50 protein-coding genes and 1 tRNA gene (1 of these 51 running past the window's edge) are annotated in these 57,671 nt (G+C 61.4%); 25 read left to right on the forward strand and 26 right to left on the reverse strand.

Going from position 1 to position 57,671, the window contains the following annotated elements:
* Window positions 1-125 precede the first annotated feature (125 nt).
* Entirely contained in the window at window positions 126-1,532 is a 1,407-nt protein-coding gene (locus VL52_RS14290) for a purine-cytosine permease family protein (RefSeq protein WP_046157650.1), read from the reverse strand.
* A 246-nt stretch (window positions 1,533-1,778) separates the two neighbouring features.
* Between VL52_RS14290 and VL52_RS23360 the strand changes: the two genes are divergently transcribed.
* Window positions 1,779-4,637 (forward strand): GGDEF domain-containing protein, encoded by a 2,859-nt coding sequence (locus tag VL52_RS23360; RefSeq protein WP_052729304.1) that lies wholly within the window; start codon window positions 1,779-1,781, stop codon window positions 4,635-4,637.
* A 156-nt stretch (window positions 4,638-4,793) separates the two neighbouring features.
* Here VL52_RS23360 and VL52_RS14300 read toward each other — a convergent pair whose 3' ends face one another.
* Both VL52_RS14300 and VL52_RS14305 read right to left on the reverse strand, forming a co-directional pair.
* Window positions 4,794-5,225: a cupin domain-containing protein gene (locus VL52_RS14300; RefSeq protein WP_046157651.1), complete on the reverse strand. Its 432-nt coding sequence runs from the start codon at window positions 5,223-5,225 to the stop codon at window positions 4,794-4,796.
* Window positions 5,226-5,454: 229 nt separating this feature from the next.
* Window positions 5,455-6,144, reverse strand: coding sequence for a Bax inhibitor-1/YccA family protein (locus VL52_RS14305; protein ID WP_021476584.1), 690 nt, complete (start codon window positions 6,142-6,144; stop codon window positions 5,455-5,457).
* Window positions 6,145-6,326: 182 nt separating this feature from the next.
* Here VL52_RS14305 and VL52_RS14310 point away from each other — a divergent pair.
* Window positions 6,327-6,411: transfer RNA gene (locus tag VL52_RS14310), tRNA-Leu, on the forward strand.
* Between the two features lie 213 nt (window positions 6,412-6,624).
* On the opposite strand, the gene VL52_RS23365 is transcribed toward VL52_RS14310, so the two are convergent.
* The 4 genes from VL52_RS23365 to VL52_RS25025 all read right to left on the reverse strand — a co-directional run bounded on the left by VL52_RS23365 (window position 6,625) and on the right by VL52_RS25025 (window position 14,232).
* Window positions 6,625-10,905 (reverse strand): response regulator, encoded by a 4,281-nt coding sequence (locus VL52_RS23365; protein ID WP_052729305.1) that lies wholly within the window; start codon window positions 10,903-10,905, stop codon window positions 6,625-6,627.
* 32 nt (window positions 10,906-10,937) lie between these two features.
* On the reverse strand, window positions 10,938-12,635 hold the full coding sequence (locus tag VL52_RS14320; RefSeq protein ID WP_046157652.1) for a fused response regulator/phosphatase: 1,698 nt from the start codon (window positions 12,633-12,635) through the stop codon (window positions 10,938-10,940).
* Between the two features lie 7 nt (window positions 12,636-12,642).
* Window positions 12,643-12,951, reverse strand: a complete 309-nt coding sequence (locus VL52_RS14325; RefSeq protein WP_046157688.1) for an STAS domain-containing protein — start codon at window positions 12,949-12,951, stop codon at window positions 12,643-12,645.
* Between the two features lie 114 nt (window positions 12,952-13,065).
* Window positions 13,066-14,232 carry a methyl-accepting chemotaxis protein gene (locus VL52_RS25025; protein WP_052729306.1) on the reverse strand — a complete coding sequence of 389 codons (1,167 nt, stop codon included), beginning with the start codon at window positions 14,230-14,232 and terminating at the stop codon, window positions 13,066-13,068.
* Between the two features lie 27 nt (window positions 14,233-14,259).
* Here VL52_RS25025 and VL52_RS24590 point away from each other — a divergent pair, with 27 nt between their 5' ends.
* The 5 genes from VL52_RS24590 to VL52_RS23375 all read left to right on the forward strand — a co-directional run bounded on the left by VL52_RS24590 (window position 14,260) and on the right by VL52_RS23375 (window position 18,520).
* The gene (locus VL52_RS24590) at window positions 14,260-14,445 is read left to right on the forward strand and encodes a hypothetical protein (protein ID WP_144410256.1); all 186 of its coding nucleotides are present in this window, start codon (window positions 14,260-14,262) and stop codon (window positions 14,443-14,445) included.
* Between the two features lie 84 nt (window positions 14,446-14,529).
* Window positions 14,530-15,876, forward strand: a complete 1,347-nt coding sequence (gene dsdA, locus VL52_RS14335) for a D-serine ammonia-lyase (protein ID WP_046157653.1) — start codon at window positions 14,530-14,532, stop codon at window positions 15,874-15,876.
* A 6-nt stretch (window positions 15,877-15,882) separates the two neighbouring features.
* Window positions 15,883-16,800, forward strand: a complete 918-nt coding sequence (gene dsdC / locus VL52_RS14340) for a DNA-binding transcriptional regulator DsdC (RefSeq protein WP_046157654.1) — start codon at window positions 15,883-15,885, stop codon at window positions 16,798-16,800.
* A gap of 173 nt (window positions 16,801-16,973) precedes the next feature.
* Window positions 16,974-18,041 (forward strand): extracellular catalytic domain type 2 short-chain-length polyhydroxyalkanoate depolymerase, encoded by a 1,068-nt coding sequence (locus VL52_RS14345; RefSeq protein ID WP_046157655.1) that lies wholly within the window; start codon window positions 16,974-16,976, stop codon window positions 18,039-18,041.
* A gap of 20 nt (window positions 18,042-18,061) precedes the next feature.
* The gene (locus VL52_RS23375; protein ID WP_052717552.1) at window positions 18,062-18,520 is read left to right on the forward strand and encodes a hypothetical protein; all 459 of its coding nucleotides are present in this window, start codon (window positions 18,062-18,064) and stop codon (window positions 18,518-18,520) included.
* A gap of 16 nt (window positions 18,521-18,536) precedes the next feature.
* On the opposite strand, the gene VL52_RS14355 is transcribed toward VL52_RS23375, so the two are convergent.
* Together VL52_RS14355 and VL52_RS25580 are read right to left on the reverse strand one after the other, a co-directional pair.
* On the reverse strand, window positions 18,537-19,169 hold the full coding sequence (locus tag VL52_RS14355; RefSeq protein ID WP_235429304.1) for a 4'-phosphopantetheinyl transferase family protein: 633 nt from the start codon (window positions 19,167-19,169) through the stop codon (window positions 18,537-18,539).
* Window positions 19,170-19,408: 239 nt separating this feature from the next.
* Window positions 19,409-19,540 (reverse strand): hypothetical protein, encoded by a 132-nt coding sequence (locus VL52_RS25580; protein ID WP_268753710.1) that lies wholly within the window; start codon window positions 19,538-19,540, stop codon window positions 19,409-19,411.
* On the opposite strand from VL52_RS25580, the gene VL52_RS14360 reads away from it, so the two are divergent.
* A complete protein-coding gene (locus VL52_RS14360) occupies window positions 19,539-20,399 on the forward strand; it encodes a hypothetical protein (protein ID WP_046157657.1) in 861 nt (286 codons plus the stop codon). The genes VL52_RS25580 and VL52_RS14360 overlap by 2 nt on opposite strands.
* 46 nt (window positions 20,400-20,445) lie before the next feature.
* Here the strand turns inward: VL52_RS14360 and VL52_RS14365 are convergent, their stop codons facing one another.
* From VL52_RS14365 to VL52_RS24595, 8 genes are all read right to left on the reverse strand, one after another.
* Window positions 20,446-20,790: a tRNA-binding protein gene (locus VL52_RS14365; protein ID WP_021476415.1), complete on the reverse strand. Its 345-nt coding sequence runs from the start codon at window positions 20,788-20,790 to the stop codon at window positions 20,446-20,448.
* Window positions 20,791-20,866: 76 nt separating this feature from the next.
* The gene (locus VL52_RS14370) at window positions 20,867-21,589 is read right to left on the reverse strand and encodes a helix-turn-helix transcriptional regulator (RefSeq protein WP_082113759.1); all 723 of its coding nucleotides are present in this window, start codon (window positions 21,587-21,589) and stop codon (window positions 20,867-20,869) included.
* Window positions 21,590-21,695: 106 nt separating this feature from the next.
* Complete coding sequence (locus VL52_RS14375) at window positions 21,696-22,085, reverse strand: GFA family protein (protein WP_046157691.1); 390 nt, start codon at window positions 22,083-22,085, stop codon at window positions 21,696-21,698.
* 59 nt (window positions 22,086-22,144) lie between these two features.
* On the reverse strand, window positions 22,145-23,557 hold the full coding sequence (locus VL52_RS14380; RefSeq protein WP_046157659.1) for a cytochrome P450: 1,413 nt from the start codon (window positions 23,555-23,557) through the stop codon (window positions 22,145-22,147).
* Window positions 23,558-23,762: 205 nt separating this feature from the next.
* The gene (locus tag VL52_RS14385) at window positions 23,763-24,566 is read right to left on the reverse strand and encodes a hypothetical protein (protein ID WP_144408837.1); all 804 of its coding nucleotides are present in this window, start codon (window positions 24,564-24,566) and stop codon (window positions 23,763-23,765) included.
* 31 nt (window positions 24,567-24,597) lie between these two features.
* Window positions 24,598-25,332, reverse strand: a complete 735-nt coding sequence (locus tag VL52_RS14390) for a Phenylacetic acid catabolic protein (protein ID WP_021476420.1) — start codon at window positions 25,330-25,332, stop codon at window positions 24,598-24,600.
* A 165-nt stretch (window positions 25,333-25,497) separates the two neighbouring features.
* On the reverse strand, window positions 25,498-25,914 hold the full coding sequence (locus VL52_RS14395) for a PaaI family thioesterase (RefSeq protein ID WP_021476421.1): 417 nt from the start codon (window positions 25,912-25,914) through the stop codon (window positions 25,498-25,500).
* A complete protein-coding gene (locus VL52_RS24595; protein WP_144410258.1) occupies window positions 25,880-26,155 on the reverse strand; it encodes a hypothetical protein in 276 nt (91 codons plus the stop codon). The genes VL52_RS14395 and VL52_RS24595 overlap by 35 nt, the downstream gene beginning before the upstream one ends.
* 462 nt (window positions 26,156-26,617) lie before the next feature.
* Here VL52_RS24595 and VL52_RS14400 point away from each other — a divergent pair, with 462 nt between their 5' ends.
* The 4 genes from VL52_RS14400 (at window position 26,618) to VL52_RS14420 (ending at window position 32,300) form a co-directional block, all read left to right on the forward strand.
* Window positions 26,618-28,396 (forward strand): methyl-accepting chemotaxis protein, encoded by a 1,779-nt coding sequence (locus tag VL52_RS14400; protein ID WP_046157660.1) that lies wholly within the window; start codon window positions 26,618-26,620, stop codon window positions 28,394-28,396.
* Between the two features lie 97 nt (window positions 28,397-28,493).
* A complete protein-coding gene (locus tag VL52_RS14405; RefSeq protein WP_046157661.1) occupies window positions 28,494-29,630 on the forward strand; it encodes an NHL repeat-containing protein in 1,137 nt (378 codons plus the stop codon).
* A 410-nt stretch (window positions 29,631-30,040) separates the two neighbouring features.
* Complete coding sequence (locus tag VL52_RS14415) at window positions 30,041-30,220, forward strand: hypothetical protein (RefSeq protein ID WP_046157663.1); 180 nt, start codon at window positions 30,041-30,043, stop codon at window positions 30,218-30,220.
* Window positions 30,221-30,707: 487 nt separating this feature from the next.
* Window positions 30,708-32,300 (forward strand): FAD-binding oxidoreductase, encoded by a 1,593-nt coding sequence (locus VL52_RS14420; protein ID WP_046157664.1) that lies wholly within the window; start codon window positions 30,708-30,710, stop codon window positions 32,298-32,300.
* Window positions 32,301-32,512: 212 nt separating this feature from the next.
* On the opposite strand, the gene VL52_RS14425 is transcribed toward VL52_RS14420, so the two are convergent.
* Both VL52_RS14425 and VL52_RS14430 read right to left on the reverse strand, forming a co-directional pair.
* Entirely contained in the window at window positions 32,513-33,592 is a 1,080-nt protein-coding gene (locus tag VL52_RS14425; RefSeq protein ID WP_200896027.1) for a calcium:cation antiporter, read from the reverse strand.
* 366 nt (window positions 33,593-33,958) lie between these two features.
* A complete protein-coding gene (locus tag VL52_RS14430) occupies window positions 33,959-34,933 on the reverse strand; it encodes an alpha/beta fold hydrolase (protein WP_144410259.1) in 975 nt (324 codons plus the stop codon).
* A gap of 192 nt (window positions 34,934-35,125) precedes the next feature.
* Here VL52_RS14430 and VL52_RS14435 point away from each other — a divergent pair, with 192 nt between their 5' ends.
* The 3 genes from VL52_RS14435 (at window position 35,126) to VL52_RS14445 (ending at window position 37,947) form a co-directional block, all read left to right on the forward strand.
* Entirely contained in the window at window positions 35,126-35,548 is a 423-nt protein-coding gene (locus VL52_RS14435; RefSeq protein WP_046157667.1) for an RrF2 family transcriptional regulator, read from the forward strand.
* Window positions 35,549-35,705: 157 nt separating this feature from the next.
* A complete protein-coding gene (locus VL52_RS14440) occupies window positions 35,706-36,548 on the forward strand; it encodes a PhzF family phenazine biosynthesis protein (protein WP_046157668.1) in 843 nt (280 codons plus the stop codon).
* 250 nt (window positions 36,549-36,798) lie between these two features.
* Window positions 36,799-37,947 (forward strand): hypothetical protein, encoded by a 1,149-nt coding sequence (locus VL52_RS14445; protein WP_046157669.1) that lies wholly within the window; start codon window positions 36,799-36,801, stop codon window positions 37,945-37,947.
* A gap of 115 nt (window positions 37,948-38,062) precedes the next feature.
* Here VL52_RS14445 and VL52_RS23380 read toward each other — a convergent pair whose 3' ends face one another.
* Window positions 38,063-38,752 carry a BRO-N domain-containing protein gene (locus VL52_RS23380; protein ID WP_082113760.1) on the reverse strand — a complete coding sequence of 230 codons (690 nt, stop codon included), beginning with the start codon at window positions 38,750-38,752 and terminating at the stop codon, window positions 38,063-38,065.
* A 266-nt stretch (window positions 38,753-39,018) separates the two neighbouring features.
* Between VL52_RS23380 and VL52_RS24070 the strand changes: the two genes are divergently transcribed.
* From VL52_RS24070 to VL52_RS24605, 5 genes are all read left to right on the forward strand, one after another.
* Window positions 39,019-39,660, forward strand: a complete 642-nt coding sequence (locus VL52_RS24070) for a PAAR domain-containing protein (protein ID WP_235429303.1) — start codon at window positions 39,019-39,021, stop codon at window positions 39,658-39,660.
* Window position 39,661: 1 nt separating this feature from the next.
* On the forward strand, window positions 39,662-40,243 hold the full coding sequence (locus VL52_RS14460; RefSeq protein ID WP_046157671.1) for a transglycosylase SLT domain-containing protein: 582 nt from the start codon (window positions 39,662-39,664) through the stop codon (window positions 40,241-40,243).
* Window positions 40,240-40,755 carry a hypothetical protein gene (locus tag VL52_RS14465; RefSeq protein WP_046157672.1) on the forward strand — a complete coding sequence of 172 codons (516 nt, stop codon included), beginning with the start codon at window positions 40,240-40,242 and terminating at the stop codon, window positions 40,753-40,755. Before VL52_RS14460 ends, VL52_RS14465 begins: the two co-directional genes overlap by 4 nt.
* 277 nt (window positions 40,756-41,032) lie before the next feature.
* Entirely contained in the window at window positions 41,033-41,863 is an 831-nt protein-coding gene (locus VL52_RS24600) for a hypothetical protein (protein ID WP_144410260.1), read from the forward strand.
* A gap of 94 nt (window positions 41,864-41,957) precedes the next feature.
* Window positions 41,958-42,434 (forward strand): hypothetical protein, encoded by a 477-nt coding sequence (locus tag VL52_RS24605; RefSeq protein WP_144410261.1) that lies wholly within the window; start codon window positions 41,958-41,960, stop codon window positions 42,432-42,434.
* A gap of 140 nt (window positions 42,435-42,574) precedes the next feature.
* On the opposite strand, the gene VL52_RS24610 is transcribed toward VL52_RS24605, so the two are convergent.
* Window positions 42,575-43,597, reverse strand: a complete 1,023-nt coding sequence (locus VL52_RS24610) for a hypothetical protein (protein ID WP_144410262.1) — start codon at window positions 43,595-43,597, stop codon at window positions 42,575-42,577.
* Between the two features lie 59 nt (window positions 43,598-43,656).
* Window positions 43,657-46,476 carry a valine--tRNA ligase gene (locus VL52_RS14470; protein ID WP_046157673.1) on the reverse strand — a complete coding sequence of 940 codons (2,820 nt, stop codon included), beginning with the start codon at window positions 46,474-46,476 and terminating at the stop codon, window positions 43,657-43,659.
* Window positions 46,477-46,681: 205 nt separating this feature from the next.
* Here VL52_RS14470 and VL52_RS14475 point away from each other — a divergent pair, with 205 nt between their 5' ends.
* The 5 genes from VL52_RS14475 to bcsG all read left to right on the forward strand — a co-directional run bounded on the left by VL52_RS14475 (window position 46,682) and on the right by bcsG (window position 53,354).
* Window positions 46,682-48,598, forward strand: a complete 1,917-nt coding sequence (locus tag VL52_RS14475; protein WP_046157674.1) for an amidohydrolase — start codon at window positions 46,682-46,684, stop codon at window positions 48,596-48,598.
* Window positions 48,599-48,722: 124 nt separating this feature from the next.
* Window positions 48,723-49,796, forward strand: coding sequence for a type 1 periplasmic-binding domain-containing protein (locus VL52_RS14480; RefSeq protein WP_144410263.1), 1,074 nt, complete (start codon window positions 48,723-48,725; stop codon window positions 49,794-49,796).
* Between the two features lie 98 nt (window positions 49,797-49,894).
* Window positions 49,895-51,508 carry a cellulose biosynthesis protein BcsE gene (gene bcsE, locus VL52_RS14485; RefSeq protein WP_160298946.1) on the forward strand — a complete coding sequence of 538 codons (1,614 nt, stop codon included), beginning with the start codon at window positions 49,895-49,897 and terminating at the stop codon, window positions 51,506-51,508.
* Between the two features lie 10 nt (window positions 51,509-51,518).
* Window positions 51,519-51,734, forward strand: a complete 216-nt coding sequence (locus tag VL52_RS14490) for a hypothetical protein (RefSeq protein ID WP_046157677.1) — start codon at window positions 51,519-51,521, stop codon at window positions 51,732-51,734.
* Window positions 51,735-51,740: 6 nt separating this feature from the next.
* Window positions 51,741-53,354 carry a cellulose biosynthesis protein BcsG gene (bcsG, locus tag VL52_RS14495; RefSeq protein ID WP_046157678.1) on the forward strand — a complete coding sequence of 538 codons (1,614 nt, stop codon included), beginning with the start codon at window positions 51,741-51,743 and terminating at the stop codon, window positions 53,352-53,354.
* 21 nt (window positions 53,355-53,375) lie between these two features.
* Here the strand turns inward: bcsG and VL52_RS14500 are convergent, their stop codons facing one another.
* The 4 genes from VL52_RS14500 to VL52_RS14515 form a co-directional block, all read right to left on the reverse strand.
* Window positions 53,376-54,179: a hypothetical protein gene (locus tag VL52_RS14500; RefSeq protein ID WP_052729308.1), complete on the reverse strand. Its 804-nt coding sequence runs from the start codon at window positions 54,177-54,179 to the stop codon at window positions 53,376-53,378.
* A 23-nt stretch (window positions 54,180-54,202) separates the two neighbouring features.
* Entirely contained in the window at window positions 54,203-54,604 is a 402-nt protein-coding gene (locus VL52_RS14505; RefSeq protein ID WP_046157679.1) for a CesT family type III secretion system chaperone, read from the reverse strand.
* A gap of 136 nt (window positions 54,605-54,740) precedes the next feature.
* Entirely contained in the window at window positions 54,741-55,133 is a 393-nt protein-coding gene (locus VL52_RS14510) for a tetratricopeptide repeat protein (RefSeq protein ID WP_046157680.1), read from the reverse strand.
* Between the two features lie 10 nt (window positions 55,134-55,143).
* Window positions 55,144-57,671: the 3' portion of a cellulose synthase subunit BcsC-related outer membrane protein gene (locus tag VL52_RS14515; RefSeq protein WP_046157681.1), read on the reverse strand. It continues 1,240 nt past the right edge of the window; 2,528 of the gene's 3,768 nt are visible here — the last part of the coding sequence; the start codon falls outside the window, past its right edge; the stop codon is at window positions 55,144-55,146.

The following is a 57,671-nucleotide window of genomic DNA, read 5'->3' on the forward strand; positions in this document are numbered from 1 at the left end:
GGGCCGCACCGACATCTGGAACCGCACTGCCGCCGGCCATTGGATCAGCGACGGCTTCATCGACACCGGCAGCAACGCGCCGGTGGTGCCGCAATGCCCGTCGTCGGCGCGACCATGGTAAACGCCTAGCCGGCGCCTCGCCCTCCGCCGGGGACGGCCGCCCACGCGGCCGCGCCCCGGCGCATCATCAGCCAGTACAGGCCGGCCGTCCCCAGCCAACCCACCAGCCAGGAAACGTCCGCCCCTCCCAGCGCGCGGACCATGGGGCCGCTGAACAGCGCGCTGTCGATAAAGGGCAGTTGCGACAGCACGCCCGCCAGATAGGCCAGCAAGCCCGGCCAACGGTAGTCCGCTCCCTCCAGCGCCGCCGCGTCCAGCTTGCCGCCGCGCAACAGATAGAAATCCACCAGATTCACCGCGCTCCACGGCGTGAACAGGGTCAGCAACAGCAACAGGAAAGACTTGAACAGCGGCAGAAAGCCCTGCTGCGCCCATACCGCGACGGATAGGGAAACCAGCGCCATCGCGGCGACGACCAACCAACGCCGACTCGGCCCCAACGCCTCCGGCCGCGCGCCGAATGCCGACGCGATGCTGCCCGCGCACATGAAGCCGCCGTAGGCGTTGAGCGTGGAAATCGTGACCTTGCCGAAAGCCACGCAGAAGAACAGCGCGGCGGCGATGGCGCCGTCAGCGCCCAGGCCAACGAAGTAGGCGACCTCATGCCCGCGGAACGCCGCGCCGCCGATGGCCGCCACCAGCACGCCCAGCGACATCGCGATCTGCGCGCCCACGCCGGAACCCAAGCCTATCGCCAGCGCCACCCGCGCCGGCGGCGTGGCCGACGGCAGGTAGCGCGAATAGTCGGACACATAGGGCGCGAAGGCGATCTGCCAGGATGCCGACAGCGATATCGCGACGGTGAAGGCGGCCGGCTCGAAACGGGTATGCGCCGCCAGCAGCGGCAGCAGATCCACCCGCCCCAGCAGACGCATGAACAAATAGCAGAAAGCCAGCAGGCCGAGCAGGCTGGCCGCCCGCCCCAGCCGGTGTATCGCCCGATAGCCCAGCGCCGCGGCCAGCAGCACCGCCAGCGCGAACAACAGGCTGCCTGCGGCGTCGCTTATCTTGAACAGCTGGCCCAGCGCCTGACCGGACAGCACCATGCCGGTGGCGTTGAAGCCCAGGTACATGACGCAAGCCAGCGCCAGCGGCAATACCGCGCCCTTGACGCCGAACTGCGCGCGGCAGGCCAGCATCTGCGGCAGCCCCAGCCTGGGGCCCTGCGCGCCATGCAAGGCCATCACCGCGCCGCCGGCGATCTGCCCCAGCAGCAGGCCGACGATGGACCAGACGACGTCGCCGCCCAGCACCACCGCCAGCGCGCCGGTGACCACGGCGGTGATCTGCAGATTGGCGGCCAGCCACAACGTGAACTGGCTGAACAGGCGGCCATGCCGCTCGCCTTCTGGAATGAAGTCTATGGAACGGCGCTCGATCAGCGGCGCGCCGATGGATGTTTTCGCTTTCATGACGGTTTCTCCTTTGTCCGTATCCGGAGCGCCGTCTTGCCGCGGCGCGGTTCCGGGCCTGCGCCAAACAATCTATACCGTCCGCATGAAGACGGGCAAATCCAAACCATGCGGCATCGCGCCATCCATTCCGCATGATCGCCCATGCCCCGCGCCGCTTATTCCCTCCCTCGGACAGCCATCGTCGAGATTTGTCCTAACATTTCGTATAGGAACCCTTCGCGCCGGCTCGCAGAATGGAATGAAGTGCACCGATTCATCCTGTCCACCACCGAACTCAAACGCCAGCTGCTGCATGACCGATATCGATTGCTGGCCATCGCGGCAAGCCTTTTCCTGGTCCTGCTGGGAACCGGCGTCATCAGCGGCTGGCTTCTCCGCACTCCCGCCCTGATTCCGGAAAACATCCACATGGTGATCGCCACCGCGTTCTGTCTGATCCTGTACGGCCTCGCGCTGCCGCTGGCCTTATGGCGGCCGCAATGGCAGGCGCACCGCGTGCTGGCGGCGCTGGTGCTGGCGATGGCGACGGTCGCGCTGCTGGAACACCTGAGCGGCAGGTCCCTGGGTTTGGACCTGCCCCAACTGCACGCCTGGCGGCACGACATGGCGCCCCACCCGGGCCGGATGGCGCCGCCGACCGCGCTGGCGCTGGCCGCGCTGGGCTGCGGCCTGCTGCTGCAGCCGGGTTCCACGCCGATCCGGCGCCGAGCGGTGAAGATCTGCGTATTGCTGCCGCTGCTGCTCGGCGTGCTGGGCGCGGTGGCGTATCTGATCAATCTGGAACTGCTGTACAGCTGGGGCGCCTCGGTGAGGATGGCGCTGCTGACCGCGCTGGGCGTCATCTCCGCCGCCTTGGGATTGAACGCGCTGACGCAGCTGGCGCTGCGCCGCCACCTGCGCTCGCAGGACATGGCCGATTCGATTTCAGTGACCGCCACCGCGTTGCTGATCTCCATCTCGCTTGCCACCGGCTTGCTGATCTACCGCGTCTCCATCCAGGCGCACGAGCGCAGCCTGAGCACGGTGATGGCCAACAGCGTGCGGCAACGCGCCGCGCTGCTGGTGGCCCAGTTCGGCATCAGCGACGACATCGCCCGCCGCATCTACCAGCGCCCGTCGGTGCAAAAGCTGCTGGAAGACGCCAGCCGGGGCAAGCTGGACGCCAGCGCCGCCGCCGCCGAACTGGCGGCGCGCAACCACATGACGCTGAACGGCATCGCCATCCAGGATGCGGCGGGCCGCGCGCTGGTGCAGGTCGGCTACTTCGAAACCCGGCCCCGCCAGGCCCTGGCGCTGCGCTCGCCCGCCGGCTCCTGGCTGCTATGGAACGGCCATTATCTGTACCGCACCGTGGAGGTCTACCGCACTTCGGCCGGCGCGTCGCGGCTGGTGCTGGAGCAGCGGCTGGACATGTTCGACCGCATCGTCCTGGATACCGCCCCGCTCGACGGCCTCAGCGGCCTGTACGCGCTGTGCGGCCACGACGACCACGATCTGCGCTGCTTCTCGCAGTCGCCGCAGGAGCCCGGCCCCACGATACCGATCGCCGGCAACGTCCACCACTTCACCATGTGGCCGGCCTTTTCCGGCAAAAGCGGTTCGATGCATACGGTCGACTACTCCGGCCGCGACGTGATCAGCGCCTATGCGCCGGTCGGCGACAGCGGGCTCGCCTTCAGCTACAAGATCAGGGTGGCGGACCTGCTGGCGCCGATCCGCCATGATCTGGAGATCGACGCGCTGATCATGCTGGCGATGGTCACGCTGGGCACCTTGATCCTGCGCTGGCGCACTTCGCCGCTGCTGCGCGAGGTGCTGCAATCCAACCGGATGGCGGAATTGGCCGCCGAGCGCTTCCGCAACGCGGCCGAAGCCAATATGGACGCGTTCATCATCATGGAGGCGCTGCGCGACCACATCGGCGAGGTGGATGATTTCCGCGTGGTCTACATCAACGCCGAGGCGGAAAGAATGTGGCAGTTGCGCCGGGATGAAACGATAGGCCGGAACTGGAAAGCGCTGGCGGCCTCGCTGAACGTCTCCAACCACTTCGAAAGCTATAAGCAGGTCATCGACACCGGCATGCCGCTGTCGGAAGAAGTGCCCAAAGCCTACGACGCAAGCCACCCCACCTGGATCCACCAGGAAATCGTCCGCGCCGGAGACGGCATCAGCATCAGCGTGCGCGACATCACGCAAAAGAAGCTGGCCGAGCTGGACCTGGTCCTGCGCGAGGCCTTGCTCAAGACCGTCACCGACTCCATTCCTGCGCTGGTGGCCTTCGTCGACGTCGATCAACGCTACCGCTATTGCAACAAGACCTACACCCGGCTGTTCGGCATTCCGCCGGAACAAGTGATAGGCCGCAATATGCGCGATTTTCTGGGGGAGGAAAGCTATGCGGCGGTGCGGCCCTATGTCGAGCAGGCGCTGCAGGGGCAGGCCGCCGCCTTCGAGATGGAAATGTTCCTGCACGGCAGCCAGCGCTATGTGGAAGGCCGCTACATTCCGCAACAGCACGCGGACGGCACGGTATCGGGGTTTTACGTGATGATCTGGGACATCACCCAGTCGCGCGCGCGGGAAATCGAGCTGCGCAACAAGGTCACTCAGGATGCGATGACCGGCTTGCTCAACCGTGCGGCTTTCATGGACATCCTGGGTGACGAGATCAAGCACCACTACCTGAAGCGCCAGGCGTTGGCGCTGTTGTTTCTCGACATCGATCACTTCAAGCAAGTGAACGACACGCTGGGACATGCCACCGGCGACGAGTTGATCAAGATTTTCGCCGGACGGCTGCGGCAGAACGTGCGCGGCACAGACCACGTGGCCCGGCTCGGCGGCGACGAGTTCGTGGTGCTGCTGGTCGGCCTGGACTCCGAACGCACCGCGACGGCAGTGGTCGACAAGCTGATGGCGGCCGTCAGCCAGGATGCAAAGCTGTCAGGCGAGCTCCGCCGCGTCTCCACCAGCATCGGCGTCGCCTACGCCTACATGCCCGACATCACGCCGGAGAGGCTGCTGGAAGTCGCCGACGAGGGCCTATACCAGGCCAAGGCCGCCGGGCGCAACGCCTACCGGCTGATGCGGGTAGGGTAAGCGGCCCTGAATCTCCGGCGTCTGCGACAAGCGTGCAATCAGAGGCTCTCGACCGGCGTTTGCCTCGGCGGAAGCAGTCAAGGCAACCGCGGAAAGCGCTTGGAACCAAGCCGCCGCTTCCAGCCCAAGTGGACCAGAAGCGGGGGCTTTCACAAACTACTCAGCCTTGGCGCTGAGGGGCACGCCGGTCGCTCCCGCGTAAAATACCAACAGCTCCACCGGCTTGTCCCCGGTGACGCCGCGGTGCTGGGTGCCTACCATCTCCGCCAGCGTGTCGCCGGCGCGCAGATGTTTCTGACGTTTTCCGTCCCGGCTTTCCACCGTCAGCTCGCCGCTGACCACATACGCGGCATTGGGGGATGGATGGCTGTGCCAAGGCAAGCTGGTATGGGGCGGGATGGTGATGCGCACCATCGTCAATTCCGGCTGCCCCGCTGGATAGGCCTTGTAAAGCTCGCCATCCCAGGAGCGCTCTGTCTTGAGCAGCGTCTCGGTTTTTACCCCGCCGCCCTCGGCGGCATGGACAAACGGCGCTGCCAGCAACGCGGCGCACAAGGCCAACCAGGGGCCCGCCGAATAGATTTTCATGTTTTCTCCCTCTAGCGATTTGAATAAACGAATCGATTGGACGCGCCTCGACCAGGCCAGTTCAATCTTTTCCGGAGGGCAACTCCGCGCCTTCTCGTTCAGAAAAACGGCACGGCAAACTCGCCAAGAGCCATTTGCTCATGGACTCGGAACCGCCTTGCTTGTCTGCGGATGCAATAAAAAAAACCCTCCGCCGAGGCGGAGGGCTTCGATTGCCAGTATCTAGCGATCAGTCGCGGTTGCCGCCGAAGGCCAGCAGCAGCTGCAACAGGCTGGTGAACAGATTGTAGATGCTGATGTAGATGGACAGCGCGGCGGAGATGTAGCTGTTCTCGCCGCCGTCGACCACGGTCTTCACCTGCCACAGGATCATCAGCGAGCTGAACAGCGCGAATGCCGCGGAGATCATCAGCTGGAACGCCGGCATGCGCAGGAACAGGTTGGCCACCACGGCCACCATCAGCACGATGGCGCCCACGGTCAGGAAGTTGCCCAGGCCCGACAGGTCGCGCTTGGTGGTGGTGGCGATGGCGGCCATCACGAAGAACACGACGGACGTGGCCGCGCCGGCGGTCATGATCAACTGGCCGCCATTGGAGAACTTGAGCGCGAACTGCAGCAAGGGCCCGAGCAGGACGCCCATCATGAAGGTGAAGCCCAGCATCAGGAACACGCCCAGCGAGCTGTAGCGGTTCTTCTCAATGGCGAAGACCAGGCCGTAAAACACCGCCATGATCAGCAGCATGCCGATGATGGGGCTTCCAGCCAGGAACGCGAAACTCATATGGGTGCCCACGATGGCGCCCATGACGGTCGGGATCATCGACAGGCCCAGCAGGCCATAGGTGTTGCGCAACACTTTGTTGCGAACATCGGCCATCGGGGTCGATTGGTAGGCCGTTTGAAAATCCGGGTGCATGTGAAACTCTCCTGAGTTGATTATTCTGGAACGACTTTTGGGATTGTAAGCAACAGACCATGCCGAAGGGAATAAGTTTCCATCCCTTCTTCCTGCTTGTCTTGAGCGAATCCTTGGGGTAATATCGCCTTCCCTCAAGGCACAGATGTGGGCGACAGCCCGCGTTTGCAAGCCATTTGGATGCGAGAGTGGCGGAATTGGTAGACGCACTGGATTTAGGTTCCAGCGCCGCAAGGCGTGAGAGTTCGAGTCTCTCCTTTCGCACCAACCCTAGTTTTAACGTTTACCTCCACAGCCCATTACATCCCTCCAAAGCCCGCAAATAAAGGCTTTCCCAAGAAACACGTTCCCACTGCAACTCCGCACGACCCTTTGCAATACGCTATAGTTTGGACCAATTTTGTCCCCGACAGTGTCCCAAGCAGAGCAAGCCGGACCCAATGCTTTAGTCCAACAGAAACAAGTCATCCGTCCAGCGCGTCAGGCGGGATTATCCGCCAGCCAGGCTCGCGCCGCGCCAGCCACCCGCTCCAGCTCCAATTCGATAGCCTGCAGCAATGACGGCCAACTCTGGCTTCGCCCTTCCTTGACCGCTTTTTCCAGACCCTTGAGAAGAGACACCAGATCCGCCGCGCCAAACGAGCCCACGCTGCCGCGCAAGGCATGCAGCTGCCTGGCGCCGGCATCCAGCAAGCCCTGCTCCAAACTGGTTTGGATGCGCGTCATCTCCGGCCCGCTGGTATCGATCAGCATCTGCATCAGCTTGCGCACCCGTTCGCGCGCGGCGGGGCTGGAGCCAGCCAGACGCATCAGCTCGGCTGAAAATACGACCTCATCCGGCTCGACGGCCTTTTCTTCCTCCGGCCGCCAAGCCAGGTAACGATCCAGCACCGCGTACAAGCGATCGAGCTGTATCGGCTTGGCGATGAACTCGTCCATGCCGGCGCGCAGACACCCCGACCGTTCCTCGGGCGACATGCCCGCGCTCATCGCGATGATGGGCAGTTTCAGCCCCAGCTCTCCGCGTATCAACGACGCCGCGGTATCGCCGTCCATCACCGGCATCTGCCTGTCCATCAACACCAGCGAGTAATCTCCGCCCCGCTCCCTCAGCGCGTCCACCGCCAACCGGCCGTTCTCCACGGTCTCCACTTGCAAGCCCGCCTGCTGCAACAAGCCGCAAGCCACCTGTTGGTTGATCGGATTATCCTCCACCAGCAAGATGCGCGCCGGCCGCCATCCCGCGGGCCTGGCGCCGAACGGCCTCGCCCCGGACTCCGCTTCGCGCGCGCGCGCGTTTCGCCAAGCATCTGCCAGCGCCCCGGCGATTACCGGCTTCACCAGCACGCCATTCAACGCCTCTCGCCCCGTCGCCCGGTCCAGCCTGACCCTGTCGTCGGCTCTCGCCATCGAGATCAGGGCGATGTCGCGGTCCGGCCAGCGCCGGCGTATCTCGCCGCATAGCGCCAGCCCGCTCTCTTCTCCCAGCCGCCAGTTCACCAGGGCTATCCCGAATGCCGCTCCTTCCTCTCCCGCCAGGACAGCCAGAGCCTCGTCCGCGTCCGCCGCCCCTTCGGGCGATCCGCCCAGGCGCTCCACATGCCAGCAGACGGCCTGCCGGCTGCCTGCATTGTCGTCCACCACCAGCACGCGCCCAAGGGTGGCAGTCGCCGCGCGCGCCTTTCCGGCGACCTCGAAAGGCAAGGAAAACCAGAAGCGGCTGCCCTCGCCCAATCGGCTTTCCACCCCCATCTCGCCGCCCATCAGTTCGACCAGACGCCGGGAAATCGTCAAACCCAGGCCGGTGCCGCCGAAACGCCGCGTATTGGAGGAATCTGCCTGGATAAAGGGGTCGAATACCGTTTTCAACAGCGCCTCGTCCATCCCCAGACCGGTATCGCGAACGGAGAACAACAACTTGTCGCCGGCAGCCCCCCTCTCCAGCCCCACGGTTACCACCACTTCGCCCCGATCGGTGAACTTGATCGCATTCCCGGCCAGATTCACCAGCACCTGCTGCAATTTGAGAGGATCGCCAACCAGGTCCCCAGGCACATCCGGCTCGACGGCGATCACCAACTCCAGCGACTTGCGCGCGGCATTCATCGACATCATCGCCGCCAGCGCGCCCAGCACCTCGTTCAGGTCGTAATCGGCGCGGGCCGCTTCCAGCTTGCCGGCCTCCATCTTGGAAAAGTCCAGGATGTCGTTGAGGATGGCCATCAGCGAGCGGCAGGACAGCTGCAGCATGTCCAGATAGTCGCGCTGCGCGCCGTCCAGCCTGGTGCTTGACAGCAGCTCCAGCATGCCGAGCACGCCGTTCATCGGCGTGCGGATTTCATGGCTCATGTTGGCGACGAATTCGCTCTTGGCCCGGCTGGCGCTTTCGGCCTGTTCCTTGGCCAGCTCCAGCATCCGCGTCGCCTCCCGCTCCGCGCGGACATCCTTGGCGATGCAGACGAAGCCATACAGCCAGCCATCCTGCCAGATGCCGGTGGTCACCAGGCTGACCGGGATGTGCCGGCCATCCTTGTGGCGGTAAGTCCACTCCTGGATGATGCTGCCGCCCCGACGCGTTTTCTCCACGAAAACATCAAAGCCGACAACAGGCCTCCCCAGCTCTTCCGACAGCTCGCTCTCGAGCCTGGCCACCTCCTCCGGCAGATGCAGGATCATCGGCGTGGCCAGTCCCGTCAGCTCATCGGCGCGATATCCCAGCATGCGCTCGGCGCCGGCGCTGAAAATGCTGATCTCGCCTCGCAGATCGGTGGCGATGATCGCGAAATCGCTGGCGGAATCGATAATGCCTTGCAGCCTGGCCTGCACCTCCTGCCGCTCCCGCTGCGCCTGCTTCAGCGGCGTGATGTCGGTGACGAACACGTAAAATCCGCTGACTTGCTCCTGCTGCCAATGCGGAACGTAATGCGCCAGCAGATGCCGTTCCTGGCCGCTCAGGTCGATGATGCAGCGCTCGGACAGGCTGGCCACGCCGCCCAGCGCGCCCTGGATATAAGGCTGGTTGGCGCGGTAGCGCTCGTCTCCGACCACATGGCGCAGATGGCGCCCCATGACGTCGCCCATCTCCAGCCCCATCCAGTCCAGATAGGCGCGGTTGGCGAAAACATTGTGCAGATTGCCGTCCCAATAGCTGACCATCGCCGGCATCGAGTCGAGCACGGTTTGCAACTCGTCGCGCACGCGGCGCAATTCGGCCCGCCCCTCCTGCAGACTGCCCGCGTCCCAGCACACGCCCTCGGCTCGCAATACCCGCCCGGCCTCGTCCCGCGCCACCTGGGCGCACAGCCGGAACCAGCGCAAGCGGCCTTCACCGTCCACGATGCGATAATCCCAGCCCTCGGCCGCCAGCCCGCGCAACTCATCAGTCCAGAGTCCGTCCCAGGCCGCCAGCTCGTCCGGATGCACGCAGCTCCGCCAGCGCGCCCAGTTGACCGTTTCTTCGCCGTCGGCCCCGTGCAGCACGCGCATCCGCTCATCCCACGCCAATGACTGCGCCGCCGCGTCCCACGTCCACCGCCCGATATCGAACGCGGCAAGCAACGACTCAAACTGCGCCTGAATAGCCGCGGCCTCGCGCTCGTCCGGTCTCTGCTGCGCCAGAACCTCCACCCGCAACAGCCAGGCTATGCCGTCCGCCCCCTCCTCCAGCGGCGTCAGGCCGAGTTCGCAATGGAGGAAAGCATCCTCTCCGGCCCGCAGCCGCAAGCGCAACCGCTGCGGCGCGTCGCGTCGCGCCAGGGCCGCGCGCCAGCGCGGAACATCCTCCAGCGCGCAGCAAGCCGCCATGTCCTGGCCACGCGGCCCGGCGCCCAGCAGGCGACACAGCCCATCGCCCGCCTCCAGCAGCCGCCCTCCCTCGTCCAGCAGCGCGCCATGGCTTTCAATGCCATTGAGCGCCTGCGACAAACGCCTCCGCCCCAGCGACCCCTCCGCGCGCGCTCTCAGGACTTGCCCGGCCGCATGGGGCAAAAGCGCGGCGGCCAGCCAGAACAGCGCCTGGGAGAACCAGACCAGCTGCCCCGGGTGGCGCAGCGGCTCCGGCATGGCTTCCGGAAAAAGACGAATCAGGGTTTCACAAGCCAGAACGGCCATCAGCGGCAGCGCCAGCATCGCGCCCGACGCATCCAGCAGCAGTACGGCAAGCAATACGGGCAGAACCAGATCGGCGACACCCAACGGCCGCCACTTCGCCGTCAGCGCGCACCAGGCAAGCGCCAGGGCGACCAGCATCAATACGCGGTCCAGCTTCAAACCGGCGGCGCCGAACCGCCTCAGCGCCGCCCATGGCGGCAGCAGCGTCAGCCCCGCCACGATGCCGCCCGCGTACCAGCCGCCGGCATCCAGCCATGGATGCATCCAAAGCAGCAGCGCGCCCGGCGCGCCCGGCAGCAGCGCCGCCGCCAGCCCGCCTACCGCCGCTCCGCGCTCCACTGCTCGGCTCAGCAGCATTCCCGCGCCAACCGCCTGCAGCCAACTGGCGACGGCCAGCTCGGCGGCGGGCAGCGCGCCCAGATAAGCCCAGCCGCCCAGCCAGAATGCGGCCAGCGCCAGCGCATGGCGCCCGGGCCGCGTCCAGGCCCGCCACAGCAGCAGCAAGGCCAGCGCGTTGCCGTAAAGGGGAACGATCAGGCCATGGCCGCGAGCCAACCCCAGCGCCCAGAACGTGGACAGCGCGACGGCACCGGCCAAGGCGGAGGCGGCGCGCCGGGACGGCGCAGACAAGCTGTCGGACAAGGACATCATCAGACCGGCTCCCTCTTGTCGATGGCGAAACCTTACAGCCTGAATTCCGCTTCCACTTCGTTTCCGCGGCCATGGTAAGCCAGTCTCGCGCACAAGGCGTTCACCAGGGACACGCCTCGGCCATGGCGGTGGCTGCCGGCCTGCCGGTTCAGCTTTTCCATCAGGGCCGGGTAATCAAATCCCGTTCCGCTGTCGCGCAAGCGTATCAACACCGCGTCGCCGCCATTTTCCCTCCGGCGCTCCAGCACAAGCTCAACCTCGGCCCGCTCCAGCTCGGCCAGTCGTTCGCGTCGCAGCATGAAATAGCGCTCGTATCCATCCGGCTGGTCTTTCATACCGGAGTCAAGCCCCAGCACGCCATGGTCAAGCGCGTTATTGAACAGCTCCGATACGATCAACAACACTTCCTTGAATTGCCGCCCGCGAAAGCCCAGCTGATTCAGCCAGCCTATCAACAGCGGAATGCTTTGATCGCGCTGCAACTCCTCCACGCCGAAAACCAGCCGTACCCGCCAACAGCTCAGTTGGCCGCCGTCGTCGCGCCCCAGATGATCCGCCACTCGGTCCAGCGCGGCATTAACGCCCGCCTCCAGCCGGACCACGCCCAAAGAGATGTCGTCGCGGTTATTCGCTCCGCTCAAATGCTCCAACACGGCCAGCCGGATGCCATCCAGCGGCGAGGCCGGGTTCGATATCAGCGCCTGCAGCAATCCTCCCATTCCGAACTGTCCGCCCCCAGGATTCTCGGCTTCGGTCAATCCGTCGGAACACACCACCAGTTGCCCGCTTTGCTCCCAGAAATAAGTCTCGCTGCCCCAGCAGAACTCGTCGGCGGACAAGATCCCCAGCGGCGGATATTGCGACTTCCACTCTTTCATCGGACAACCGTCGTCATCGACGAACAAGACGCAGGGTATGCCGCCGTTCCACACTTCGACGCAGCCCAGCTCCCAGTCTATGGTGATCAGCGCCGCGGCGACGAAGCGCCCCACCGGCAGCAAGCGGTTGAGCTTGGTGTTGATTTCGCGCGCCATCGAGGTCAGCGGGAAGCCTCGCCGCGCCATCGCATAGAAAATGTCGACCGCGGGCAGGCAAGACAGCGCCGCGGACAACCCGTGTCCGGTGCTGTCCGCCAGCATGATGCACAATTGCCCGGTCGGCGACAGCGCGCGGGCCAGCACGTCTCCGCTGAACTGTTCCGCGGACTGCTGCCAGCTATGCACGCCCGGCAGATCCTGCTCCTCGCTGCCGACGATGCTCTCCAGCACGTGCTTGGCGAACAACTGCTCGCGTTCGTTGGTGTGGTAATAGCCTAGCAACTGGCGGGAGTCGTCGGAAATCCGCCGCTGCATCTCGCTGATCCGCTGCATCACGCGGATTTTGGCCGCCAGCATGGTCAGATTGATCGGCTTGGGCAGGTAGTCGTCGGCCCCCAGGTCCAGGCTGCTGATGTGGGCCTCTTCATCGCTGCGCGCGCTGAGGAAGATGATGGGCAGCCAGCGGTCAGGACACAGCTGGCGAATCTGCCGGGTGGCCTCGTGGCCGTCCATCACCGGCATCATCATGTCCATCAGCACCATGTCCGGCAGCTCCCGCCGGCATTGCTCGACAGCCTGCAGGCCGTTCTCGGCATACCAGACCTGGTGGCCCATCTCCTGGATCACCAAGCCCATCAACAGCCGGGTGGGCTCGACATCCTCGGCTACCAACACGGTGAAAGTGCGATCCATGGGGTGCTCAGCGGATGGCGAAGAATTTGTCGAAGCTGGCCACCTCCAGAATCTGCCGCACAAAGCCCCGGCAGCCCAGCAGCGCGATGCTGTCTATGCCCAGCGCCTTGGCCCGGTCCCGCATCACCAGCAGCATGCCCAGCGCCGAGCTTTCCAGGTAATCGACCCGCGACAGGTCAACTGCCAGCCCCAGGCCCGTCCCGCGCGCCAACGCCTCGTCCAGACATGCCCGGAACGCCTCGTGCTGCTCGAAATCAAAACGGCCCTCCACTGCGATCACCGACTTGTCCGCAGCCTTGCTCAGCCTGACGCCCATCTCGCCGCCCTCCATTGTCCGCCCTGATCAGAAGCGGTTGATTCCGATGCCGCGCCTCAGGGGCCCGCCGATCGCGCGGCTGACTGCAAACCCTTGCGGGACATGCCCTCCCGCTCAGAACAGATCGATGTCGCCAGCCGACATTCCCTGCGGCGCGGCGCTGTTGGCCTGGTGCCTGTCGACCAGCTGCTGTAGCTGGCGGCGCATGTCCTCCAGCCCCTCGATCTCATCCTTGCCGTTCATCTGGCGCATGCTGTCGCCCACTTGGTAAAAACCCTGCATCCGGCTGCTGACGTTGCGCACCAGCGGAGACACCAAGTCCTGAAACTGCAGCGCGGTCACCGTGGAGCGCACGCTGTCCCCGACGCGCCCGGCGATCTGCGACAGCTGGTCCACCGCCTGCCCCGTGTCCGAGTTCATCCGCGACAGCTGGCTCAGCATGTCCTCGATCTGGGTCTTCGCGTCCAGCGCGAAATTCATGTCGCGGGACGCCATCTCGAAGATTTCCGACTTGGCGTGCTCGATGGCCTGCACCATCAGGTCTATCGACTGGCGTATCTGTCCGGAAAAATCGGAAGAGCGCTGCGACAACTTGCGCACCTCGTCCGCCACCACCGCGAATCCGCGCCCGGCCTCGCCCGCGCGGGCCGCCTCGATCGCGGCGTTCAGCGCCAGCATATTGGTCTGGGCGGTGATCTCCGCCATGTCGCTGAGCGCGCTCTCAACCGCGTCGACCCGCTTCTTGATCTCATGCATGCGATCAACCAGCACCATGGCCGTCTTGCTGGTGCTGACGGTGTTGTCGACGAATTCCGTCATGCTCTGCGAGGTGCGCTTGAGAAATGCGTCGAACCCGACGCCATCGCCATGATCGCCATGCTGGACGATTTTCAGCGCCAGCGCCTGCTGTTCGCGCAACATCGCCTCGATGTCGGAAAACCCCTGCACCAGCTTGACGATGGCGTCGCTCAAAATGGTCTGCATTTGCGTCACGTCCCGCTCCACCGCGCCGGACACGTCGGAGATGCCGTTGCCCAGCAGGCCCAGACCGCTCAGCATCCGCTCTCGCGACTCGGACAAGCCATCGTCGGCAAGCGGCGGCGGCGGGGCGGCCAGCAGCCAGACAACCAGCAAGCTCCCGGCAGCCAGCAGGGACAAGGCCAGGTAACCGGGCAAACCTCCCCCCAGCAAAGCCAGCAAGCCGCAAGCGCACAGCCACAGCGCGGCGCAGCACAACAGGATCCTGGGTCTAGGATCCGCCTTGATGTCAGAAGGATTCATCTTTCAGCCGGAGTATGGAAGAGAAAATTGAAAGCCGCCGATGCTTGCGGCATGCCAATCGAATTTGCCGCCACCGATTATTGCGATATGGCGCATAAGGCGATGCCTGTCAAACAGCCAGTTGCAAAAACCATGCGCGACATTGACGCCGCGCAACATGAAACAGACTCACAGAATGTCGCCGCGCTTGAACAGGGATCAGCGATCGCCTGAAAATTCGTCTTTTGCCAGCCGCCTCGGGCTGTCGTTTAATGGCGACTTCCGCCGGATTTTCGCGGCCAAGACAGGACATCCAAGATGATTCACGGCAAAACGCTGGACGAATGGCGGCAGATCCACCCCGAAATCCGGGACCTGACCGATCTGCGCGAGTGCGCCTGGTTCAATCCCGCGGTCGCGCCCGCCGCCCAGGCGCTGGGCGACGCCGGCCTGGATATCGGCGACGTCGCCGACGCCTCCGCCCGCCTGCAGCGCTTCTCGCCCTATATCCGCCGCGCCTTCCCCGAGACCGCAGACAGCGGCGGCATCATCGAATCGCCGCTGCTCCCCGCAGCCGCCTTCCAGCAAGCGCTGGAGCGCCGCTACGGCATGGAGCTGCCCGGACGCCTGTGGCTGAAGGCCGACAGCCATCTGCCGATCTCCGGCTCGATCAAGGCGCGCGGCGGCATCTACGAGGTGTTGAAGCACGCTGAAGAACTGGCGCTGGCGCACGGTTTGCTCCATCCCGGCGATGACTACGCGAAACTGGACGGCCCGGAAGCGCGCGCGCTGTTCGGCCGCCACCGCGTCGCCGTCGGCTCCACCGGCAACCTCGGCCTGTCCATCGGCATCATGGCCGCGAAACTGGGTTTCCAGGCCACCGTGCACATGTCCTCCGACGCGAGGCAATGGAAGAAAGACAAGCTGCGCGCGCACGGCGTAACCGTGGCGGAGTACGATTCCGACTACAGCGCCGCAGTGGCGCAAGGCCGTGCGCAAGCTGCCGGCGATCCCTCCTGCCACTTCGTCGACGATGAAAACTCCGTCCACCTGTTCCTTGGCTACGCGGTGGCGGCTCAACGGCTGAAGATCCAATTGGCGGAGGCCGGCGTGCGCGTGGACGCCGACCATCCGCTGTTCGCCTACCTGCCCTGCGGCGTCGGCGGCGGGCCCGGCGGCGTAGCCTTCGGTCTCAAGCTGGCCTTCGGCGACGCCGTCCACTGCCTGTTCGCCGAGCCAACCCACTCGCCCTGCATGATGCTGGGCGTGCTCACCGGCCTGCACGACCGGATCTCGGTTCAGGACTTCGGCATCGACAACCGCACCGCCGCCGACGGACTAGCCGTCGGCCGCCCCTCCGGCTTCGTCGGCCGCGCGATGCAAAGGCTGATCGACGGCTATTACACGGTGGACGACGATGAGCTGTTCCGCTTGCTGGCCATGCTGGAGCGGACGGAAGGCCTGCGCCTGGAACCCTCGGCGCTGGCCGGCGCGCCCGGCATCGTCCGCGTGCTGGACGAAAACCAGGGCTATCGCCAACGCATGGGACTGGACGCGGAACGGCTCGCCCGTGCCACCCACCTAATCTGGGCGACAGGCGGCAGCATGGTTCCGGAGGCGGAAATGGACGATTACCTGCGGCGCGGCCGCGGCTTGGCGGGCTGAGCGCCGATGCATCCGACACGGCTGGACGGCGGCCAGCTCGCCAATCTGCACACCTTCCTGGCCGTCGCGCGCCGGCTGAGCTTCGCCGCGGCCGCCGACGAGCTGTGCCTGACGCCGAGCGCGGTCAGCCACCGCATCGCCCGGCTGGAGCGCTCGCTGAGGTTGCGGCTGTTTCAGCGCCTGACCCGCGGCATCCGTCTCACCGCGGACGGCGAGCGCATCTTCGCCGCGCTGGAAAAAAGCATGGCCGAGCTCGACGCCGCGCTCTACCCCGAAGCCGACGCCGAGCCTTCCGGCCGCGTCGCCCTCCATGCCCATCCCTCCATCGCCCAATGCTGGCTGGCGCCCCGCCTGGCCGCCCTCGCCGACCGCCATCCGCGGATCGATCTCGATATCCGCACCGGCAACGGCGACGCAGACTTCCGCGGCGGCCGCGCCGATCTGGCGCTGTACTACGCCGACGGCCATTTTCCGGGCCTGGTCTCCCACAAGCTGATGGACGAAGAGATGGCGCCGGTCTGCAGCCCCGCCTACGCGGAACGCCATGGCCTGGCGACCGATCCGGCGCGGCTGCGCGACTGCAGGCTGCTGCACGACGCGCAAGCCTGGCGCCAGGCCGCCCACGACGCGGAGTGGACGCTGTGGGCCCGCCGGCATGGCGGCGAATCCCTGCTGCCGCCGCGCGGGCTGACGCTGGATCGCTCCGATCTGTGCCTGGCCGCCGCAGTCGGCCACGCCGGCGTCGCCATCGCCCGCCGCAAGCTCGCCCAGCCGCTGCTGGACAGCGGCCAGCTGACGCTGCCCCTGGGCGCTTTCGAGCCCGTGGAGCGCTATGCCTACTATCTGGTCCACCCCAAACTCGGCCCCATGCCGTCCCGGCTGCGAGCGGTAATCGACTGGCTGCAACAGTCCGCCGCCGGCTAGCCCCCTCCCCGCGCATCCGGATCATGCGTTGTGCGCCGCACAACACGTGATCCGCCTCTCTGTCAACGCGCCGTCATACCAGATGACCGCGGTCACGCAAATGTCAATAAATGCGCTGACAATGCCTCGCGCAGGTTCCGTTTCCCAACGCTTGAACAGACAGGAGGTTTGCGATGCCCAACATATTCCCGGAAGTGGTGCGGCTGGGAAAATACGAAGTGGAGAAAGGCAAGAGTTCAGTCTCCGGCCTGTCCTCGGGCGCGTTCATGACGGTGCAGCTGCATCTGGCCCACTCCGCCAGCTTCGCCGGCGCCGGCGTGGTGGCCGGCGGCCCGTACCGCGGCGTGGAAACCTTTCGCGGCGCGGCCCCGCTGGCGGAGGACGCCTACGAGCTGAACGCGCTGCAGCTGTGCATGGCGCCGCTGCTGCCTGAACTGGCGCCGAACGCCCGCCGCTCGCTGCAACTGGCCCAGGAGGCCGAACAGGCCGGAAAAATAGACGCGCTGTCCAATCTGCGCAACAACCGCGTCTACATCTTCACCGGCACCCAGGACAATGTGGTGCATTCCCCGGTGGTCGCCCAGACCCGCGAACTGTACCGGCTGCTGGGCCTGTCCGACGCCAACCTGGCCTACCACGACGACCTGCCGGCCGGCCACTCGCTGATCACCGACAACCCCGAGGACTCGCCGCTGGAGCTCAACCAGCCGCCGTATCTCAACAATGGCGGCTTCATGCAGTCCCACCGCATCCTCAACCACATCTATCCGGACCTGAAGCCGCCCGCGGAGAGGCTCAGCGGCCGCCTGCTGCGCTTCGACCAGTCAGAATTCCTCGACGGCCAGCAGGCCTACGCCAGCATGGGCAAGTTCGGCTACGCCTACGTGCCGCAAGCAGTCGCAGATGGCGCGCCCGCCCGCGTGCACATCGCGCTGCACGGCTGCAAGCAGGGCTACAGCTACGTCGACTTCAGCTATGGCCGCGCCGACATTTCCAGCCAGCCGCCCTACGGCAACCGCTACGTCACCACCACCGGCTACAACTATCTGGCCGACAGCAACAACATCATCGTCCTCTATCCCCAGGCCAGCGGCAGCGACGACAACCAGGCGCAGAATCCGGACGGCTGCTGGGACTGGTGGGGCTATTCCAGCGACGATCCGGCCAATCCGGACTACTACTCGCGCAACGCGGTGCAAATCCGCGCCATCCACGCCATGCTCGACCGCCTGGGCGGCTGAGCGCGCAGAAAGGAACCGCCATGTCCAATACCGACGACAACGTCCGTCAATTGTCCGCCGCGCTGGACGCCACCGCCCGGAACGCGGCGGCGCCGGCCAAAGTCGACACCCTGTTCAGCAACTGGCTGGCCCGCGGCCTCAACAACGCCGGCTCCACGCTCGCCCTGCTGCCCAACGCCGCGCAGCCGCAAACCTGGTTCAGCCTGTTCCAGCTGCAGCAGTCCGCGCTGCAAAAACTGCAGCAGCAGCAAAACGCCTGGGCAGAACACTGGCTAGGCTGGCTGGGAGAGGCCGAGAAGCTGCGCAACGCCAACACCCTGTCCAAGCTGCTGGAACAGGAATGCAATCTGGCGATGCAGGCGGTGCAAATCGTCGGCAACTACGCCGTCAATCTGTCGGACCTGCAGGAGAATCTGGAAGTGAACTACGGCTACTGGGCGCAACTGCAGCGCGGCGATCCCGAGCGGGAAAACAGCTGAGCGGCCAGGCCGCGGCTCAGGACGACGCCCGGATCAGCGTCAGCACCTGCCCGTCTTGCAGATAAAAGCCGCCATCGAACGCCCGCCCGGCCTCCAGGCCGGGCGCCAGCGTCTTGCGCAGGCGAATGGAGAAACGCCCCCGATCCCAATCCACCCGGACCATTTCCGCCGCGTCGAAATCGAAATACTCGCCCACTGTTGGGTACAGCGCCTTGAACAGGCTTTCCTTGGCGGAAAAAGCCAGCGTCAGCGCACGCGGAAACGGCCACGATCCCGCCAGAACTTCGTCCTCGCCCTCCACCAGAATGCCGGTCCGCACATTGCCGGCGGTCTTGTCCGACATCCAGCGCTCCAGATCCATGCCCAGCATCAGCCCGTCATCGGCCGGCGCCAGCGCCACCATCGCGGTTTCGTCGCTGTGGGTGATGGCGCCTGTCCAGCCCGCCGGCCACAACGGCTGCCGATGCCGGCCGCTGCCGACGCCGGGCGGCAGGCCCCGCGCCTCCAGCAACAGCTTGCAGAGATAACGCGCCGCCAGATACTCCGCCTTTCTTTTGGGCACCGCCCGCTCCAGCGTATCCGGACGCGCCACGCCCAGCGCGGCGAACCAGGCGTCATCGTAGGCTGAAATACGAAAACGGCAACGCATCACGGCCACGCCGTCGCACTCCTCCAATGGATAGGAAGCGACATCCGGCAAAAATTCGGCTAATTCAGCTATGGCGATCGACATGGGATAAGAAAGGGAAGCCGGACTGCCCGGCGAAAAGCTGCAAGGTAAACCAGCAAGCATGGCGGCGCAAGCGCCCGCGGCGGGAAAACCTCGCAAGCCCGGCCGATCCCACGCCGCCCAGGCTTCGCGCGGCAAGCCGTCAGGCAAACAACGCTTCAGGCCAAACTCGCCTGCTCCAGATCAATTCCACCCGCAAAAAACACCCGCCAAAAATCAAATGTCATATCATGGCGGCAAAATGCAGCCTTGGCTCTATCCACAGCAACCATCTTGTCAGGAGCGAACATGAACCACCGCCAATTGCTGATTCTCGCCGCCGCGCTGGCCGCTGCCGGCGCCGCATCCGCAGCGCCGACGCAAAGCGCCGCGCCGCAATCACGAGTCTCGCCGCTTTCCTTTGGCCAGACCCAATGGATCATGGTCGGCTCGCCCGTGCCGACCGGCTGGGTGATCACCCGTTCCACCGGCACCATGAACGAGATCACCGATGCCCAGGGCGCGAGATACGGGCAGGAATTCACCGTGATGCTGGGCTCCCCCATCCCCGCCGGCTGGATCGTCCGCCGCGCCAACGGCAACAGCAATGTGATCTTCTACACCGTCGGCGCCAGCTACGGCACCCAGCTCAGCGCGATGGTGGGCTCGCCGATACCGGACGGCTGGATCGTCACCCGAGCGGAAGGCCAAAGCAATCAGCTGACCTATGTCACCGGCGCCAGCTACGGCGCGCGCTTCACCGCGATGCTGGGCTCGCCGATTCCCCCGGGATGGGTCATCGTCCGCCCCAACGGCAACTCCAACGACATCTACAACGCCAACAACGCGCCCAAGGAGGCGGAGCTGCAGGTGGCCGTCGGCTCGCCGGTGCCCGACGGCTGGGTGATCACCCGCGCCATGGGCAACTTCAACACCATCCACAATGTCGCCGGCTCGTCATACGGCCGCCAGATCACGGTGATGCTGGGCTCGCCCATTCCCGCCGACTGGGTGGTCACCCGCGCCAACGGCAACAGCAACGACATCTACTACACCAAGGGCGCGGCGATCGGCACCGAACTGCAGGTAATGCTGGGCTCGCCGATCCCGGCCGGCTGGGTGGTGGTGCGCGCTAACGGCAATAGCAACATCATCAAACGTTTGAGCTAAATCGTGCCGCCCGCCCCGTTCCGCGGGGCGGCCGCGGCCAATCGCGTCACATCAGCCGGCCGCCGTTCGGAGCCGCAAGCGGAAACTCGGCCAGCATCACCCGGCCCGCCTCGTCGTGCACCCCGGTCACCAGCACCTCCGAGCGCACGCCAGCCACGCGCTTGGGCGGGAAATTGCATACGCACAGCACCCGCTTGCCGATCAGCTCGGCGGCAAGGTAATGGTCGGTAATCTGGGCGCTGGATGTTTTCACCCCCAGCTCGCCCAGATCCACCTTCAGCACATAGGCAGGCTTGCGAGCCTGAGCGTTGGGCTCGGCGTGGACGATGGTCCCCGCCCGAAATTCCACCTTGAGGAAATCTTCCCAGCTAAGGCTGCTTGAATCGGACATTTCGCGTTTTCCATGTGATCAGACATGGCCGCAGTATGGCCGAACCGCGCGAACGCAACGCGCGCCGGACTACGGTTCAAGCGCGCCGGACTCTGCCCCGCGCTTCGCTGGGATTGGCGCCGAACCGCTGCCGGTACGCGGCGCTGAAAGCGGAAGCCGATTGGTAGCCCACCTGCAGCGCCACATCCAGCACGCTGGCGCGTCCGTCCAGCAGCAAACGCCGCGCCCGTTCCATCCGCATCCGGCATAGATAGGCCATCGGCGTCAGCCCGGTTTCCGCTTTCAACCGCGCGTGGAACTGGCTGGCCGACAAATGGCAGGCGGCCGCCATGTCCGCCACCGTCAACGGCCGCCCCAGCCGCGAAGCCAGAAAACGGCCCAGCCGCGGCGACAGCTGGAAAACCGCCGGGGCATCAGGAAACAACAGGTCCAACAGCATGCCGGACAACATAGGCTGCCGCGCTTCCGGCTGCGGATGCCGCGCCGCCCAGTCCGCCAGCTCCCGCGCCGCGGGCGGCAAGGTCAATTGGCATGCCGCCGCGTCCGCGCCGCTTTCCTGAATGGGCACGTTCAGCACCAGTTGCCGGTTGCCCGGCGCGCCGGCATAGCAATGGGAAACGCCGGCCGGGATGCGCACCGCGGAACCCGCGCCGTTCAGATAGGGCCGCCCTTCCATCTCCAGCTCCAATGCCCCCGCCAGGCCAAGCACCCACTGGTGATGGCCGTCATGGGCGTGGCGGACGCTGTCGCTGCCGTAATGCAGCAGTTCGATGCGGGCGAAAAACATGGAGTGAGACATCGTAAAAAGGTCGTCGGTCGAATCAATGCCGAAAAGGATAGCCGAACGGCCCGCCCCATCCAAGCCGGCCCGGCTCCCGTCGCGAACAGCGCGGGCGATCCGGGCCTCAGGGAAACTCGTCGTGCTGCGGCAGATTGTCGGTGATGTCGTGCCACTCGGCCTTGGAGCCGACGAAAATATGCGCGGAAGGGCGGATGGCCGGGACGTCGATCAAAGTGCCCAACGCCACATGGACGAACTCTCCGCCGCGCACTACCGAATACAGCAGCGATCCGCATTGCCCGCAGCGCGCGTCATGCGCGCGCTCGTCGCCATAAATCAGCAGGCAGCCCTGCCCCCGGATCAGTTTGAGCTTTTGCCGCTCGATGCCGGCAAAGGGCTTGAATGCCGCCCCGGTGGCCCGCCGGCATTGGCCGCAGTGGCAATTGAGCGCATAGCGGAACTCATCGCGGACCGCATACCGCACGGCGCCGCACAGGCAGCCTCCTTCGAGCATCAGCGTCGCCTCCTCGAAAGTTCTGTCGCGCCAACCGCCAAACATGCCGCCGGCGCGGGTCAGATGCGCGCGATGTCCAGCGCCAAGGGCACGCTCGGGCGTTGCGAAACATGGAACACGGCTCGCGGCGGCGCCATCCCGGCCGGAGCCGACAAGCGATATCTGCACAGCAGCTGCGCGGCCACCAGCGTCATCTCCGCCACCGCCAGATGCTGCCCCAGGCACACGCGCGGCCCGCCGCCGAAGGGCAGATAGGTGCCCTGCTGCGGCCTGGCCGCATCGGGGTCGAAACGTTCCGGGCGATAGCTGAGCGGCTCGGGGAACCAGCGCTCGTCATGCTGCATCAACTGCATCGGCACCATGAATACCGTCTTTGCCGGGAAGGTCCAGTCTCCCAGCGTCACCGGCTTGACTGCTCGCCGGCTCATCAGCAGCGGCACCGCCGGGTGCAGGCGCATTGTTTCCAGCAGGGTCTGGCTTACGTATTGCAGCGCGGACAAGTCCGCGTCCGCGCTTTCCTCGCCGGGCCATGCCGCCAACGCCTCGGCCCGCGCCTTTTCCTGGATATCCGGATGGGACGCCATGCACCAGGCCCACCAGGACAGCGAGGCCGCCACCGTCTCGTGGCCGGCCAGGAAGGCCGTCTTGCACTCGTCCCTCACCGCCTGCAATGGCCAACTTTTCGGTTGCTGCAGATGGAGCCGCAACAGGCGGGACAAAAGATCCTCCGGCCATGCGTCCGCCGGCAGGCGCAGCCTGGCCTGCAAGTGCCGCTCGATCAAACCGTTCATCAGCAGCCGCGCGCGGCGGCGCTTGCGCTGCCACGGCACCCAGTCCGGCAGGCTGGCCGGCCTCCACAACTCTTCGGTGGAGGCCACCATCAAGGTATGGACGGCTTCCTCCGCCTCCCGCGCCTCGCTTCCGACGCCGCTGGAGAACATCATCCGCAGAATCACTTCCATCGTCACCGATGTCAGCTCGCTCTCTATCGGCCAGGCGTCGCGCCGATCCGGCCATTGCTCGAACGCCCGCCGGGCGGCCGCCTCGATGGACGGCGAGAACGCCTGCACCGATTTGCGCGTGAAGTCCGGCTGCAGCGCCTGCCGCTTCTCGCGCCAGGCCTCTCCTTCGGCGATCAACACGCTATGACCGTGCACCCGGCCGTACACGCTGAGCGCCCGCTCCCAGCGACGCAGCGAGTCGGCCTGATTGACCAGCAGCTCGCGCGCCAGATGCGGATCGGAAACGATGACCTGGTGTTCCGGCCAGGTGCGCACATGCACCAGATCGCCGAACTCGCGCTGCCAGCCGGCCAGCGTGCCCATCAAATCGCGCGACAGCTGGGTCAGCAGCCCCCAACCGGTCAGGCCGGCTTCCGGGCCCGGCGGCCAACTGCCGGAGGACGGTTTGGGCGATGCCGGCGGATGGCCGCCGGCATGGAATGGACAGGAGGATTGCGGTGGCGTTTTCATTCAAAAATCATACCATCCATCCATTAAAATGTGGCGAATGGAAACAAAAACCATAAGTATTATTCATATCGCCTATAAAGTAATGAATGAATCCCGTTTTCTGCCGCAAGCCGGCGCGCTTTTCAAGGCAACGGCGACAAAGCGATAAAACCGTCGGACCGGCCAGGAACAAAAAACAAAAATAGCGCTGCGGCGGCTTCCTGTTTCAGACCGCCGCCTCCGTCGGCAACAACTGGCTGTCGATCACGTCCCACAATGCCGCCAGCGCATCGAGGAAAGCGTCGATGCCGGACAGGACCAGCGGTTCGGTTTCGGCATTGAGCACGCCCGCAATGGCTTGCCGCACATTCAGCTCATGTTGCTGCTCCGCGCCGCACTCCCCCCAGTGGTCAAGCAGATAGTACATTTCCGGGTCTTTCAGACTTACGCCGTAGTGGCCGGAGTCAACCAGCGCCCGTTTCTCGCCCGGAATCAGCGAGCGGTTGGAAATCAATTCCAGCGCGAAGGCGATGCCCAGATTGCGGATGGTGGACTCGGGGTCCGACCGGCTTCTCTGCTGAAACACGGCGATAGCCTCGCGCGCCTGGCGAGTCAGGCCGCTGGCTCGATCATAGCCGGGCAGGTCGCCCAGAAGCTGGTCGGAGTAGCGTTTCAGCCCGGCCTCCACTTCCGCCTGGTCGTCCAGATCATCGAACACCCGCTCCTTGCCGGCCAGATTGACGATGTGGCCCGCCATTCTCGCCAGGTCGGGACCATGGCCGCTCTCCGAAATCTCGATTTCGGACATCAACTCCGCCTGCTTCGGCAAACCCATGCTCCTTAAGCCCTGCGGAAAGGCCATTCCCAGCCGGGTCGAGGCGCAAAAATTCTGCACCTGATGGAACAAGGCCGCCGATTGAGCCGCCGGCAGCGGCGCACAGGCCCAGTGACGGTACATGGGATGATCAAACACCCGGTGGTTCATCACTTTCCGGGCTAGCGCTTCCACTGCCATTGCCATATCTTTCATGATGCTCTCCTGTCGACATACACGGACTGCGTCAGAAATACTTGCGGCAGGCCATCTCGTCGGGAACCTCGTAACCCAGACGTTGGATATGGCCTAGGACGTCGTCGCGATAGAGATCGCGCAATTGGCCGTTGGTGTACTGCCGCAGCCCCCATCTCACCGCCGTTTCGCTGCGGCGCGAGTCTGAGCGGCCAAACATGTCCATCGCCATTGGATACAAGCGGTCCAACGCCTCCTGCGCCCGCGCCCGCGCATCCTTGTCCTTCGCCGCTCTCCTCATCAGCAGCGCGCCATGGCTGAAATGCCGGGCCTCTTCCTTCAGCACCGCCTGGGCTTCCGCGCGCAATGGCAGATAGCTGCTGCCCACCATCTCCTTGATCTGGTAATGCCCCTCCAGCTCGCACAGAAAACTGAAAGCCGCCCGCTCCTCCCAGCTGCGAAACTCCATGGTCATGCTTTCCGCCGCGAAATACCGTCGCTCCTCTTTCTTCTGGCTCAGCATGTGGGAGGTATCGACCTCCAGCTCAGCCAGCAAGCGGGAAAATCGCCGGAAGTGATCCACCTCTTCCGCGGCGAACTGCGCGCAGATATAGCGTTCGTCCGCATCCGGGGCCAAGGGGTAGAAGGAATCGATATAGGTATCTCCCGCGCTCAGCTCGCCTTCTCCGTTAGCCAGCAACTGATGAATCAAGGTGTCGCGGTATTCGTCCGGCATCGAGCCAATTCCCTCCAGGCTCACTTCATGCGGATTGATCTTGCTTTCCATCATGTTTTCCTTTCTCCAGAGTGAATGGCGACGATGATCCGCCGCAGCGGAATTACTTACCGGAGCGCGGCGCGTCGCCGAAAACAGGCGCAAGTCGGCCTGCGAGCGGAGATGGTCAATGAAGCGGGCCAGGTCCGACCGATGAAGTTGTGCCCCGCAATGGGTTCAGGCGGAGAGATAGGTCAAGGTGTGATGCGACAGCGTTTGACCCGCTCCATCTGTGATGGTGGCTGTGCCGTAGGTAACGCGCCTGCCGCTTTTCATCACCTCGGCGCGGCAATAAACGTCAGCCTGAGCCGCCCGCAGAAAATTGGTTTTCATTTCCAGAGTGACGATGGGAGCATCAATGCCCAACTCTGTCATGGCCGCCAGCCAAAACGCCGTGTCCGCCAAGGTCATCAGACAGCCTCCCTGGATAATGCCCCCGGGACGATAAAATTGAGGCTGTGCCGGCAGCGCCAAATCCACTTTCCCGGCTTGCACGCTTAATACTTGATAATTCCAGATCGCGACAAACGGAGACTCTTGCAAAATCCTGACAGCCTGCTCAACCGTTTCCAGCAATAGCGGCGCTTTTTCCATTCAACGCTCCTCCGTATTCATTGTTCTGATTCATCCTTTTGGCGAATAGATTATGCTTATCAAAACCATTCAACAAGCGCTTTTTCAGAGAACTGGCCACATTAACTACAATCATTTTTGACAGGCGGAGACATTTCATGTCAGTACCATTTTCAACTGTACCTTTTGCCGGGAAAAGTGAATATATCTTCCAAAGCACCCGCTTAAAATAGGGAGATTTACTTGACAGTAAATACCACATACCCACCTCTCCTCCATAACCGTCAACCCAAAATCCGGCCGCGGAGAATGGAAGAGTCGTCAAGCCGGCGAAATTCCGATGCGCAGATTTTCTCAAATGTGGCCCCAAACCCCTCGCCCTGAAGCCAAGCCTTGTCTTCTCGCCCCGCCCATGCCGATTGACAACCCCAAACAGGCAGCGCCCAGCCTCGACCCAATCCAATCACCCATTGAAATGCCATGCGGATAATAAGCTTCTGATCTAGAAAGAATGGTAATCAACGCATGCATTTCCATCTATCCGAATAGGCAAAAGGCAAGCATGCGCGGGTCCGCACTGCAAAGAGTTAGAATTAAATGCATTAAATTGAAAAACAACATTAGATCATAAATGATTCGTTACAAATTACGCCACAAGGGAAACGATCCGGCCAACCAACAATATCGACTTCGCTCATCGGAGATAAAAACAGGAAAAGCGAAAATGGAGATCACCAAACACTTTTCGAGCACGGGAAGCTATCAGGATATCGTCAAGGCGATCGGCGCCGCGCAGGCCGTCATACAATTCAAGCCCGACGGCACCGTCATCGACGCCAATCCCATTTTCCTGGACCTGATGGGATATTCGCTGAATGAAGTTGTCGGCAGACATCACGGCATGTTTTTGCCGGAAAGCGAAAAAAGCAGCGCTTCCTACCAACAGTTCTGGACAGAGCTGCAACAAGGGAAGCATCAAACAGCCCAATTCAGGCGCATTGCCAAAAATGGGAAAGATGTCTGGATACAGGCCTCCTACATCCCGATCCGAAAAGGTCGCCGCGTCGCCAGCGTCATCAAGTTCGCAACCGACATCACCAGCGACGTCATGATCGCCGCCGACCGGACTGGCCAGATTGAAGCCATCAACCGCTCGCAAGCGGTGATCGAGTTCACCACCGATGGGATAGTCTCGCGCGCCAATCAGAATTTTTGCCAGGCGCTGAATTATGACGAGCAGGAAATCGTGGGAAAGCACCACAAGCTATTCGTTCTGCCAGAAGAAAGCCAAAGCGAGGCATACCAGCGTTTCTGGGACAGCCTGAGAAAAGGCGCGTTTCACGAAGGAGAATTCTGCCGCGTGGCGAAGAATGGCCGGAGGATCTGGATTCAAGCCACCTACAATCCGATCTTCGACCCTGACGGCAAGATCATAAAAATCGTAAAATACGCCACCGACATCACCGAGGCGGTGAAGGCCAGAAACTCGAGCAAACTGATGTCGCTGATCATCAACCAGACCGATAACTCGGCGCTTGTGGCTGACAAAAATGGCTTGATCATCTTCGCCAACGACGGCTTCTCGAAAATGAGCGGCTACGCGGCCGATGAGATCATCGGCAAGAAGCCGGGGCACATTCTGCAGGGCGCAGACACCAATCCGGACACCGTCCGGAAAATCGGAGCCTGCCTGTGGGAGCACCACCCCTTCCACGGAGAAATCCTCAACTACACCAAGGCGGGCAAGCCCTATTGGGTTTCGCTGGCCATCAACCCGGTGTTCGACGAAACCGGCAGCCTGGCGAACTACATCTCCATCCAGGCCGACATCACCGAAACCAAGGAGCGGGAAGAGGAATACAGCAAAAAATTCGCCGCAATAGGCATGTCCAACGCCATCTGCGAATGGAACACCGAAGGCAAGGTGCTGCAAGGCAATGAATACATGGTTTCCCATCTGGAGTTGAAGAGCAATGAAGAGCTCCAGCAGCACGCCCGCCCGCTGTCGGAAATCATAGGGTCGGAGAATTTCAGCCGCGCGCTCAAAGGCGAAATGCTGACCGAAGAGTTCAAGATGAGGAAGAAAGACGGATCGATGGTGCTGATGAACGTCACCATCTGCCCTCTCACCTCCCAGCATGGGGTCGTCAAAAATATCGTGACCTATGGAGTCGACGTCACCGCCAAGATGGAAGCGGAAAGAGTGACCGATCAGGAAATGCGCCAGGTCATTTCTTCCAGCGAAAAGATATCGTCGATTATCGGCACCATCAACGACATTGCCGCGCAGACCAACCTGCTGGCGCTGAACGCCGCCATAGAGGCCGCCCGAGCCGGAGAAATGGGCAGAGGCTTCGCGGTGGTGGCGGACGAGGTAAGGAAGCTGTCCATCGAATCGACCAAGTCGTCAAAGGAAATCGCCGATCTGGTGGACGAATCCATCGGCAGGATAAAAACGCTTGAGGCCTCGCTGAACAACCTGAAGACGAACGCCAAATCATGACCGCGTCCGCCACGCATGGCGGCGCGTCGCCTCATTGCTGCGACGCGTCCCATTCGCCGGAATGCCAGCTCCCCTTCATATGATTGAGGAAACATCCATGTCTGCCGCCAAGCCAAGCTTCAAACGCGTCATCGAGTACCCTCTCCCCGCATCCAGTCAAACGCACGAAGTCGTATCCATCGCGCCGGACCTTATCCTCATCTCGCAGCAGCCATCCGGCGGTTTGGTGAAAATGCGGATGGATCCCGGCACAGGGCGGCCCATCGAATCCGTCGTCCACGTCATCGATAATCCATTCTCCGGCCTGCATGGGCTGACGGTGTCGAAACGCCATCCCGGCTGCCTGTGGGTCACGCTGCAGTTTCAATCGGAGCTGCTGCTGATCGACCCGGTCGCGCACGACTTGGCGGCCGCCCCCAGAACACTGCAAAGAATCCAGTTGCCGGAACCCGCCCGCGGCCCCCACGTCGTCGCGGAGGACGGCGACATCCTGTGGGCCTCCTGCAAGGACAGCCACCACGTGGCGCGGGTGGACACCCATGACCCCGACCATCCACGGATCATCCCCTGCCCGCCCCGGCCAATCTTCGTACAAGTGCACCCCGCCAGCGGGGATGTCTATGCCACCCTGGATCAATCCAGCGCGCTGTTTCGCATCCCCGCCAACCCTGCGCAAGCGCCCAGCGAAATCGGCATCCCCGGGGAGATCGGCAATACCCCGGTCGGCATGGTGCCAGGACCGGACGGCAACCTGTGGCTCGCCCTTCTGGGCAACACCTCAGGCGGAAACGGCAGTTTCGGCCGTATCCTGGGCAATGGCGAGATCGATTGGTTTCAACTCACCGCCGGCCCAGCCAAGGGAGCCTCTTTCATCCATCTGGGGTTCTCGCCCGACCCATCCAAGTCAAATACGATCTATCTGCTGGCCTCATCGATGGCCGACGACGCCGCTCTCAACGGCGTGGTGCAGGTCGTGCTGAACGAAGACTACAGCCAGATCGGCCCCCAGCAAACCATCGCCTTTCCTACGCAACAGAGCATGACCCATCGCGTGCTCTGCACCGGGCGCAGCCTTTACGCCACCGAGCTGGGCGCCTGCTGCCTCGCGCACTTGACTCCTGCCTTCTCTCCGTACGGCGAGGGCATCAATGAAATGGCGGACGCCTATTCGCTATGGGGCTGCGGCATCCCAGGCCAAACCGTCCGTTACCACGGACCGGAGCTGGGGCGCTAAGAACCTGCGCATCTGCCTCGCCTGCCAGACGGGATGCCTCATCACGTGATGAGGCATCCTGATTATTCGAAAAATATTGACAAATCAAAAAATTAACAGGAGAATCGACCGAAATCGCTTCATGTTGTCCAGCTCAAACGAGCCGTCACGCTCCTCTTCTCTAGCCAAGCCTCCTCCAAATCATCAGTTGTTGGCACGCGAAGGTAGTTGTCACAAGCCTAGCCAGCAGTCCATTGCAAGCCGCCAAGCCAAACATATTGAACCGGCGGCGACTGATTGGAATCCGTTGTCTCGCAGCCTCCATGACACCCGGGCAGAACTCATGAAAATATCGCAAGCCGTCCTTGCCAAAGGGACGCGCTTTAACAATCTCAACCCATGCCAAAAGCATGGGCGTTGGAAAATAAACCATGAAAATTCAGGAACTGAAACAGGGTGACCTGATCACCCAGCAAATCGACAATCTGATCGTCTCGTTCAAAGTCTTGTCCATCAGGCAAATTGGCCGCCGCTTCCAGGTAACCTTCAGCTCGGCCTCGGGCATTGAAACCGCAAGCTATCAAGCTGACGCGCTGATCACCTCCGTCTGATCGCGCGCCGCGAGGCAATTCCAGCCTCCCTGCCGCCAACTTCCGCCACGCGGCCCTCCCTTATGGCGCGAAGCTCCGCATGCTTCGCAAAAGGCATGCCCTCATAGCAAAAAACAAGCGGCGCGCCTCCTCGCTGAGATGACGTGTCCTGCCACGCCGCCCGCAGGCCGGTCCATGCCGCCAAGCGCAAATGGCAAGCCGCATTCACCAGTTCGATATCGCGAGCCAAGCGGAGCGCGGTATCCTGCCGCCTCAGCAAACTTCCACCCCAGCCGCAAAATCGCATCAAGCGTATTTCAGCGCTTGCGGCAATGGCCAGGGGCAAGCCTAAGTGCAAACGCATACTTATTTGTATTTTAATAACCTAGCAATATAAATAAGAGTGCCTCCTGCACGAGGGACGGATTGATTGCCGCTTGGCATCAATCGCCAAACGCGGCATCCACAATGATCCGCAGGAAATCCGGCAGCGCAAAGGAGCGGCGATATGAAGCAAGCACCAACGCGTGGCGGCCGTCAGCCGCTGATCTTGAGCGACAAGCAAGGCTTTGACAGGCGCTGGTTCGCGCCTCAGCTGCAAGCCGTTTACGTGCCGACGCGCCATGAGCAGGCAGAGGAGTCTGTCGGCGCGGCATTAAGCGCATATGGCCGCGACGTGAAAATCGCCTCCGGCCGTCACTGCTACGAAAACTTTGTCTACAACGACAGCACCCGCGCCGTCATCGACATGTCTGCCCTGAATCAGGTGGGTTTCGATGCGGAGCGCAATGCGTATTTTGTCGATGCCGGCTGCGAAAACTGGGGCGTGTACCGCGCCCTGCTCAATGGCTATGGCAAAACTCTGCCTGCCGGCTCCTGCTATTCGGTGGGCGCGGGCGGGCATATCACAGGCGGCGGCTACGGCCTGCTGTCCCGTTTGCATGGTTTGACCGTCGACCATCTAAGCGCTGTAGACATCGTGACTTGGGACGAGGCGCGGGCTCAGGCGAAATTGCGCCATGTGTCCGAGCAAAGCGGCAGCCAAGAGGAACGCGATTTGTTCTGGGCCTTGCGCGGCGCCGGCTGCGGCAATTTCGGCGTGATCGTTCGCTATTATTTTGCCGCGCTGCCGGATGCGCCAGACCATGCCACGCAGTTCACGCTTGCCTGGGATTGGGATCAAATCAACACACAAGCCTTCAGCCAATTGCTGGACGAATACACCGACTTCGTCATGCAGATGCCCAACAGCGATTTCAGCTTGCTGAAACTGAACCATGTCGATAACGGGCAAATCGGCCTGCTTGTGCAAATCGCCTCGCCCGTCGGCGCCAGCTTTCACCAGCATTGCCAACAGGCTGAGGCCCGCATCCAGAGCCTGCAGCAACGCTTTGCTGCCATTGCCCCCGCAACTGTCCTGCGCCGGCCCATGGGCGGCCATCCCGGCTGGATGAACACGCTGCACGCCAGTCTCAGCGCGCAGCATTTAACCTATCTGGAAGCGCTGCAAACAGTCAATGGCTCCGGCCCCAACCAGTTTGGCAAATACAAGTCCGCCTATATGAATAAAGGCTTTCCACAAAACCAAAAGGATGAGATTTTCCGCTGGCTGCATGAGAAACCGGAAGGGCTGGAGGATGGCGCCTTGGCGCAAAGCCTGCTGCAAGTGGATAGCTACGGCGGCGCGGTCAACGAGCGCAGCAGCAGCGCCACCCCGGTGCCGCAACGCAGCGCTATCCTGAAACTGCAATACCAAACCTATTGGAACAACGCCTCCGCGCCGGGGCAAAGCCGACAGTCCCGTTACCAGGAGCAGGCCCAGGCGCATCTGGACTGGATTAGCGGCTTTTATCAATCGGTGTACGCCGAATATGGCGGCACGCCCAATCCGGAGCAAGACAAGAACGGCGTGGTGGACGGCTGCTACTACAACTACCCGGATTGCGACTTGGGCACCCATGAAAACGGGAAGATCGATCAGGCCATGCAGCTGTATTTCAAGGAAAACTACCGCAACGCGCCGCGCAACCTGGTTCAGGTGAAACGAAAATGGGATCCGCAAAACTACTTCCACCACGCGCAATCCATTCCCATCGAATAGGGCGTCGCCTGCGTTCAGCACTACGCGGACTCGTTCACGCAACCAACGGCGAAGGATGGAAGCAACAAGCGAACCCAAGCCATACCAAATCGTCTCGGTAAGCCTCGGAAGCCTCGGGCTTTATTTCGTGCAGCCCAGCCTACTGGCTGATCATAAACAGAAAAGCCGCCAGCGCGGATGCCGGCGGCTTTTTCTTTACCCCCGAGATGCGCTCAGGGGCTGATCGCGAAGAACACGAAAGACGCGAAGATCACCAGATGCACGATGCCCTGCAAAATGGTGGTGCGCCCTACCGACAGCGACAAGGAGCACGCCACCAGAGTCAGCAGCAGGAAGATGGTTTCCTTGATTTCCAAGCCCAGGATCAGCGGCTCGCCCATGAACACGAAAATCATCGCCACCGTGGGAATGGTCAAGCCGATGGATGCCAGCGCCGAGCCCAAGGCCAGATTCAGGCTGGTCTGCACCCGGTCCGCCCGCGCCGCGTTGGCGGCGGCCAGCCCTTCCGGCAGCAGCACCAGGGCTGCGATGATGATGCCCACCACCGCGGCCGGCGCGCCGGCATCCACCACGAAGCTCTCAATCGACGGCGACAGCAGCTTGGCCAGGGTCACCACCGCTACCAGGCAAATCAGCAGCATTGCCACGGCCAGCATGGCCACCTTGTTGGACGGCGGCGGCGCGTGCTCATCCTCGTCATGGCTGCCTTCCACCAGGAAATAATCGCGGTGGCGGATGGTCTGCACAAACACGAAAGCGCCGTACAGCACCAGCGATACCACCCCGGTGAAAGCCAGCTGCGAGGACGACAGCAAGGGCCCTGGCTGGCTGGTGCCATAGTTGGGCAGCACCAGCGCCAATACCGAAATCGCCGCCAGCACGGTCAAGGCCGCCTTGGCGCCGCTAAGCTGGAAGTTCTGCTCGCGATGGCGCAAGCCGCCCAGCAGCAGGCAAATGCCCAGAATGCCGTTGCAGGTGATCATGATGGCGGAAAAAATGGTGTCCCGCGCCAGCGCCAGCTTCTCCTCGCCCCCGCCCAGCATGAAGGAAATGATCAGCGCCACCTCGATCACCGTCACCGCCAGCGCCAGGATCAGGGTGCCGAAAGGCTCGCCCACCTTATGCGCCACCACCTCGGCGTGGTGCACGGCGGCAAACACCGTCCCCGCCAGCAACACCGCCAGCAGCGTCAGATAGAAAGCATGCCCGCCGGCCGCCGAAGACGCGGCGATGGCGGCCCAGGCCAAGACAGGGGTGACAATGGTCCAGCGCGGAATCGAGTTATGAGTCAATGGATTTTCCTTATTGTTGGCGAACGGCCGCATGACTCGCCCGGCAAAGACCTAACCAGGGCGAGATAGGCAACCGTTCTGGGAGAGCAATCGAGAAACCAGCATGGAGGCTGCTTTAGCCACAGCATAGCAGCATTAAGTAAATAGACCACGACACGGCCCATGGGTTCAGGCTTTGTAAACAAACGGCGCGTCGATCCGGCATCTATCACGCCTCACCCACTCACAAGCTCATCCACCCGGCCAATGGCAGAGTGCGCGCCCCCGCAAGGGCGACGTACCGCCGGCACATCTCGCCAGATCAATATTTGAGAGGTATGGAAACAAACGGTGCGTCGCACCGCCTTGGAAGGGCGGCGACGCACCCTACAGCCTGCGCAAGAACTCGATCAAAACCGCGTTAACCTGATCGGAGGCTTCTTGCTGCAACCAGTGGCCCGCTCCAGGAATGATTTGGGAGCCCCGAAGATCGGGCACGAGCTTCGGCATGGCGTCGATGATGCCGCGCATGCCCGGCATCGCCAGCCCTGGGTCGTGCTCGCCGACCAGATACAAAGCAGGAACCTGGACAAGCATGCCGTTGAATGCCGCTTGCAGATCCCCATTGCGATCCAGATTGCGGTAATAGTTCAAGCCGCCGCGAAAACCCGACGCCGTGAATGCGCTCACAAACGCATCGAAGTCCGCGCCATCCAGCCAATTGGGCAGCGCTCCGGGGTCGGGCAAGGCATCCAGCAGCCCCGCCTCACGCGCAACCATTCCGAAAGGATTCGGCGTCCGGCCGTCACGCGGGCCGGCCTCGCCCGAGGCCCAAAAATAGATTTTCCGCAGCGTGGCGGCAACGTCGCGCTCGAATTCATTCTCCGCCAGCCCTGCCTGGGAAAAATAATGCGTGTAAAACCACGCCTGCCCGCTTAACGGAAACAGCCGGCTTGGGGCCATCGGCGCCCGACCCATCATCGGCACGCCGAGGGCGACCACGGCGCGAAAGCGGTCTGGCCGCAGCTGCGCGGCCTGCCATGCGATAGTTGCCCCCCAATCATTCCCGACCACCACCGCCTCCGCCTCCGCTAGCGCGTCCAAGATCCCCACCAGATCGCCAACGATGTCCAGGCTTGTGTACTGCTGCGGATTCTCCGGGCTCTCGCTGGCGCCGTAGCCGCGCAGATCCGGCGCAAGCGCACGAAACCCGGCGGCCGACAGGGCCGCCAGCTGGTGCCGCCACGCGTGCGACGTCTCGGGAAATCCATGCAGCAGCAATACCAGCGGCCCGGCGCCCTGCGCGGCGACGCTCAGGCGAATGCCGTTGATTTCAAGAATGGACTGATTGAATGCAGACATGATCGCGCTCCGATAGTTGCCTAAAGTCACGCTAAACCGTAACATTAACTGTAACGAATTTCCACCACTAAGAACCGCTAACAAAACCTCGCAGAGTCCCTGAGCCAAGGCGCGCCGACGCAGGCAGTACAGAGAGTACGACAAGGAGGCGCAACGCAGGATCAGGGGTTTTGTTAGCGGGTCTAAAGAATTATGCAAAGAGATACTCGGCTAGCCCGGCTCCTGCACGTGCTCATCCATATGCATCTGCGCGGCGGCGCCACCACTTCCGAAACCATCGCGCAAATGCTGCACACCCAGCCCTCGCTCGTTCGGCGCACCATGGCCGCCCTGCGCGAAGCCGGCTATGTCGCGTCGATTCCTGGCCCCAAGGGTGGCTGGACTCTTTGCCGCGAACTGGCAGATCTGACGGTGCGGGACATCTACGTGGCTATCACGCACAAGAGCGCGTTTGCGATCAGCGCGGCTAATGACAATCCGGCCTGCCCAGTAGAAACCACGGTCAACCAGGTGCTCGACGCCGCCTTGAGCTCGGCTGAAGAGGCGTTGCTTCAGCATCTCGCGCAGATACGTCTTTCCGATTTGGCGCAGCGCGCGAAAGCATCGGCAGGCTGAGCAGCATGGAGGCCTCTATCACCAGCAAGGCGCGGACCAAACAGGTTTTGATGGCTTGGGAGCGGTTGACGGAGACAAATATGACGCCCATTAACAGCGGCTCATGGGGAACTGCGCGTAGACTAGCGGCCCTACCCGTGCGTGAACAGAACATTCCATGAATTCCATGAGCTTCAAGCAGGTCGATGTCTTCAGCTCCACCCCTCTTAAGGGCAACCCGGTGGCCGTAGTTTTCGATGCGGATAGGCTTGATGATCAGCAGATGGCGGCCTTTGCCAACTGGACCAATCTCAGCGAAACCACCTTCATTCTTCAACCCAGAGATCCGCGGGCTGACTATCGCCTTAGGATCTTCTCGACACTGGATGAACTGCCGTTCGCTGGTCATCCCACTTTGGGTAGTTGCCACGCCTGGCTGGAGTCCGGCGGAATGCCGAAGGAAAAGGACGTCATCCAGGAATGCGAGGTGGGACTGATTCGGATTCGCCGCAAGGAGAAGCAGTTGGCGTTTCTTGCGCCCCCCTTGCTGCGCTCCGGGCCAGTGGCGGCCGAACTTCTGGAGCGGGTGCGCCTGGGCTTGCGCTTGGCGCCCGGGTCGATTGTAGATGCCCAGTGGGTCGACAACGGCGCGGGTTGGCTGGCCGTGATGCTCTCCAAGCGCCAACAGGTGCTGGACCTCAAACCCGACTATCCGGCGTTGAGCGGGCTGGCGGTGGGGGTGATTGCGCCTTGCGATCCGCAGCATGACGATAGCGATGCGCAGTTCGAGGTGAGGGCCTTTATCGCAGACGATGGCATGCCAGAGGACCCCGCCACCGGCAGCCTGAACGCCGGCATTGCCCAGTGGCTGCTCGGGGCCGGCATGGCTCCAGCGTGCTATCGCGTCAGCCAGGGCTTGAGCATGGGACGCGCCGGGTGCATCGAGGTGGAGCAGGTGGGCGACGATGTGTGGATCGGCGGCAATACCGTAACCTGCATTGAAGGCCGTCTAACGCTATAGCCGCCCGGCTTCGAAGCAGGCTTGGCATCTTGCGGCAAAATGCCCCTCAAAATGCAATGCCCCACCCCACAGGGCGGGATCCCGGCAACACCGGGAGATCCGCCGCAACGCTACTAGCTCATCACTTACAACTATCAGGAACTAGACAGACATCAGCGCCGCACGCCACCTGGAGAAGGTTAATCATTCTAATATTTTACAGACCAAACTTTACTGATAAGATGCATGCAGCATGTTAATAGGAAAAGAAATGCTTAAGCTCTCCCCCCAAAAATTAGTCACCTCCATATTGATTGGAATCATGGCAACAGCCTCATCTTCTGCTTTTTCGGGTGGGCTCGACGACGCCAATATGCTAAAAAAATTCTCCCTTTGCGATGCATCTTTTTTTAGCTACCTCAACGAACATGCAGAAGAGGCTAAACAGCTTGCCCCCGTTGAACAGCAGCAGAACTTTTTAAATTTCAAGGTCGGAGATCGGCTTAAGGATGGCGCTCCTAGCACGGTGCGCTTTACTCATCCATTGCAGGTTGGCACCTTAACCATCCTTGGCTACCAAGACAACTATAGCAATCTTGGTAGGCTAGGTCGTTATTACTATTGGGGATTTGTCGTAAAGGGGCTGCCTGATAACGTATACCGCCAGCTGCCTCAAGAGGTAGCCCAAAAGCTACATAAGGATAAAGAGTCCTATACTAGGAACGAATGGAAAATCGTCAAACAGGAACCTACCGAGTGGTTTTCTGGCTCTGCGTCGGCAGCCGGCGAGCCAACCAGACCAGGTACGGCAGAGCGGCTGCTTATGATAGAAAAGAGTGACGGCGCGCCACAAGAATCGACCATGCTTTGTTCGGTACAGGGCACGATCCTCCCTGCAGTGTTAAAAGATATTCGTCCAGATCAATACAGCATAGAGTCAAACCCAACCTATATTCAAGACAAGTTGGCCTTGGCAAGAGCAATTACGCAGAAATACACCTTAGACTATCAAATAGAAACGCCGGATCAAATAGAGGCTAAAGTTAGGCAATTCATTGATGCTGGCAAGAAAAAATATCCGATTGCTGCAAACGAAAAGCCTGAAGCCTTTTGGTCGGAGTTCGGATCAATTCAACGAGACTTCTTAAACAATCTGAACAAAAATGCGGCACCGGCTCAAGAACAGCTACGAGCATTACTGGCTGACAAGATGGCTTCAATCCTAGACAAGCAACAACTTGAAGATGCCAGCCGAGAAGATAATCCTGTGGTTGCCATGGTAACCAGTGGCGCATTTACTGTTGACGAGATCGTCCGCTCTAAAGGAATTACCTTTATACTAAAACCAACACTTCAAAAAGCTGGCGCCTTCATGGTGCTGGAAAAAAATATGGCTCATGGAAATGAGCCCCCGATCTAGCACGCCATGCTGCAGTTAAGATATCAGAATGACTCACGGCCGGCAGATTTCTCCGGGTTAATAGCTGAGAAAAAGAAAAGGTACGTCGCCCCTTTGGGGTGACGCACTCTACGAATCACTCATCGGCCACCCGCAAGCTCATCCGCTCCGCCAATCTCAGATGACAGGCCGCCGCCAGTTTGACCAGCTCGGTATCGGTTGCCGGCATGCCGTCCGGCACGGCGATCAGCTCGGCCAAAGCATCCAAGGTGGCGACGGAGCTGTTGAGGCCCATCATGCGGCCGAGCGGGTGTTTCTGGCGGTTATGCCGCTCATAGTCCAGCGTCACCAGCCAGCGCGTATGCTGCCAGCACGCCTCGCCGTTTTCCAACACTGCATCCAGCACCGCCCGGCTCACCTGCCGCGCCGCCTCCGCCGCCAGCGCCAAGGCCAGCTCCAGCTGATCCGCCGTCAGTGCCTCCTCGCCCTCCCGCCGCAAAGCCGGCAGCAACTCCTCCTCCAGCCAGCGCCGAAACCGCCGCGCCGCAGGCTTGCGATAGCGCCGGATCGCCGTGGCCACGCCGGTTTCCGACAGGCAAACCACCTCCCCGCCACCCAGCGGCATGGTTCGGACTTCTTCTTTGTTGAGTTTACTGAGCAGCGCCGCTGTACTGCGGCACTTGATCGCCGCCGCGACATCATCGGCAAAAAACCACAAGCCGTTGTGGCGATGCAGGAGATGAAAGGGTTTATCGAGGAAAGTGAATTCCCGCAAAGATGGGGATGTGGGCAAATGGGCGGAATGTTCCATTGAGAGAACCTCCATGTAGTGGTTTCCACAGCCACCCACGTCGCCAAACGGGGGTGGCAGGCCAAGGCGGGGTTGGCGAACCGGCTACATGGACCCGGCAGACTCGGAGGTCTCCCCACCCGGCCCGCCATGGAGTGCATGAGCGCGCGCGAGCGCGACAAACACAGCTTGATAACAGCCATGTCTGCCATGTAGCCCAGGTCGCCAAACCCGGTCGTGCTATTGAACACAACTCGACAAGGCTAGAACCCAGGTACAGGAGGGTCAAGAGTAAATGACAGTTGGAAGACTGGCAAGAAGGGCAGGCAGGCACGGCAAGCAACTTGATGGAAAATCCTAGAATATTCCTTCACTTAGCACCGATCATGAGCAAGCCCATTATCCGCCTCGGCGACAAGACTGATCATGGTGGTACCGTTCTTGAGGCCTTCCCTACCCTCATCGTCTTTGGCAAACCTGCAGCAGGCGTCGGCCACAAAGTCAGCTGTCCAAAGTGCAAAGGCACGTTTGTGATCGTGGAGGGCGCGGCGAATACAAGCTTCATGGGCAAAAACGTCGCCATCGAAGGAATGAAAACCTCCTGCGGCGCCACCTTGATCGCATCGCAGGGACAGTCAACGATAAACGTCGACTCAGGCGCTGCCGCAGTTGCCACTCCCTCCCCTGCGCAAATCGCATCCGCGCTAACAGCAGCCAGCGCGAGCGAGAAGCTGTTCGACCAACATTTCATTGTGCACGACAAGAACGGCGCGCCGCTTCCCAACTGGCCGTACACTATTGAACTGGCCAATGGGCAAACCATCAGCGGCAAAACTGACGACATGGGCAAGACATCCAAAGTTTCCTCAGATATAGCTGACTCCGTCACCTTGCACGTATACGAACCGGAACCCACGCCGATCAATCCGCATTGGGATCAATGAGATGGCCCCCAAACCAAAAAAGAAAATTCACTCCCATAAGGACAAGCTGACGCCTAAGTCCGTCACGGCTCCGCAAAAAGTTGAAGTAGACGATACCGCCCGATTGAAGGAAATCCGCAGCTTGGTCGAGAAGAACAATCAGTCATCCTTGCCTACCGATCTGATCATTTGCCAGATTTACATGGAGTCGCGCTTCGACTCCAACCCGCACAACAACGATAGCTCCGCCAAAGGGTTGATGCAGCTGCTCAAAGCCCCCATCCGGGAAATGTACCGAATGGAAAATATGCAAAAACCGAGAAGCGACAGACTGACTGACCAAGAGGCCTTCAAGAAAGCGGATGTCTTTCATGACAGCCCCTCCCTGCTAAACGATGCCATCAACATTCAGACCGGGACCAAGTATTTGCAGATACTGATTAATAAACAGAAAAAGAAAGGCACTGACGACCCGATATCAGAAGCGTACAAGGATTACAGAGGGCTTAGAAACGGTGTCTATTACAGAAAAATCAAAGCAATGGCTGACAAACTAAAAGACAATCCAGAATCCATGCAAATATTGAGAGACGGCGTCAAATGAAATACCTTTTATTTTCAATCGTACTGCTTTCCCTGAGCGCAAACGCAGAAACTGTGCAAAGTTGCCGTCTTTCCAACCAAAACACCATCACCATTAGCCGCGACAAAAAAGTCGCCGACACATACCTTTACTTTATCCAATCAAACAATAACAAGCGTGAATTCATCTTCAGCACCGAAGAAGAGTCGAGAGGCAGCGACGTTCAGGCAGTATGCGCAGGAAAGAAACAAAAGGCCTTTATTGTTTCGGGAGAGTTCACATCCAATTACATGAAAGGCCTGGCAATCAACGAGAATGGCCGGATAGATTTTGCGGAAAAAATCAGACCATCCATCGCATATACCAAGCCCAATGAAATGATGATCATATTTCGAACCGATAAAAAATGGGACTCAAGCAACATCTATACCGTCTATAAACTTACCGGAAATAAAAAACAGTCCGACGAGAGCTTCGGCACAGATCTCAGACCTAGTCAGCATGGCTATGAAATAACTTTTCTAAAGAATTAAAATAGCCGCACTAATCTTATATCTTACATTACTGTAAAACTGGTATAACTCGCATCTCTTCCATCAGAAATAGAAAATATTTACACTCATATAGTGCCAGCAACTTCTTGAAAATTATTTTGAAAACAGATTTCCACACCACAGCCGAGCCAATTTTTCATTCATTTTGTGGTAATAAAAAAATGAGTCTGTCTGCTGGAAAAATCATAACCTAGATATCTGCCTATCAAATGGGTACGTAAATATAAGCAGGAACAATTACACCGGAGGTAATTTAATGAAAAAAATAGCGGTAACTTTCGACTCCAATGTATGGGAGCTCCTTGCAAATGACAAAAAAATAGAGGAACATCCACAAAAAGAAATCTTATCAGCAATCTTACAAGCCATTACAGAAAACAGAGTACTGCCATACATATCTGATGTCATCATCACATTGGAGGCAATTAAAAAAGCAAATAGAAAAGAATATCACCGCAACATTACAACCAAAACTACCTTATCAAACCAGAATCTTTCAATTAACGAATCCAAACAAGACGTCATCACTCAAAAAATAACAATCGTTCCCAATTACAATCATCACACAGGATTAAATGAAGAACTACTTTATGCACTTCAACGAGCATTATTATTGGGGTTCAAGTTTATCAACGCACCACGCATCGGCGCATTGAGGCTTGATGAAAGCCTGTATAAGCCAATGGAAAAAAATGAACAGGCACTACTCGATAGATTAAATCGAACAAACGAGGCCATTCTAGCTTTTGAAAAGAAAGGATTAGGATCATACGCCATTAAAAATTTAGGAACACAAGTAATAAATGAATACCCTGAGCTATGGAACTTAGGACCATTCCGGGCATTCTCTCACAGCTGCATATCACAGAAAGAAATATCCAGAATGATTTCAGAATGGGCCGATGGAGATGCCATAGCAGCCCACTATGGCCACAATCATGATATTTTCTGTACTTTTGATCAAGGAAAGCAAGCAGGCACCAACTCAGTTATGCACTACACGCACAGGAGTTGGCTTGAAAGTGATTTCAATATAAAAATATTCAACCCTACACAGCTAGCCGCCTACATTTTAAGTCTAGAATAGAAATCATACAGTCACAACACAAGACGTGATTGAACAATCAAACTAATAGATAGCAGAAAATAAGAGATAATATTTAGCATCCAAAGGGAATAAAATGCAATTCACTAACACTAATAGCTTAGTTGGATTTGCACTTCAAATGTCTGAGACCTCTTTTGTAAAAACACAAAGATTTGGGGAATACACACAATCAGCCTGGCCTAAAATCTCTCAGCTTGATAGAAAAGTTTTGGCAAATGAAATTTTACTAATCATCTACTATTTACCAAAAAAAGAACAAGCCGCGTTAGTGGCTTTTCATACTCAAGACATTCGAGCAATCAAAGAAGTTGCAACTCTTATTCTGCCTAGAAGTTGGGATTTTTCTTTACGAATCGAATTAGCTCGTAGCTGGGCTTGTGGTCAAAAAATAGAACGTAGTCAGAAAGAAATAGCCAAGGACTACATGACATCTCCAGCCAAAATCAGAATAAAGATGAGAGATGCTTTTTCATTAATTTCTGAAAATTTCAACCAAAGCCTGAATACGCTTGAACCATTACTGTCAGAATTAATAAACACTCCATTATAAAAATCAGTCAAACAGTCTCACCATTCATCCCCCACAAGCAATACAATACAAGCAGCCCCTACTCTCATTTTGTAAATTATATTTCTCCAAACCAATTAAATTACAATTCATTTCCCCAGCCCATCTATCACTCTAATAAATTAGTGTTCTATAAGAAAAGTCTTTCCCAATGGAAAAACCTTCCCTTGCGGGGAGGAGCAAAAATTTTTTCTCGCATCCAACCCACTTATTTCTGAAATATAAAGATCTGACGCTGTAGAAAACCATAAGCAAACTCGCCTCGGAATCGTGAAATTACAATTAACAGAGTCATCACAAAACATAGATTTTGCATTTAAAGGGATAACACCAACTTCTTCCATTCGCACCGTATATTTCTTTACAATACCTCCTCCATTACCAATAAGTCTCAGAGTTCGCTGACCCAAAAAATCTGGAAACCCAACCATAACAGCAAAAAAAACCATAACAGCAAAGTAAATAACAGCGAAATTATAACTTCCACCTCTAGCAACAAGGATAGGCAAATATAAAATTATCACAAATATAACGCAATAAAAAACATAGGGGTAAAAAGCTTCAACATCCCCCTTCGACCTGTCTATTAATATTTCAATCACGTACCCTAAATCAATTGCAAAAAATACCGTTATAAATACAGAAAAAAACATGAAAAAAGATAACAAAACAAAAAACTCTTTCAAATGAAAATAACTTTGCCAAGGATAACCACCTCTAAAGCGAATAGACAAAATAGTTACATAGAAAAGTTGAGAAGAAAACTGGCAAACCCAAAGCAATGGGAAACTAATACCACCGTAAAAGAAAAAGGCTGAAATAAATAACGGGATTACAACACACCCAACATATCGCCAAGAAAGATCATAGAAACGGCCATTTTTAAAGCTTGGAATGATTTCTCTGGAAACTCCGATAAAGTAAGGAATTAAGAGTGACACTGCCAAAATTGAAGAGAGCATTACCGACACAGCGCCATAAACTGGCAAGAATGTCAGATCAAAAACCATTCCAATTCCAAGCTTATGTAAAAAAATTGCTAGGCAAAAAAAACCTGCCAAAAAGAAAAAAGTGGTTATTGATAATATTAACTTATCAAAATTTTCAAAAATATACTTCAATCCAGTATAATTTATCTTACTCATCAAAAAAAACCCCGCCACCTTTACGATGACGGGGTTTTATCACGAATGACGTTTAGCTATCAAGCCAGCTTCACAAGCTGCGCCTTAATCTTCTCCAACTTATCCGTAAACTCCGCCACCTGCGCCCGGTCGCGCTCGACCAAGTGCGCCGGCGCCTTGTCCACATAACCCGGCTTCTCCAGCTTGGCGGTCAGCTTGGCCAGCTCGGCTTCCACCTTGCCCTGCTCCTTGGTCAGGCGCGCGGTTTCGGCGGCTTTGTCCACTTCCACCTTCAGCATCAGGCGCGCTTCGCCGGACATCGCCACCGGGGCATCGTCTTCCGGCAGCTTGGCCACCAGCGTGCCTTCGGTCAGACGGGCCAGCAGCTTCAGATAAGGCACGAAGTCGGCGATGGACGCGTCGGCGGTTTCGATGAACAGCGGAGCCTTGACGGCCGGGCCGATTCCCATTTCGCCGCGCAGATTGCGCACCGCGTTGACCATCTCCTTGAACGCGTCCATGCGGGCGTTGGCTGCCGCGCTGATTTTGGATTCGTCCGCCACCGGCCACGGGGCCAGCATCAGCGAGTCCGCCTTCTTGGCATTGGCCAGCGGGGCCACGGTCTGCCACAGCTCTTCGGTGATGAAGGGCATCAGCGGGTGGTTCAGGCGCAGCGCCACTTCCAGCACGCGCACCAGGGTGCGGCGGGTGGCGCGCTGCTGGGCTTCGTTGCCGCCCTGGATCTGCACCTTGGCCAGTTCCACGTACCAGTCGCAGTACTCGTTCCAGATGAATTCGTAGATCACCTGGGCGGCGATGTCGAAGCGGTAGGTTTCCAGCGCGTTGGTGACGTCGATCTCGGCCTGTTGCAGGCGGCCGATGATCCACTGGTCGACGAAGCTGTATTCCAGCGGCAGGCTTTCATCCTGGCCGCAGTCCTTGCCGTCCACGTTCATCATCACGAAGCGGGTGGCGTTCCACAGCTTGTTGCAGAAGTTGCGGTAACCTTCGGCGCGCTTGAAGTCGAAGTTGACCGAGCGGCCCAGCGTGGCGTAGCTGGCCATGGTGAATCTGAGTGCATCAGTACCGTAGGCCGGGATGCCTTCCGGGAACAGCTTCTCGGTGGCCTTGGCGATGGCCGGGGCCTTTTCCGGGCGGCGCAGGCCGGTGGTGCGTTTCTCCACCAGCGGCTCCAGCGCGATGCCGTCGATCAGGTCCACCGGGTCGATGACGTTGCCCTCGGACTTGGACATCTTCTTGCCTTCGTGGTCGCGCACCATGCCGTGGATGTAGACATCCTTGAACGGCACCTTGCCGGTGAAGTGCTTGGTCATCATGATCATCCGGGCTACCCAGAAGAAGATGATTTCGTAGCCGGTCACCAGCACATTGGAGGTCAAGAAGGCTTTCAGGTCCGGGGTTTCTTCCGGCCAGCCCAGCGTGGAGAACGGCACCAGGGCGGAGCTGAACCAGGTGTCCAGCACGTCCTGCTCGCGGCGCAGCGTCTTGCCCGGGGCCTTGGCCTGGGCTTCTTCCTCGGTGCGGCCGACGTAGATATTGCCGTCTTCGTCGTACCAGGCCGGGATCTGGTGGCCCCACCACAGCTGGCGGGAGATGCACCAGTCCTGGATGTTCTTCATCCACTGGTTGTAGGTGTTGACCCAGTTTTCCGGCACGAAGCGCACTTCGCCGGATTCCACGGCCTCGATCGCCTTGGCGGCGATGGATTGGCCGGTGGCGTCGCCTTCGGCGACCTTGTTCATGGCCACGAACCATTGGTCGGTCAAGAGCGGCTCGATCACGGTGCCGGTGCGGTCGCCGCGCGGCACCATCAGCTTGTGCGGCTTGGTTTCCAGCAGCAGGCCCTGGGCTTGCAGGTCGGCCAGCATGGCCTTGCGCGCCTCCTGGGCGGTGAGGCCGGCGTAGGCGGCCGGCAGCTCGATGGTGCCTTGGGCGGCACCGTCGAAACCGAAGATTTGCGCCTTGGCCAGGATCTTGGCTTCCAGGCTCATCACATTGATCAGCTGGGTGTTGTGGCGCTTGCCCACTTCGTAGTCGTTGAAGTCGTGCGCCGGGGTGATCTTGACGAAGCCGGTGCCGAATTCCTTGTCGACGTACTCGTCGGCGATCACCGGGATGGTGCGGCCGGTGAGCGGCAGCTCAAGCTGCTTGCCCACCAGGTGCAGGTAGCGCTCGTCGTCCGGGGCGATGGCCACGGCCACGTCGCCCAGCAGGGTTTCCGGACGGGTGGTGGCGACGGTGACATATTCATCGCTACCCACCACCGGGTACTTGATGTGCCACATGTGGCCGTCTTCTTCCTCGGATACCACTTCGAGGTCGGAGATGGCGGTGCCCAGCTTGGCGTCCCAGTTGGACAGGCGCTTGCCGCGGTAGATCAGGCCTTGCTCGTACAGGCGAACGAAGACTTCGGTCACCACTTCGGCGCGGACGTCGTCCATGGTGAAGTATTCGCGGTCCCAATCCACCGAGCAGCCGACGCGGCGCATCTGGCTGGTGATGGTGCCGCCGGATTTTTCCTTCCATTCCCAGATCTTGCTGGTGAACGCTTCGCGGCCCATGTCGTGGCGGTTCAGGCCCTGGTCGGCCAGCTGGCGCTCCACCACGATCTGGGTGGCGATGCCGGCGTGGTCGGTGCCCGGCACCCATACGGTGTTGTGGCCCTTCATCCGGTAGAAGCGGGTCAGACCGTCCATGATGGTCTGGTTGAAGGCATGGCCCATGTGCAACGTGCCGGTCACATTGGGCGGCGGCAGCTGGATGGCGAAGGACGGCTTGGCGGTGTCCATGCTCGGCTTGAAGTAGCCGGCCTGTTCCCAGTGTTGATACCAGCGGCGCTCGAGGTCGCCCGGTTCATAGCTCTTGGCAAGTTGTTCCATGGTGCTGAATCTTGATTTTCTGGATGGAAAAAATGGGTCGATTATACCCGGTTTTGGCTGCCCAAAGACGGCCCAGACCCACTTCCCGGCCTAACTATCCAAATTGCGGCCAGACGCGGGACTGCCGCATCATGCCATGCGATTATCCGCAAGCCGTCCATGATGCCGGCCAACGGCGCCGGCCTACGCAAGAAGGATGCATGCCATGAGCGAACATCACCACCACGATCACCATCTGGGTTGCGCATGTTGCAGCCTGCCGCTGCTGGCGCAGCTGGATCAGCCCCAGCTATCCCAGGACGATTGGCTGCGGGAGCTGGAAGCGCTGGCTCCCGAACTGGGCAAGCTGTTTCCTCACTCAAGCAAGCAGGAAAGCGCCATCTTTCACGGCGGCGCCATCCGCCCGCTGGCTGCGTCCGGTCCGGATCAAGTCGCCGCGCTAGGCATTTCCGGCGGCAGAATCATCGCGATGGGAGAGCTGGACGGCGTGCGCGCGGCGATGAGCGGCCATAGTCCCTATAAAGAAATAGACCTGAATGGCCGCGCCCTGCTGCCGGGCCTGATCGATCCGCATATGCACATCACGCCCAGCGCGGTTTTCAGAAGCTGGATTTCCCTGAGCGCCTTCGGCGTCACGCCAGCCGGACAAAACGGCGAAGACTCGCAAATGCTGAACCCGGACTACAGCTACCAGCAGATCAAGGACAAGCTCGGGCCAGCTATTAAGAGCGCCAAACAACCCGGCGCTTCGTCCAACTGGGTGCTCGGCTTCGGCATAGATCCTTCGCTGATGCGGGAGTGGACCGACATCGACTCTCTCAAGCTGGACGAGCTGGCGCCGCCTGACGACAACGTCGCCGTCTTCCTGCTCAACGCATCAGGTCACATCGGCTACGCCAACACCGCGGCGATGAAGGAAGCCGGACTCACGCCGGAGCAAATCCAGGACTGCAAGGGCGTGCTCACGGAAGCCAACATTGCCCAGATCATGGGCAAGATTCCCAAACGGCTGTTGGCAAAAGACCTGTTGCGCAATCTGCTGGGCGTGCTGCATGACGCCGCCGCCAGGGGCAACACCACACTGTTCGACGCCGGCCTGGGTTCGTCCTTGAAGAAAGTGGAGATCGAGCTGCTCAGGCAGATCGCCAATCTCGGCCTGTCGCCGGTACGCATCGCCGGCGCGCTGTACTCCAATGAGCTGCCGCAAATGCTGCAATGGATGAAGGACTACCAACCCGACCTGAACAGCCAAACCGACGGCAATTTCAGCATCAAGGCGCTGAAACTGGTGGCGGACGGCTCCAACCAGGGCCTAACCGGCTTCCAGTACCGCCCTTATAAGAATGCGAGGCAGCATCCGGTGCCGGATGTATCGCCCATCGGCCTGTTCAACTTCAATGTCCCCGCAGATCCCAGCCCGGAAAACGCAAAACGGTTGCCGGACGCTCTTTCCAGCTACCTGCAACTGGCGCTGGGACGCGGCTGGCCGGTGCTGGTTCACTCGAATGGCGAACAGGCGATGGAGTTGGTGCTGGACAGTTACCAGGAGGCGATCCGCGCCACCCGCGCCGACGCGCGCAGCCTCCGCCTGCGGGTGGAACATGCGTCGTTGCTCACCGACACCTCTCTGAGCCGCATGGCCAGGATGGGCTTGTCGCCCAGCTTTCTGATCGGCCACGTCGGCTATTGGGGAGACGCCTTCCTGACCCAAATCCTGGGCGAAACCCGCTCGGAGCTGCTGGACCGCTGCGAGTCGGCCCGCGCCGCCGGCATGCGCATCAGCCTGCATTCGGATCATTTCGTCTCACCGCTGGGATCGCTGCGGATGGCGGAGCAAGCAATCTACCGCAAGATGGAAGGCGCTCAACAGGAGGTAAAGCCGGTGCTGAACGCCGAGGAATGCCTCAGCCATCGGCATGCGATGGACGCCGTGACGCTGGATGCGGCCTGGCAGTGCCACATGGACCATCTGGTGGGCTCGCTTGAGCCGGGCAAGCTGGCGGATCTGGTCATCCTGGGCAAGGATCCCCTGGATGACAGCGTGACCGATTTGCGCCACATCAACGTCCATGAAACCTGGCGCGGCGGCGCCAAGGTATACGCCAACCCCGATACTCACTAAGCAAACTCCAAAGTCCGGCGCGTGCCGGACGCAACGCGGCGGCCTGTCCGGCAACGGACAGGCCGCTTGCTATATTTGAGCATGGAGCCGCCTCCTCGCCGCCCCGCGCCTTGCCGGAGTCCTCATGGCCACACCGCTTGTCCGCGCCACCCGGTGTCTCATCCTGGCTCTAACAACAGCCTGGCCGGCCTGCTCGGCGAACGCCGCCTTGCCGGACGCCGCCTTGCCGGACGCCGTCGCCCCGGCCTCAGGGCCGCCGGCCCAGACCGGCCGCCACGTGCTCTTGATCGCCTACGAGCTGCGCAACGGCGGCATTTCCAAGACCACCCGCAGCTTCCTGAACGCCGCCAGCTATCTGCATTGGCAAGTGAAAGTGGCCGACGCCAAAAGCAGCAACGACGCGGTGCGCGAACAACTGCTGCTGCAGGCCACGGCCAAGGACATCGCCGGAGTGGCGCTGATCGGCGCCGACAGCGCCGGCTACCATCTGGAGCTGACCATGCTCAAGCAGATGGGCAAGATCGCGGTGGGTTGGCACGCCGGCAGCGCTCCCGGCCCCAACGCCGAGTTGTTCGCCAACATCACCACCGATCCGCTGGCCGTCGCGCAAGCCGCGGTGGACTACGCGATAGGCAGCAGCGCGGGGCCGATGGGCGCCGTCATCTTCACCGATTCCCACTTTTCCATCGCCATGCGCAAGGCCCAGGCGATGAAGACGGCGCTGGAGCGCTGCAAACGCTGCAAGGTGCTGGCCGTGCGCGACGTGGATCTGAGCCAGACCGCGCAGATCATTCCCAAGCTGGTGCCGGAGCTGGCGCGGCAATACGGCAAGGCGTGGACGCACACCCTCGCCATCAACGACCTCTACTACGACAACATCAACTTCCCGCTGCACCAGGCCGGGCGGGCAGACATCGTCAACATATCAGCCGGCGACGGCTCCAATTCGGCGATGAACCGCATCCGCGAGGGCATTTCGCAGCAAAAAGCCACCGTGGCCGAACCGTGCAACCAGCAAGGCTGGCAAATGGCCGACGAGCTGAACCGCGGCTTCGCCCGCCAGCCGCCCAGCGGCTTCGTCAGCAAACCGATACTGGTCACGCAGGAGCGGCTGCTGAGCCATGGCCGCGATGGCGATATCGAGGACAACCAGAGCTACCGTCAAGCCTACCTGGGCATCTGGTTCAAAAAGCCCTGATTCCCGGCGCATATCTCACTCCGCCGCCCAAGCTCAGCGGGTTTGATTGCGCGGCATTCGGCTGATACTGTTAAATGATCCGGGAACAGAACACCGCAATGGACATATCCCAAAGCCTGGGCATAGAGGGCCTCCCGCCCTCCACCGCCGCCCTGAATTGCGGCGCGCTTTACCTGGTCGCCTCGCCCGATTCCGGACTGGCCCAGGCGCTGCTATTCTCCAATCTTCCCGCCACCGGCAGCCAGCCCCTGCTCTGCGTCAGCAGGCAGCAACCCGCTCCGCAGCAAGACACCGTCTGGCTCGACCGCCGCATTCACGCCGGCAATCTGCAACTGTTGTCGCCGCGCCGGCTGCGCAAGCCGTCGCTCCATTTGACAAGCGCCTGCCTGGACGAACTGGCGCGCTGCCGCAAAACCCTGCAGCCGCCCGCCGGCGGCATGACCGTGGCGCTGGACCATGCCGAAGACTATCTGCCGCTGCAGCAACCCGCTTCGGCGCGCCGGGCGTTGCAGGCCTGCGGCGACTGGGCGGCCCGCCACGGCCATGCGCTGCTATTGCTGCTGGACAGCTCCCGGCTGGACGCCGCCGCGCTGGCGACCTTGAGCCAATTGGGCCGCGACTGCGCCGGCATGGCTTACGCCGCGCAGCTGGGCAACGGACTCTACAGCTGGCAGATCTCGCATTGGCTTGGCGCGCCTCACAGAGAAACCGCCAGGCTGCGCGTGCTGGAAATGAGCCAGCGCCATACGCTGAGCGCGCAAACGGAAATCGGCGACCGCGACGGGTCCGCCGACGGCGGCGCGGAGCATGCCGCCCGCCTCGCCACTGACGCCTTGCAGGTGCTCGCCACCAGCGCCGCCCTCAGCGGCCATGCGCCGCCAACCCCGCAGTGGCGGGCATTCGACGACTTGCCCCGCTTGCTGGAAGCGGCCCGCGACGCGGTGGCAGCCACTGTTCTGCTGGATACCGCCAGCGCCAAGAAAGAAACGCTGGGCCAGGCTGTCGCGCAACTGCGGCGGCAAAACGGCAAACTGCTGAAGATCATGGTGCGCGAAGTGGGCAACCGCCGGCTGCGCCAGAACGAGGAACAATTGCTGTTGCGGCTGGGGGCCAACGCCGTGTTGCCGGCGGAACTGCGCTTCGCCAGCCTGGCCGGCATCATCCACTCGCTGCGCCAAGCCGTCTACCAAGGCGGCGGCGTGGAGGCGGAGGCCTTGCACGCCGCCAGCCATCCGGAGGCCGACCGCGGCTACCTGCCGCCCGCGCGCTTTGTCGAGATGGTGGAGAACGCCGTGCAGCGCAGCCGCGCCATCGATGTCAGCAATATGCTGATCCAGTTGCAGCCCGCGCTGGGCGCCACGCCGGCCGAGCTGCTGGCGCTGGGCCGTTTCCAGCGCGCCGGCGATCTGTGCACCGCCGACCGCGGCCACGCCTATCTGTTTTTGTTCGCCTGCCGCGAAAGCGACGCCGACGCCGCGCTGGGCAATCTGTTCCGCATGCCGATAGGCGAAGTGGCCCAGTCGGAAGTCCGCAGCGCCGACAGCGACAGCATCCTGCTGGCGCTGTCGCAACTCGCCCGGCAGCCAGGCTTCGACCAATTGCCGGACCTGAGCCACCAGTTGTCCGATGAGCCGCACCTGCGCGAGAGCCGGCACGCCTATGCCGCGCCCGTCCTGCAGCGCGCGCCGTTGCGCCGCCACAGCGGCCAGTAAAGGAAAGCCCATGTTCAACCCCGAACTGAGCCAGTTGCAGTTCATGGTGCTGCTGACCGCGCTGGCCGCCGGCATCGCCGGCTACCAGCTGCGCGCCCGGCTGCTGCCCTGGCTCCGCAGCCTGCTGCTGCGCCGGCTGCCCCATTTCCAGCCCCATCCCTATCTGCAAAAGCTGAGGCGGCGGGACGACGCGCCGCTGGGCCGAAGCCGCCGCGCCGAGCCCTAAACCGATATGAAGCCCAGCCACTCCGCCGCCAGCGCTCCCGCTCCCCAAGCCGCCCCGTCGCTGGGGCTGGGCGCCTGGAGCGTCTATTTCATCGCCAAGCTGCTGCTAACCTGGCAGGGCACGCTCAATCTCCACCCCGCGCCCAACCTGGCCTTCGCGCTGCTGCTGCTGATGCCGGTCTCCGGCAGGATTTGGCTGCGCGTCCGCGCCGCGCTGGCCTGGATCGCAGGCGCGGCCCTGCTTTACCACGACAGCTGGCTGCCATCGCCGGAAATCGCGCTGCAGCAGCTGTCCACGCTCAAGGGTTTCAGCCTGCATTACCTGCTGGATCTGGCCGGCCGGGTATTGTCGCTGCCGCTGCTGACCGGCGCGGTGATCCTGTTATGCGGCTACTGGCTGCTGTCGCGCTATCTGCGCCTGGGGACGCTCGTGGTGATCGCGCTGCTGGGCCTGAGCGGACGCCAGCTGTGGCAGGACCGGCCGCAAGCGCCGGCCAGCGCTGCCGCGGACAGCGACCCCGCCGCGCTGGCCGCCGGCGCGCAAGCCGCGCCCCAGACGCCGGACCAGCAACTGGCGGCCTTCTTCAAAAGCGAAGGCCAACGCATCGTGAAATTCCAGGGGCCGCTGGCCGACCCCGGCTTCGACGTGCTGCTGCTGCATATCTGCTCGCTGGCCTGGGACGACCTGCGCGCGGTCGGCATGGACCAGCACCCCTTGCTGGCGCGCTTCGACTTCCTGTTCAGCAACTTCAACTCCGTCACGCCGTACAGCGGCCCGGCCGCGCTGCGCGTGCTGCGCGCCAGTTGCGGCCAACCCAAGCACAGCGAGCTGTACCAGAGCGCCCCCGGCAATTGCTACCTGTTCCAGGATCTGGCTGCGCTGGGCTTCAAAACCGAGCTGGCGCTGAACCATGACGGCAGCTTCGACGACTTTCTGAAGCAAATCCGCGCCGATGGCCGGCTGAACCAGCCGCTGATGTCGCAGCAGGGCCTGCCGGTCGGCCTGCGCTCTTTCGACAGCAGCCCGATCTATAGCGATTACGCGGTGCTCAACCGCTGGCTGGAGCTGCGCCAGCAAGACAGCAGCGCCCATGTGGCGGCCTACTACAACACCATCAGTCTGCATGACGGCAACACCATTCCCGCCGCGCCGGGGCTGAATACCATGGACAGCTACAAGTACCGCGCCAACCGGCTGTTCGCCGACCTGGGCCAGTTCATCGACCAGCTGGAAAAAAGCCGTCGCAAGCTGATCCTGGTGATGGTGCCGGAACACGGCGCGGCCTTGCGCGGCGACAAGCAACAGTTCAGCGGCCTGCGCGAGATTCCCACCCCGCGCATCACCATCGTGCCGGCGGCGATCAAGGTGATCGGCGGCCAGGGCCATCCTAGCCAGATGCGGATAGACCAGCCCAGCAGCTACCTGGCGCTCTCCGCCATCCTGTCGCGGATGATGAACAAGAGCCCCTTCGGCGCCGACTACCAACCTGCCGACTTCGGCCGCGACCTCCCCGCCACGCCCTATGTGTCGGAAAGCGCCAGCTCCATCGTGATGCAAAGCGGCAAACGCTTCCTGCTGCAACAGGACGGCGGCAGTTGGACCGAATATCCGGTGCAATAATCCCATCGCAGGAGGGCCGCGTCACACTTGCCGGAGGCTGTCGAACAAAGACTGGGTCGGCGGCCACAGATTGCCGATAGGCGGACTCAATGGCAGGCCTGACAATCGACCTCCAATCGTAGCCGCCCAGGGATCGACCACAATGGCATCAGCCCCCCAGCTTCCGATCTGGGCAAGATCGCTGGGATCGGCCCTGCCGACAATGATGAAACAATGCGTGGTGTTGTGTCCGCCATGATGGGAGACTACCTCGACGCGGCCGCCTCCCGCATGTTTGAGCAATTCCGCCGCGCCTGCATAGGCCAGCGTGGAGCAACAGCCCGCCTGAGCCTTGTCCACCAATTCGGCCACCTTGTCCAGCCTGGCGCGGTCCAGACCGAAACGCTCGGCGTGAGTGACGCTCGACTCCGCCTGGCGATTGGCCAGCATGCGGTCGTCATCCCGATAGAAGTCGCCAAGCCTTGACATGACTTGGCCATATGCAGAACTGTTCGGCCGAACGAATGTACCGGCATCAGTGCAGGCGTATCCCCCTAGCCGGTTCAACACCGGCAGGCTTTTGGCAAGCACTTCTGCAGGTTTGGGAAACAGTACGTCGTTCAACGCGCGCGTCTGCGAAGCGCAGGACCCCGTGGCGCAGAACCGCCGCGCTCCCTCAAAAAAACGGCCGACCGCCCCTTCCTGCGGCCTCACCTGCCCATGCCCCGTCGCCACGCTTACCGTAAACCCGCGTCCCGCCACCGAGAAGCCGCCGTGACTGACCACCTCGCTCACTACATTGGCATCGGCCAACCGAGGAGACGAAGCGCTGTTGAAATTGATCATCTCCGCCCTTTCCCAGCAAACCGTCAGCGGCTTAGCAATTGCCGCATGATCTTTTCCCGACACAGCACCATGCCGGCCAAGCAATCCTCCATCCTGTCTGCGGACAAGGCTCCGGCGGCCAGTGACTGGTAAGCCACCAGCCCCAATTCCTGGCTCCAGCCTATCCCCGGCTCTTGGCCCAGCAGTGGATTCAACGCCATTTCCAGCATGGTGGAAAGCTGCTCCGGCGCCAGAAGCAACGGAAGCTCGCTGTCGATGTGCCCTATCATGACTAGCCGACCATTGTCTGCGTCCTTGCGCAACACAATCGGAGCCATCCCATCCAGCAACAAATCGCAGTGTCCCTGCGCGTCGAAAGCCAGCCCGCCCAGACCAATGCGCTCGCCCAGTTCAGTCAGCAGCGCATCGAGAAACAGATCATCCATGAGCAATCTCCTCTAGCGGATTTGACTGAAACAGCATGCTAGACCAGGCTCTAGGGAATGGCTTTCAAAATCCGCTCACGCGCCGACGCCGCCGGGCCAGGCCCAAACGAGCGGGATGATGCCGCCAAAGAAGCGATCAGGGATGGGACGGGGGCAGCGGCCAGGGAGCCGGCAGTTCGTCCTGGCTAGCGGGTGCCGCGGCGTTCGGCACGGCGTTCACCACCCTGCCGTCCTCCTGCCAGGGCGCATCCGCCACCCGGCGCGAACCTGACTTCAAGCGCAGCAAATTGGCCCGAATATCCTGGCGATCCGGCGCGATGCGCGCCGCGCGCTCCAGCAGCACGGCGGCGCTGTCGGCGTCGCCGGCCTTGAGCAATTGCAGCGCCAGCCGGTTGATCGCCTCCGGCTGGTATGGATGCAGCCAATACCAGCCGCACGCCGCCTCCAGCTCCGGCGAGTCCGCCAACGCCATCCCAGCCTGCAGCAGCATGGCGGCGGCCAGGCCAAGCGCAATCGATTTGAGACTCACGCCACCCTCCTCAGAAACTCGAATACGGCTGCAGCGGCTCCACCGGGAACGGCAGCGTCAACGACGCGCCGTCGGGCTGGTAGCGCAGGTATAACAGCGCCCGGCCCGGCTGGTAGTACTGCGAATGCTGGTATTCCAGCATGCCGCCCAGCGCCAGCCGCGGCGTCATCTGGTATTCGAACGCCCCGCTCAGCGATACCCCCCAGCCTGGGCCGGAACTCGCGCTGACATAGGGATTGCCGGCCTGCGCCTGCAGATCCGGCCGGGTGGGATAAAACGGCTCCGCCGCCTCGCGCGCGCTGGACACGGAAACCGAGGCCCGCCCCGTCCAGCTCCAGCGCTCGTTGCGCGCCGCGTAGCCTAGCGGGATGGACAGCGAGTTGTAGCGCTGCGGGCTGTAATAGCCGCCCTGGCCGAAAGTGAATTCGCCCAGGTTCTTCTGGAACCAGAAATTGATGCTGTTCACGCCCAGCGTCAGTTGCCGGGTCGGCTCTTTCAGCAAACGCCAGTAGACGCCGCCCATGACAGTAACCTTGCGATTGTCGGCAACGTTCTCGCCGGTCAGTTGCTGGTAGGCGAAATTGGACCACGCGCCGAAGCGTCCGCCCTTGTCGTAGCCCAGGCTGCCGCCGACGCCGGAGGCCACCACGCCGCCCCAAGTCTGGCCGGTATAGGCGTCGCGCACGCCGGCGTAGCTGAGCAATGAGCTGGTCACCGGACGGCGGGAGGCTTCCAGTTTGTAGTTGAGGATGGAAACGCTGTCCGAGTAGCGGATGCCGCCTATCACATTGGACACCGGGAAGTTTTGCGGCGTGCTGCCGATGTCCAGCCGCCACTGATCGTTCTGGTAGCCCAGGCCCAAGTCCACGCCTTGCGCGCTTTGCGCGCCGAACCGCCCCGCGCAGCTCTGAACGCTGTTGCCGGCAAGCGCGGCGCACGCGGCGACGGAGCCGAAGCGCTGCAAGGCGTAATCATTGCCCGCGCTGTTATCCAGGGAGCCGGCGCGAATGCTGGCCGCGTCGGCGCGCAGAAAATATTTGCCCTCGCGCGGGGCCGGCAGCTCCACCAGCAGCGGCGCCTGCCACATCGTCATCTGCGACTGGCCCGGCGTGCCGTTTTCGGCGCTGCGGTAGGTCAGATCCAGGCCCTGCCAGATCTTGACGCTGCGCGCGTCCAGCAGCTCGGCGTACTCCTCATGCAGGCTTTCCTGTTGCGCCGGCTCGGCCGGAACCGGCCGCAGCGGCTGCCGCTGGCCGGCATCGCCAACGGTCGCCATGGCCGAAGCCGGCGCGAAACCGGCGCGATACCACGCCAGCGCCTGTTCCGGCTGGTCTTTCTGCCGCGCGCGCCGCGCCGCCTGTCCCATCAGACCAGGGCTTTTGACGTTCTGCGCCAGCAAACTGGATATCTCGCGATCCAGCCTGGCGGTATCGCCGACATCGCCCAAACGGGTCATGACCCGCAAGCGGAAGTCCAGGCTGCGCCCGGGCTTGTCGCGCAGCAGCTGGTCTATGCCCTGCCCGGCCGATACGCGGTTGCCGGTCTTGATGTACACATCCACCAATTGCAATTGGGCCTCGTCATCGTCCGGATTCCCGCTCAACACCTGGCGCAAACGCTCGCGGGCGGCGTCCCAGCGCCCGGCCTCCATATCGTAGTCGGCCAGCCGGCGCTGCAAGCGCGCGTCTTGCGGCGCGTTCGCCAAAGCCTGGCTGAGGATGGCCTGCGCGCCGGCATCGTCGCCGGCCTGCCGCGCCTGGTCGGCCTGGGCCGTCGCCAGCGTGGCCTGCAATTCGGCCAGCTTTTGCCGCTGCCCCTCGCTCATGTCCTGCCGGGTTTGGGACGCCGCAGCCAGCAGCGGCTCGGCCGCCGCGGCGTCGCCCAGGTCCAGCAACAGGTCGGCGTAGGCCAGTTCGTTGTCGGTGGATGGCTGCTCCAGATACTGCGACATCAGCAACTGGCGGGCATGGCCGGCGTCGCCCGCCCGCAGCCAGGCCTGCGCCAGCTCGGAGAGCCGCTCCGGGTCCCCCCGCATCCGGCGCTCCGCATCCTGCAGGCCGCGCCGCGCCTCTGCCGCGCGGCCCAAGGCCAGCCGGGCGTCGGCCAGACGCATGGTTTCGCGCAGCCAGACGCGGCGCTGCAGCTCCGCCATGCCCTCGCTGCGCGCCGGCTGGGGAACCCGCTGCAAAGTGGCCAGCGCCGCGCGGTTTTCATCCCGCTTGGCCTGGAACAAGGCGTAGGCGTACAGGCTTTCCGGGCTGGCTGCCGGCGCGTCCGCCAGTTGGCTCAGAACGGCTCCGCCTTTATCCGCGTCCTCAGCAGCCAGCCAGGCATTGGCCAGGGCGAAGCGGTTCCAGACGTTCTGCGGCTGCAAATCCACCGCGCGCTGCAAATGCCGCAGCGCCTGCGGCAATTGCCCCTGGACCAGCAAGCGGTCGCCCAGCTCGCGTTCCACTTCGGCGCGGGCGGACAGATACGATGCGCCCAGCGCGCGCTGTTGCCTCTGCGGCAAGGCCCGCAGCATCTGATCGGCCTCGG

Origin of the sequence: Chromobacterium vaccinii, assembly GCF_000971335.1 — a bacterium.
Lineage (GTDB): Bacteria > Pseudomonadota > Gammaproteobacteria > Burkholderiales > Chromobacteriaceae > Chromobacterium > Chromobacterium vaccinii.

Excerpts from the sequence above, each read along its gene's own strand:
- VL52_RS23365 (WP_052729305.1), bottom strand. The coding sequence starts at position 10,905 with ATGATGTCCTTGTCCGACAGCTTGTCTGCGCCGTCCCGGCGCGCCGCC.
- VL52_RS14470 (WP_046157673.1), bottom strand. The coding sequence starts at position 46,476 with ATGGAACAACTTGCCAAGAGCTATGAACCGGGCGACCTCGAGCGCCGC.
- VL52_RS25580 (WP_268753710.1), bottom strand. The coding sequence starts at position 19,540 with ATGTTCGCTCCTGACAAGATGGTTGCTGTGGATAGAGCCAAGGCTGCA.
- VL52_RS14360 (WP_046157657.1), top strand. The coding sequence starts at position 19,539 with ATGAACCACCGCCAATTGCTGATTCTCGCCGCCGCGCTGGCCGCTGCC.
- VL52_RS14290 (WP_046157650.1), bottom strand. The coding sequence starts at position 1,532 with ATGAAAGCGAAAACATCCATCGGCGCGCCGCTGATCGAGCGCCGTTCC.
- VL52_RS14375 (WP_046157691.1), bottom strand. The coding sequence starts at position 22,085 with ATGCTCGAAGGAGGCTGCCTGTGCGGCGCCGTGCGGTATGCGGTCCGC.
- VL52_RS14370 (WP_082113759.1), bottom strand. The coding sequence starts at position 21,589 with ATGTCTCACTCCATGTTTTTCGCCCGCATCGAACTGCTGCATTACGGC.
- VL52_RS24610 (WP_144410262.1), bottom strand. The coding sequence starts at position 43,597 with ATGAGTAAGATAAATTATACTGGATTGAAGTATATTTTTGAAAATTTT.
- VL52_RS24600 (WP_144410260.1), top strand. The coding sequence starts at position 41,033 with ATGAAAAAAATAGCGGTAACTTTCGACTCCAATGTATGGGAGCTCCTT.
- VL52_RS24605 (WP_144410261.1), top strand. The coding sequence starts at position 41,958 with ATGCAATTCACTAACACTAATAGCTTAGTTGGATTTGCACTTCAAATG.
- VL52_RS14390 (WP_021476420.1), bottom strand. The coding sequence starts at position 25,332 with ATGGAAAGCAAGATCAATCCGCATGAAGTGAGCCTGGAGGGAATTGGC.
- VL52_RS14500 (WP_052729308.1), bottom strand. The coding sequence starts at position 54,179 with ATGATCAATTTCAACAGCGCTTCGTCTCCTCGGTTGGCCGATGCCAAT.
- VL52_RS14465 (WP_046157672.1), top strand. The coding sequence starts at position 40,240 with ATGAAATACCTTTTATTTTCAATCGTACTGCTTTCCCTGAGCGCAAAC.
- VL52_RS23375 (WP_052717552.1), top strand. The coding sequence starts at position 18,062 with ATGTCCAATACCGACGACAACGTCCGTCAATTGTCCGCCGCGCTGGAC.
- dsdC (WP_046157654.1), top strand. The coding sequence starts at position 15,883 with ATGCATCCGACACGGCTGGACGGCGGCCAGCTCGCCAATCTGCACACC.
- VL52_RS14365 (WP_021476415.1), bottom strand. The coding sequence starts at position 20,790 with ATGTCCGATTCAAGCAGCCTTAGCTGGGAAGATTTCCTCAAGGTGGAA.
- VL52_RS14395 (WP_021476421.1), bottom strand. The coding sequence starts at position 25,914 with ATGGAAAAAGCGCCGCTATTGCTGGAAACGGTTGAGCAGGCTGTCAGG.
- VL52_RS14435 (WP_046157667.1), top strand. The coding sequence starts at position 35,126 with ATGCAAAGAGATACTCGGCTAGCCCGGCTCCTGCACGTGCTCATCCAT.
- VL52_RS14490 (WP_046157677.1), top strand. The coding sequence starts at position 51,519 with ATGTTCAACCCCGAACTGAGCCAGTTGCAGTTCATGGTGCTGCTGACC.
- VL52_RS14440 (WP_046157668.1), top strand. The coding sequence starts at position 35,706 with ATGAATTCCATGAGCTTCAAGCAGGTCGATGTCTTCAGCTCCACCCCT.
- VL52_RS14400 (WP_046157660.1), top strand. The coding sequence starts at position 26,618 with ATGGAGATCACCAAACACTTTTCGAGCACGGGAAGCTATCAGGATATC.
- VL52_RS14430 (WP_144410259.1), bottom strand. The coding sequence starts at position 34,933 with ATGTCTGCATTCAATCAGTCCATTCTTGAAATCAACGGCATTCGCCTG.
- VL52_RS14505 (WP_046157679.1), bottom strand. The coding sequence starts at position 54,604 with ATGGATGATCTGTTTCTCGATGCGCTGCTGACTGAACTGGGCGAGCGC.
- VL52_RS14380 (WP_046157659.1), bottom strand. The coding sequence starts at position 23,557 with ATGAAAACGCCACCGCAATCCTCCTGTCCATTCCATGCCGGCGGCCAT.
- VL52_RS14415 (WP_046157663.1), top strand. The coding sequence starts at position 30,041 with ATGAAAATTCAGGAACTGAAACAGGGTGACCTGATCACCCAGCAAATC.
- VL52_RS14325 (WP_046157688.1), bottom strand. The coding sequence starts at position 12,951 with ATGGGCGTCAGGCTGAGCAAGGCTGCGGACAAGTCGGTGATCGCAGTG.
- VL52_RS24595 (WP_144410258.1), bottom strand. The coding sequence starts at position 26,155 with ATGTGGTATTTACTGTCAAGTAAATCTCCCTATTTTAAGCGGGTGCTT.
- VL52_RS23380 (WP_082113760.1), bottom strand. The coding sequence starts at position 38,752 with ATGGAGGTTCTCTCAATGGAACATTCCGCCCATTTGCCCACATCCCCA.
- VL52_RS14475 (WP_046157674.1), top strand. The coding sequence starts at position 46,682 with ATGAGCGAACATCACCACCACGATCACCATCTGGGTTGCGCATGTTGC.
- VL52_RS14300 (WP_046157651.1), bottom strand. The coding sequence starts at position 5,225 with ATGAAAATCTATTCGGCGGGCCCCTGGTTGGCCTTGTGCGCCGCGTTG.
- VL52_RS14405 (WP_046157661.1), top strand. The coding sequence starts at position 28,494 with ATGTCTGCCGCCAAGCCAAGCTTCAAACGCGTCATCGAGTACCCTCTC.
- bcsE (WP_160298946.1), top strand. The coding sequence starts at position 49,895 with ATGGACATATCCCAAAGCCTGGGCATAGAGGGCCTCCCGCCCTCCACC.
- dsdA (WP_046157653.1), top strand. The coding sequence starts at position 14,530 with ATGATTCACGGCAAAACGCTGGACGAATGGCGGCAGATCCACCCCGAA.
- VL52_RS14445 (WP_046157669.1), top strand. The coding sequence starts at position 36,799 with ATGCTTAAGCTCTCCCCCCAAAAATTAGTCACCTCCATATTGATTGGA.
- VL52_RS14460 (WP_046157671.1), top strand. The coding sequence starts at position 39,662 with ATGGCCCCCAAACCAAAAAAGAAAATTCACTCCCATAAGGACAAGCTG.
- VL52_RS14420 (WP_046157664.1), top strand. The coding sequence starts at position 30,708 with ATGAAGCAAGCACCAACGCGTGGCGGCCGTCAGCCGCTGATCTTGAGC.
- VL52_RS14320 (WP_046157652.1), bottom strand. The coding sequence starts at position 12,635 with ATGGATCGCACTTTCACCGTGTTGGTAGCCGAGGATGTCGAGCCCACC.
- VL52_RS14345 (WP_046157655.1), top strand. The coding sequence starts at position 16,974 with ATGCCCAACATATTCCCGGAAGTGGTGCGGCTGGGAAAATACGAAGTG.
- bcsG (WP_046157678.1), top strand. The coding sequence starts at position 51,741 with ATGAAGCCCAGCCACTCCGCCGCCAGCGCTCCCGCTCCCCAAGCCGCC.
- VL52_RS14480 (WP_144410263.1), top strand. The coding sequence starts at position 48,723 with ATGGCCACACCGCTTGTCCGCGCCACCCGGTGTCTCATCCTGGCTCTA.
- VL52_RS25025 (WP_052729306.1), bottom strand. The coding sequence starts at position 14,232 with ATGAATCCTTCTGACATCAAGGCGGATCCTAGACCCAGGATCCTGTTG.
- VL52_RS14385 (WP_144408837.1), bottom strand. The coding sequence starts at position 24,566 with ATGAAAGATATGGCAATGGCAGTGGAAGCGCTAGCCCGGAAAGTGATG.
- VL52_RS14305 (WP_021476584.1), bottom strand. The coding sequence starts at position 6,144 with ATGCACCCGGATTTTCAAACGGCCTACCAATCGACCCCGATGGCCGAT.
- VL52_RS14355 (WP_235429304.1), bottom strand. The coding sequence starts at position 19,169 with ATGCGTTGCCGTTTTCGTATTTCAGCCTACGATGACGCCTGGTTCGCC.